The sequence below is a fragment of the Elusimicrobiota bacterium genome, from assembly GCA_041660185.1.
Classification (GTDB): Bacteria; Elusimicrobiota; Elusimicrobia; order 2-01-FULL-59-12; family 2-01-FULL-59-12; genus JBAZWU01.
In genome coordinates this window covers 1-56,827 of the sequence record JBAZWU010000011.1, presented here as the reverse complement: position 1 = coordinate 56,827, position 56,827 = coordinate 1, and the positions used below count along the sequence as shown (strand labels likewise).

Below are 56,827 nucleotides of genomic sequence, written 5' to 3'. Positions count from 1 at the left end.
GCGGACTTCAAAACCGACGGATATCAGCGCCCGCAGGAGCAGGTTCCGGACGACCGCTTCGTCGTCCACGACAAGAATATTCCCTTTGGCCGTGCTGGGTTTGGGCGACATGATCTGTGGACAGAGAATAACCTTTGGCGTGGTCGATTGCAAGACTAATTTCGGGTTGCACCGCGGCGCGATTCAAGCCATGATAGAGGCATGAGACTCGGTGTCCATTGTTCTATCCGGGACAGTTTTATGACGGCTCTTGAAGAAGCCGAACAGCTCGGGTGTGAGTCGCTGCAGATCTTCACCCACTCCCCGCGGCTCTGGCGCGGCGCGCGGATCAGTCAGGAAGACGCCGATCGTTTTCATAAGGAACGGCTCCGTCTGGATCTTCATCCGCTCGTGGTTCATACGCCCTATCTGCCGAACCTCTGCACCGCCGACGAGGCGCTCTACAAAATGAGTTATCACGCGCTCCTGACGGATCTGGAAACCTGCGAGCGCATCCGGACGGACTTCCTGGTGATTCATCCCGGTTCCTATTCGGAGTCCTCCACCCCGGCGGACGGGCTGGAACGGTTGACCACCGCGCTCAACCGGGCCCTTCAGACGGAGGGGAAAACCGTCATTTTGATCGAGAATATGGCGGGCGGCGGCCGCCGGATGGGCGACCGTTTTGAGCAGGTGGCGGAAATGATTAGAGGCATTGAGAACAAAAGCCGCATCGGATTATGCCTAGATACGGCGCATACGCTGGGGAGCGGTTACCCCTTTTCAAACGCGGACGAGGTCCGGCAAACCCTGGACGACGTCGATCGGCTCATCGGTCTGTCGAATTTAAAGGTCATTCACGCGAATGATTCAAGAGCGGAAAGAGGGACCCACCGGGATTTGCATGAGCATATCGGCCAGGGCCATATCGGCCGTGACGCGTTCCGGGCGCTGCTGGCCGATCCCCGTCTGGCTGAGGTGGCCGTCATCCTGGAAACCCCGAAGGAACCTCCCGGTTCCGACGCCCTCAACCTGGGCGAACTCCGAAAACTAACGACTTAAGTTATTTCATGGGGATGATGCCCTCACCCGCGCCTGTCCGGCCTGCGGCCGTCCGGCTTTCCCTCTCCCTCAACAGGGAGAGGGAAAGGAAACGTGCAGAGAATCTGAAACTCCCTCCCCCTGCTGAGGGAGAGGGTTGGGGTGAGGGTAATGAATAGCTGATCCTACGGTTTCAGATGCAGCGGGGACGAGCAGTGGTTGGAGAAGAACGGCAGGAGGGCTTTGATTTTGGGGACGGCTCTTTCGGCGGCTGCTTCGCCGATTTTCAGAATTTCCTCCGAACGATAGAATTCCGTCCATAGAAAATCCCGCATATCCGGCGCGATCACCACGTGTGCGATTTCCGTACGCGCCTGGGCGATCTCGTACTGCATGGTGTAAATCATCTTGAAAAGCACTTCCAGCATGCTGGGCGAGCGCGGCGCCAGCGGGATATTGCGCCGGTAGCGTCCCATCCCGCGCCGCACCGAGGGTTTGGCCGTCAGATTGACGGAAATCAAAAGGTCCGCTCCCATGCTGGCGACCGTGGAGGTGGGGACCGGATTCACAAGACCGCCGTCCACCAGGAAGCGGCCTTTGTGGAGCACCGGGGTGAAAATGATCGGCAGCGAGGTGGACGCCCGGACCGCGTCCGTCACGCGTCCTTCCTGAAGAACGATTTCATGCCCCGACCGGATGTCCGTAGCGATCGCGGCAAAGGGAATCGGAAGTTGATGGAATTCGATGTCTCCCAGGACGCTCCTTAAGAAGGCGTTAAGGGTCTGGCCGGCCAGCAGCCCCGAGTGGGGGATCGTTAGATCCCCGATGATATTTTGAAACAGCCAGCGTTTGGTGATACCCCGGGAAATTTCTCGGATGCGCTCCAGAGAAATGCCGGCGCAGTAAAAGCTCCCCAGCAACGCTCCCATCGACGAGCCGGCCATCATGTCGATGGGAATCCCTTCCCTCTCGAACACGCTCAGGAGCCCGATCAGGGCATAGCCATAAGCCGCGCCGGATCCCATCGCGAGTCCCACGCGCAAGCCGCCGAGCGCCCGCGCGATCCGGGCGAGCGCCGCCAGCGTGGAAGCCGCTTCCAGGTCCGACAGAAAAGGCGAGCCGGTTCCTCGAAAAGGCTGATGGAGTGTTTCCGTCCAGGGGACCCGGAAATCGGCGGGCGTGGTATTGGCGGCCGAAGGGTGCTGCAGCAAAATTGTGGACAGGACGGCGGAAGATCCCTCGAGGTTATCCGCCAGCGCCAGCCGCACCGCGGTGACGATGTCCGCCGCCTGGTCCCAGAGAATCAGAATCGCCTTGTCGACTTCCCGCAGCACTTTCTGGCTTAAGGGGCTTTTTTCGACGGGCGGCAGAAGCAGAATGAAATCATATTGGTCTTTCAGCAGACCTAAAAAAGCCGGCAGCCCTTCAAAAACCTGCTCTTTGAACAACCGGGGATGCAGCGACAGAATGTCCAGTCCGGACACATGGGAAATTACCCACTGGCTCAGCGTGTCCGGATTCATCAGGTCGTCTTCCCCGGAGAGTTCTTCGGCGGCCGGTGGCGCGTTGAGGCCCAGGGCCCGGGCGATGTCTCCGCTGCGCGGGCTCAGGTCAACCAGGATGACTTTCCGGCGCGTCTGTTCCACCAGCTGAATCGACAGATTAATCGTGAAAATTACCTGCGCTTCATGGGGGAGCGCCGGGACCAGGGCGAAGAGTCTGGGTGTTTTGGGTTTGTCTTTCTTGGGATGAAATGAAACCGCCAGCCGTTTGGAGAGCGCGCGCGACAACTGAATGCCCACGAGCGGAAATTTCTCAAGGATGCGGTCGAAATCGGACTTCGTCAGCGTCAGGAATTCGCAGGAGGTGTCACAGGTGACACTGAACGCATGGGGCTCGCCCGTGAGAAGCGCCAGTTCTCCGACGGCATCGCCCCAGCCGACATAGGCGACGGTCTGCTCTTTGTTCTGGGCATCGAGCGAACTGATCCGGACGCGCCCGTTTTTGATGAGGTAGAGACTGCTGCCGGGATCGCCTTCCCGGAAGAGAACGGCGCCTTTGGCCAGGCTTAACTTTTTGAGGGACCCTACCAGCTCCGACAGGACGTCCTCATGCAGCGGCCCGAAGAGCGGATTGCGCTTCAGGAGATAGAGGCCGTCATCGTCATTTTGTTTCATATAATCCTGCTCATGGTCCACTACCAGGCGGTCCGCGGCACCAAAGATATCCTTCCGGTTGATGCGGCGATGTTCCAAACGCTGGAATCAGCGGCCCTGCAGTTGTTCGAGCGCTTCGGCTACTCCGAGATCCGCACGCCCACCTTTGAATCCGTCGAACTCTTTCAGCGCTCCCTCGGCGACACCACCGATGTGGTCCAGAAAGAGATGTACGTTTTCGAAGACCGCGGCGGGCGAAAACTGGCGCTCCGGCCCGAAGGCACCGCCGGTGTTGTCCGCGCGTTTATCGAACATCATTTATCTCAGTCGAGTCCATTCTGCAAGCTGTTTTATATCGGGCCGATGTTCCGGGCCGAACGGCCGCAGGCCGGACGTTACCGCGAGTTCTGGCAGATCGGGGCGGAGACCTTTGGCCATGCGGGGCCGGCCGCGGATGCCGAACTTTTGCTTCTGGTCCACACCCTTTTTCAGCGGTTCGACCTTTCGGAGCTGCGGTTGAAAATCAACAGCCTGGGCTGCGCCGGCTGCCGGCCGCCGTACCTGAAAGCGCTCATAGCTTTTCTCCAGGGCCGGCGCGCGACCCTCTGTGAAGACTGCCAACACCGCCTGGAGCGAAACCCGCTGCGGGTTCTCGACTGTAAGATTGACGGGCCGGCGCTGGCGGAGGTCCCGACGATTGACACGTTCTGGTGCGCCGACTGCCGCGCGCATTTTGAAAAAGTCCAAGAACTGGCCCGGCAAACCCGCGTCCCCTTCGAGGTAGTGCCGCGCCTGGTGCGGGGACTGGATTACTACACGCGGACGGTGTTCGAAGTCACGACCACGCTTCTCGGCGCGCAGGATGCGCTGGCCGCGGGCGGCCGCTACGACCGATTGGTCAAAGATCTGGGCGGTCCGGATGTCCCGGCGCTGGGGTTTGCGATGGGAGTGGAGCGCGCGATTGAAGCGATCCGGGCTACGCAGACGAAACAGAGTCTTCCGGTTTCCCAGGCTCCCGTCAAAATCTTCGTCGCGGCGCTGGGCGACTCCTCGGCGCTGGAAGCCTATCGTCTCCTGCAGGAGTTGCGCCTTTCTCCGGAGCTGTCCCAGCGACAGGTCCTTGTCGAGGGGGGATTTTTCGATAAGAAACTGGGCGCTCAGCTGACGCTCGCCGACCGCATCGGCTCCACGCACTGTTTGATCCTGGGCGAAGACGAGCTCCGGCAGGGCCAAGTGACGCTGAAATCGCTCAAAGCCGGCACACAGGAATCCCTTGAAAAATCGCGGTTAATACCGCATCTTCTTCGTTTGAATGCGGAAAAATAGCTGGATCAGCCTAATCCTCACCCTGGCCATTGCCGCCCTCTGTGCGTTTCTGGAGCAGCGCCGCGGCGCTTACTTTAATAATCCCTCTATAGATCTGGACACTAGCGCGTCTTCGCCGCTGCGGCGATTGGACTATTTTCTGGCGCGCCGTGTGCAGCGGGCGGAGTGGGCCACTCAGGATATCCGTTTTCAACTGCGCCGCTGCCGGACCCCGCATCCGGATGTCGCCATCATCGCGATCGACGATGCCTCGCTGAAAGACCTGCATCAATGGCCCTGGCCGCGCCGGATTCACGCCCGCTTGATTGAAACCCTGGCTAAAGCCCCGCCCAAGGCGCTTCTCTTCGACGTTTTTTTTATCGAACCGTTTACGTCCGATAAAGAAGGAGACAAGCTGCTCAGCCGGGCCACGGCGCGCCACCCCTGGGTGGTCCATAGCCTCTATTTTGATTTGAAGAATGAACGGATCGTTGGATTTACCCCGCCTTTCCCCCAGCTGCTCCAGGCGATGCGCGAGGCCGGCTTCGTCAACGCGGTGATCGATGACGACGGGGTTTTGCGAAACGCCATTCCGACGTTGCGGTATCAGGATCAACGGTTTAATCTGTTGTCCCTGATCGGAGCCGGTTATTATCTCGGCGAAACGCCGGAAAAACTCGTCTCCGAGCTCCCGCGGGATGCCCGGGGTCACTTGACGGTCAATTTTGCGGGGAAGGAACACACCTTCCCGTATTATTCTTACGCGGCGGTTCTCTCCGGAAAAATCCCGGCGGAAACCTTTGCCGGGAAAGCGGTGCTCGTTGGAGCCGAAGCGACCGGCACGTACGATCACTACCCGACGCCGATGTCCAAGAACATGCCCGGGGTCGAACTCCACGCGAACGTCATCGATAATCTGCTGTGGCACAACAGCCTCCGTCAGGCCGGCCTGAGGTGGACCTACGCGGCGATCGGCGTCTTCGCCTTGCTCTGCGGCCTGGTCCTGGTTCGTTTTTCAGCCGGTGCCGGCGCCCTGGCTGTGGTCAGCCTGGGATTGCTGTACGCGGGAGTCGCACAGTGGTTTTTTGCGTCGCGCCACCTGGTCATTGACATGGCCGGGCCTTTGGCGGCGCTGGCCTTCGGTTATGTGGCGATGGTCCTGTATCGATTTTTTACGGAAGAGAAAGAGAAACGCTGGGTGAAAGCCGCCTTCGGGCAGTATGTCTCCCCGAAGGTCCTGGATGCTTTGATGGCGGATCCGTCCAAGCTGAAACTGGTCGGCGAGCGACGCGAAATGAGCGTGTTCTTCTCGGATATCGCCGGGTTTACGTCCATTTCCGAGCGCATGAATCCGGACGAACTGGTGGTGCTCCTGAACCGGTATCTCTCGAGCATGACCGAGGTCATTTTCGAATACGACGGCTACCTCAACAAGTACATGGGCGACGGGATCATGGCGTTCTGGAACGCTCCGGTGAAGCAGCCCGATCATGCCGAGCGGACCTGCCGGTGTGCTTTGAAAAGCATTCAGCGCCTGAACCAGTTGAATCAGGAACTGAAAGCCGAAGGACTGAACCCCCTAAGCATCCGGATCGGCGTCAACTCCGGGGTCATGGTGGTCGGTAACATGGGGTCACAGCAGAAATCCGATTACACGGTGATGGGCGACAACGTCAACCTGGGGTCCCGCTTGGAAGGGGCCAATAAGGCGTTCGGGACTTGCATCATGATCAGCGAATTCACCTACGAGCTGGTCCAGGACAAATTCGACGTGCGGTTCCTAGATAAAATCCGTGTGCCGGGAAAAGCGAAACCGGTCATCACCTATGAGCTGCTGGGTGAGAAAGGGTCGTTGAGTTCGCTCTGGCAGCAGGCGCTGCCGTTGTATCACGAGGCGATTCAGCTGTTTGCCCAGCGGGAGTTTGAGCCGGCCCGGTTGAAATTCCTTGAAGTCCTGAAAATCCTCGGGCATGATAAGGCGTGTGAAACGTATATTCAGCGTGTGGAGGCGTTCCGTGCCGATCCGCCAGCCGAGAATTGGGACGGGGTTTTCGAAGTGAAAACAAAATAACATGGATATTTTCTGGCGTCTCGTCTTAGCGCATTTCATCTCGGATTTCACGCTCCAGACCAACAAGGTCGCGAGCTCGAAACGGAAGAATTACGGCGGGATGCTGATTCACATCCTGACGCACCCTGTGGTCATGACGATTCTGGTGTGGCCCTACCTGTCGTGGCCGTGGGTCCAGACGCGCTGGTTCCGGTTGGACGGTTGGGTCTGCGTGGGACTCCTGACGCTTTTCCACTGGCTGGAGGATGAGTGGCGGATCTGGTCGATTCAGGAAGCCGGAAGCCCGGACAACACCGGGTTTATGCTCTGGGACCAGGTGGTCCATGTGACGATGATCCTGGCTTTTTCTCCGGCGACTCCCGTGGTCCCCACACAGCCCTGGATTTTACCGGTGCTCTGCGGCGTGCTCCTGTCGCATTTCTTGTCGGTGCTGATCTTCTTCCTGGAAAATGATCTGTGGGGGGATTCCCGCATTCTCGTTGAGTGGAAATATCAGGACATCGGCGAGCGCTTGGTCGCCGTAGGCCTGCTGCTCTTGCCGGGCGCCTGGTTTCTGCTCGCGTTCCCCTGGATGGGTTCGCTGGTTTATGTTCATTATTACCGTCAGAAGCAGTGGACGTGGGTTCATGTGTTGTTGGGAAATCTGGCGGTGGTCCTGCTCGGTCTTCTCGTCCGCGGCGTTCTGTCCTGACTTCCAAAGTCCAAATTCCGATGTTGTGATACAATAGGACTTCGCGTTACACGGCCCGCTTCTGTGCCCATAGCTCAATTGGATAGAGCGCAACCCTGCGAAGGTTGAGGTTACTGGTTCAAGTCCAGTTGGGCACAGTAGCGGGCTTCTCTTTTGGTCACCGTTCAAGGCACGAAAGTTGAGGTTACTGGTTCACCCGCCACAAACCAGGCGGGTGACCGCCCGACGTGTGGCGGTCAAGTCCAGTTGGGCACAGAAGCGGGCTTTCCCTTTGCAATATTCCCATTGAAATCTGAAGATTATTAAGGTATCTCTGCTGGAGAGGTGACTCATGGCTAAGATTCTGATCATAGACGATGACCCCAATATTCTGAGGATGCTGGGCTTCCTCCTGGTGAAGGAGGGGCACACCGTGAGCGTGGCGCGCGACGGCCAGTCCGGGATTGAGATGGCCCGTGAGGAGTGGCCCGACCTGATTATTCTGGATGTGATGATGCCCGGGATGGACGGCTTCTGCGTGAGCGGAGCGCTTTTCAAAGACCCGGAGATGCGCCGGATTCCAATTTTAGTTCTGACGGCCAAAGGCAGTTCGCGCGAGATTTTCAAACTGGTTCCCAATGTCGTCCATTACATGGACAAACCCTTCGATCCGGACGACCTCGTGAAAAACGTCCGGCAACTCCTCTTTCCTCCCAAAAGTTGACTTGATCCGCTGATCCGGGCTATTATCCCTCCGTAATGAAAAAGTGCGCCCGGGTTTTGCCGTTGCTGATCCTTTCCGTATTCCTCGGATCCTCCGCGCTGCAGATGTGCCACCGCCACCCGGCGGTCCAATCCGAAACGAATTGTGTTGTCTGTAAAATCGCTCATCAGACGCCCGCTTTAACGGATGTCGCGCAGCGGATCGTTCCGGGAGTTGTGATTACGGATTCCCTGTTTATTGATGGCCCTTCTTCGTACGTTCACTTCGTTTTCGTTTCCCACGGCCTTTCTCCTCCCGCCCTCTCCTTCTGAGACACAAGCTGTTCCATTAGATGTCCGGAGCATCTCTCTCTGAAATGAGGAGGTCTTATGAATCGGAAGTTTATTGTGATCTGCATCCTGTTGGCCGCTGGACCATCCCTGGCCGCGGCCCAGACGTCTGAGCCGCCCGGTCTGAGCAGTCCGTCCGGAGCAGCCGCTGCTCCGCCGAGTGCCGGCACGTCCGGCGCTCTCCTGAGTTCCAATATCTTGAACCCCAATCTCAGCGTGGTCGGCTGGTTCCAGAGCGAAGCAGGCCATCCGCACGACCCCGGGCATGACGCCGAGCCGGCGCTTCAGCTGAAAGAAACGGAAATCGCCTTTCAAGCCATCGTCGACCCCTGGGCGCGGGGAGATTTCTTTCTGAGCTTCGATTCGGACGGCAATGCCGAACTGGAAGAGGGGTATGTCACGTGGTTTCATCTCCCGGCTGGTTTGGGATTGCGCGGCGGGAAATTCAGATCCTATTTTGGTCCGTTTAACCGTACGCATCCGCATGATACGCCCTTCGCCACACGGCCCCTGGTCGAGCGCAATTACCTTGGCGAAGACGGCCTCGCCGGCACCGGCGCGGGTTTGTCCTGGTTGATTCCCAATCCCTGGGTTTACCTCAACGCGGATTTTGAGGCGCTCAGGCCTCCGGAGGTCACGGACAGCCCGGCCTTTGACCGCGCGCAGCGCAGAGACCTGCTCTATACCGCGCGGCTCAACAGCTACTTTGACCTGACGGACGCGGCCAACGTTTCCTATGGCGGGAGTTATGCCTACGGCCCTTCCGGTCAGCAGCTCGATCCGGTTACGCTGAATTCGTCCAACACCCTTCACAGCCAGTTGTACTCGGTCGATGTCACGTTCCGCTGGAAGAACCCGGCGCGCGCCATCTACCGTTCGTTGATCTGGCAGACCGAGGCGCTCTGGAACAAGCATGACAACAGCACGTCCGACACCCAAGACAGCCGCGGACTCATGAGCTGGCTCCAGTATCAGTTTGCCCAGCGCTGGGCCGCTGGCGGGCGCTACGATTATTCGCAGTTCCCCACGGACAGCTCGCTCCATGAATACGGGGGCCTCGTCTTTCTCACGTACTCCCCGACGGAGTTCAGTCATCTGAGCCTGCAGGGCAGTCATGTGAACCGCTCCGACGGGTTGAAGGAAGACCTCGGGTTGTTGCGCGTGACCTTTAATATCGGCCCTCACGGGGCCCATGCTTTTTAAGGGAGAAACAATTATGAAATTCATTCAACGATTACTCATTTGTTTACTGGCTCTTTCGCTCGGACCGTCGCTCGCCTCCGCCAAACTGCAGGTGGTGACTACAACCCAGGATCTGGCCGCGCTCGCCAGCGAGATCGGCCGGGACCATATCGATGTTCAAGCGATCGCCAAGGGGTATCAGGACCCGCATTTTGTCGATCCCAAGCCGAGTTACCTTCTCAAACTGAATCGGGCGGATCTGTTGATGGTGGTGGGGCTGGAATTGGAAACCGGATGGCTGCCGCCGCTTCTGCAGAATGCCCGCAATACGAAAATTCTTCCCGGCAATCCGGGTTTTCTGGATGCCTCCGAAGGCTGCGATGTTCTGCAGAAGTCCGCCGGCACGGTGGACCGGTCGATGGGGGATGTTCATCCCTTTGGCAATCCGCATTACTGGACAGACCCGGAGAACGGGCGCGTGATCGCCCGGCATATCGCCGGCAAGCTGAGTGAACTCGATCCGGCGAACCGTGCGGTGTATGCGGAGAATCTGAAGGTCTTTGAAAACCGTCTGACCGAGAAAGAAATAGAGTGGCACCGCCTGGCGGATTCCTTCAAGGGGACCCGGGTCATCACCTACCACAACTCCTGGCCCAACTTCGCGGAGACGTTCGGGCTGGACATCGTCAATCATGTGGAGCCCAAACCCGGCATCCCGCCTTCTCCGGTCCACGTGCAGAACTTGATCAATCAAGTCAAGCGCGAAAAAATTCCGCTCCTCCTGATCGAGCCCTATTTCGACGAGAAGCTCCCGCAGAAGATCGTGGCCGATACCGGCGCCCGGATGCTCCTGTTTCCGCCATCGGTGGGAGGCGTCCAGTCGATCAAAACGTACTTTGACCTTTTTGATTACGATCTGAATCTAATCAAGAACACGCTCGGAGGTAAATCCTGATGCCTGAAATTATCCAGATCCTTTTGTGGCCGGCGCTGGCCTGCCTGGTGCTTACCGGTATTCATGCTTACCTGGGGCTTCACGTGGTTGAGCGCGGTGTTATTTTTGTCGATCTGTCCCTGGCCCAGATCGCATCGCTGGGAGCCACCATCGCGCTCTTGTCGGGATTTGATCTCCACAGCCAGACCACCTACGTCACATCGCTGGGCTTCACGCTGTTGGGTGCCGCCATCTTTGCCTTCGTGCGCATGCAGCGCGGCAAAGTGCCGCAGGAGGCCTTTATCGGGATTGTCTACGCGGTCAGCGCGGCCGCCGCGGTCCTGGTGATGGACCGTCTTCCGGAAGGCGGCGAACATATCAAATACATCCTGGTCGGCAATCTGCTGGCGGTCACCCCTTTGGAGGTGGTCAAAATCGCGGTCGTCTATGCCTTCGTCGGCCTGCTGCATTGGATCTGGCGCAAGCCGTTTCTCGCCATTTCCACCCATCACGACACCGCCGAGGAGACGGGATACCAGGGCCGGTTGTGGGATTTTCTCTTCTACGGCACCTTCGGGTTTGTGGTGACGTCGTCGGTGGCCATCGCCGGGGTGCTGCTGGTATTTTCTTTCTTAATTGTGCCGGCGGTTGGGGCCATGCTCTTCTTTGACCGCGTCGGGCCGCGCCTCGCCTTCGGATGGACCATGGGGACGCTGGTCAGCCTGATCGGGATCTACGCGTCTTACGGCTTCGATACGCCCACAGGGGCCACCGTCGTTTGTACGTTTGGAGCCGCCTTACTGCTTCTCGGCGCGATCCGTCCTTTGATCAACAAGCGAAGAGTCCGTTTAGGGGCAAAACTTACTTTGGTATGATGGAGCGCGAAATCCCATGAGAATATCGATCATTCAAAAAGCCGGACGGATTCTCCTCAGTGGCTCGCTTATTTTTACGATCAGCGCTTCGCGGCTCGCCGGGGCGGATAAGCCGGGGGTGAATGCGGTCGCCCTCTCTCCGGATGTTCTTCGGATAAACAATCCCTATAACGGGCGGCACCGTCACTGCGCGGCGTTCGCGCGTTACGGACTGTATCTCATGACCGGCAAGCGCTATACGACCTATGGATCGGCCCGGCGCTGGGCGTATCACGCTAAAACCCTCCGAGCGACCGTGCCGCTGGCGATGGTGCAGCCGGGAAATCTTCTTTTCTTCCGGGACAGTCGGTCCCGCATTAATCATGTCGCGATCGTTCTGGAGACGGATTACCGGGACGGTGACGGTTATGAGATTCTCTTCCAGGACGAGCGGGGCACCCACAGCTGGATCCACCGGGACAGCACCGTTTACCTCGGTATGGTGCCCGTCTTCGGCGCCGACATCACTAAACTAGAAACGGTTGCCATTTAACATGCGCTTTTCGAAATTCTGGTCTTTTGTTTTTTGGCTGACCTATTTCGTTCTTGGGCATGTCATTCTTTGGATACTTCTGCGGATAAAAGGTATACCACTCTTCGCCCAAACGCATCCGTTGGTGTTGCTGGGTTGGATGATTGAAACAAATTGGCTCGCGACGTTGGTCGGAGGCGGGCTGTTGTGGGCTGTGTCGGTTTTCCTGGCCCGGCGTACGACGTACTTCCATCAACCGTATGATTTTGGACGGTGTTTCTCTTTGGGCGCGATCGTTGGATCCCTGACGCAGATGATTGGCAGCCTGATCCAATTCCCGGTCCAGTTTCATCAGTTCCCGACCTGGTTTCGTCTGGGCGGAGCGCTGATTTCCGGTTGCTTGACCGGTGGAATCGTCAGCAGCTTCTTTTTGTGGTGTCTGTCGATTGCGAATCCTGCCGTCAAAAGCTCGAAATAACTCCCAGTATCTCCTGATGTAATTGGCGCGGTGGCGGTTGTCCACTCGGTGTGCCGCCCTGCGCTAGAGCGCTCCAACCGGCCTGACAGCTCCGTCTTGTCCGCTCGAGCAGCCTGCGGAACTCGGCGCCAGAAGTCTGGCGCCTCAGACAGCCCTCGGCTGACCCGCCCTCGCTCCCAAGCCGCAGGCCTCACGTCGCGCTCCTGCGCAGGGCAGCACCCCCTCGCAACAAAAACGCCGAACGTGCAGAGCCGCATCTACCGGATTAGGGGACAGTAGGTGATGTTGGATTCGGATTTGGCTGACCTTTATGGAGTTGAACCCCGCATTCTGAACTGGGCTGTCATGCGCAACCGGGATAGATTCCCTCTGGACTTTATGTTCGAGCTCAGTCGCTACGAAATTATGAGGATATCCCAAATTGGGATATCCTCTGGAAGAACGCACACTCTGAAATATTCGAAGCGGGTGCTTGCCTTTACTGAACAAGGCATTGCCATGTTATCGAGCGTTCTTCAAAGCGAACGAGCCGTTCAAGTGAACATCGCGATCATGAGGGCCTTCGTGAAATTGCGCCATGCCATCCTGGCGCATCAAAGCGTTGCTTGAAGGGTCGAAAAACTGGAGGGGAAAGTCTCGGTGCATGACACCGACATTCGACTGCTGATTCGAGACGTCGAGGATCTTAAGAAAAAACCGAAACCGCCCGAAGAAAAATTACCTTACATCCAAGGTTTCAGAGATTAACAATCAAAGGGGTGACCCAATGTGAGAATGTGATGAGGTTTTATGCCATAAGAAATAAGAGCCCCGTAAGCTTCTGAAGTGCTAAACTGAAATATGGGCAAGATCGGGATCGTGCTGGGGGTGGTTCTCATGGTTTTTTCAAAAGCAGGAGCAGCGGAACTGAAGGTGGGATCCCTGGCGCCGGAGTTTACGGCTCCGGCGAGCGATGGTTCCCAGGTCCATCTGGAAGAGTGGTTAAACCGTGCGCCGATCGTCCTCTACTTTTACCCCAAAGACGATACTCCTGGATGCACTAAGGAAGCCTGCGGCCTGCGTGACGATTTCGCCGCGTTCCGCACCCTCAAGGCCACGGTCTTCGGCATCAGCTTCGACTCCATCGAATCTCACCGGAAATTCATCGAGAAGTACCGGCTGCCCTTCCTGCTGCTCTCGGACACCGACAAATCCATCGCCAAAGCCTACGGCGCGGGGGGGCTTTTATTCGCCAGCCGCCAGAGCTTTATCATCGACAAAGCAGGCCGGCTGGTCTACATCAACCGCTCCGTCACCCCAGCCACGCACAGCGCCGAACTGCAGGCTGTTTTGTCTCAACTGAAATAGAGCGCGGTGCTGTTGCGGTTTCCTTGACATCATCTCTCATGTGGGCTAATCTTAACGAGGAGATCTTGGAATGACCGAATTTCATTACACAGCGATGGATCTGCAGGGGAAGACTGTCCAGGGAAACCTGGCGGCGGAGGACACTCACGCGTTGGCCGCGGAGCTTCAAAAAATAGGGTTATTTATGGTTTCTGCCAGGCCATCGGAAGACAACCCATCCGCTCCTGAAGTTACAGACGTCCCTTCCGTTTCCGAGGAAACGCCTTTGCCGGAGAAACTGGATGATTCGACGCTTTTGGGGACTCTGGAGAACACCACATGGCTTCAACGCCTCATTCTTATCGCGATGCTGGCGGCCGGTATCTTGAGCGGTTTATGGGGGGCTTATCAAAGACGGCATCCTAAGAATTCATACCCACCCGACAATGATTGGTCTTCGCAGATCCGGCCGGGTATGACTCGCAGTGAAATAGAAGAGAAAGTCTTTCCCACTCGCTATTTAAAAGGACAGCGTTCTTCTCGCACCCGATATCTTGTTTCCCCGGATACCGTTGCGGAGATCCCCTATGATGAAAACGGCGGTCCGTGGAGCGGCGACAATCGAATGCGCAAAGGCGTAATAGCAGTTATGAAGGCCTCGGATCTTGAAAAAGTAAGACGATAAAACACGTTGATTTATACAGCTACTTTGTGATTGTAACGATAAGCAGTACCCCCGTTGACTGACTCCTATTTTGGGGGTATACAATAGTAGAGTTGTTGATTAAGGTAGCAACCCTTTCGAAGGAGGATCACGGCCATGGATAAAAACAGGATTGTCTTTGTTGTAGGGGTACTGAGCCTCCTGGGTCTTTTCAGCCGGAGTTCGATGGCCTGTGAATACGATATCCGGATGGGGGATGGATGCATCATTCGGTTTAATGATTGCGCTCCCGAAACCCCTCCCTACTACACTTATCCGAACCGCTGCCGTACCAACCCTGGTCATATAGCATCCAGTCAAGTGGTTAATGAAGCGGGTAATTACGGCTTTATGGATGACACCGGAGGTTGGGTTTACTATAACGATCCCGCTGATCCTCGATTCGGACATATCGGTGTCAACTGCGGTCATCCCGACCGGAAAGGGAAAGCTTGGATATTAGACTAACTCGTTTCGATGGATTCCACGGTTGTCAGAGACCCTGCCAGTCCGGATTCACATTAATTGAACTCATGATCGTGGTCGCGATCATCTCCATTCTTTGCGCGATCGCGATTCCGCGGTTTGCCGATATGGTTTCTAAAGCACAGGAGGGAGTGACCAAAGGCAACCTTGGAGCGCTCCGTTCCGCCCTCAGCATTTATTACAGCGACAACGCAGGAACGTATCCAACGGATATCAACTCTCTGGTACAAAAATACATCAGCAGAATTCCTTCCGCGTACGTCCCGCCCCATCGGTAGGATTTACCCTCCTTTTTAAGTTGGTCCAAAAGCAAAGCCGACACCTCCTCTGACGAAGAAGTGCCGGCTTTTCTATTGAAGTGGTGGAGCTGCCGGGAATTGCACCCGGGTCCAAGATTAGCCTAGCGGGGTCCCTACAAGCTTAGTCCCCTTTTAGGTTTCGACCTTACTCAGGCTGAGAACGGCCTTCGTAAGAACTAGCCCTGCTGGATTTCGGATCAGCTCTTCAGGGCGAGAGAACCGATCCTAGCCTGCATGATGACGCTCTGACTCCGCCCACAGGCGGGGCCGGAGAGAGCGCCTCAGCTTAAAAGCCGAGGGCACGCTGTTGTTTAGGCAGCGAGGGCGTATTCGCCAGTTGTGTTTTGGCCGACTTTTTACCTGGATTCGACCAACCAGGGCCTGCGACTGTCCGCTCCGTCCAATCCTGTCGAACCTATTCAGCCCCAATAAAGTGATTATAGCACCGAGGAAATGAATATTTGGATGGTTCAGTGCTCTAAATTAGTAGAACAGAAACGACTTGACGAGTTGTCGTTTATAACACACAATTTGAAAGGAAGATGGCCTGGAACCGACACCGCGACAAATCATCTATTACGAAAAAGAGGATGGAACGTGCCCTTTTCTGGAATGGAGAGACTCACTCAAACATCCGGTCTTTGTGGATGCTCTGCGGGCCCGTTTGGCGCGCGTCCGTCTTGGGCTTATGGGCCGATGCGGTGCCGTCGGGGACGGAATTTGGGAACTGAAGTTTTATGTTGGGCCCGGTTACCGGGTCTATTTTGCTGAATGGCGCAACACGCTCATCGTGCTGCTCTGCGGGGGAGACAAAAGTACTCAGGCCCGGAAAGACATCGGACTGGCAAAAAACTATTGGGAAGATTTTCGGAGATCAAACGTATGAAGCGCGCCCGTAGTTATGAAAAGGAATTACAGGAATCTTTAAAGGACCCGGTTCAGGCGGCCGGCTACCTTCGTGCCGCCTACCAGGATGCCGATAAACGCGTTTTCCTGCTTGCGCTGAAGGATGTTATTGATGCGCATTCGGGCATGTCTCATATTTCTCGTACGGTAAAACTCGATCGTCGGCATCTGTATGTCATGCTCTCCAAAAATGGAAACCCCGAGTGGTTCAGCGTCACCAAACTGCTGACGGCTCTAGGCATTGACCTGACCTTCCAACCCCGCAAGAACTCATCCTTCAAAACAGCTGCCTGAGTTTATATCTCCTACCTCTGTTGGGTAATGTTGCAACAGGAATCATGGGCGGCAGGCGGCGGGAGACAAGCGAACGACTTGCGGGATCAGTGAGGGGGGGAGGCCAGCCATCGAGGTCCCGACCGTTGTTTTGGAGGGCCGAGAGGCCGATCCCCCGAGCGACGGCCAGCTCCTGGCCGGGGTCCCGCAGCGGAGTGAGCGGTCCTCCGGCGTCTGCCGCCAAAGTATTTTTTAATAGCGTGGGCCGACGATGTCCTTGAGGGTGTTCAGGCTGTAGTCGTGAAGGTCCTGCTGGAACCGCTCCCAGGGGACGCCGGTCGTTTCCTGGAGCGCTTCTCGGCAGGGTTTGCCGTCAATCAGCATGCGTACGAGAGCTTGAATCGCGTTGCTAGTGTATTTTTCATAAAGGTATTTGATAGCGAGGTAATACTGCGGGTAGGCCCGGCTGCTGTAAGGACCGTTCAGGTCGCACAGAAGCACATGCACCGTCAGCCGGGTCAGCCCGGCGGTGGCTTTTCGAAGCCGGGGTTCGCCCTCGTTCGACACATACTGCGCCAGTCCTTCCTGAATCCAATGCGGAATTTTCAGGCTGGCTTCGCCGCCCACAGCATCGTTTAGAACGGCATGTGTCATCTCATGAAAAAATACCTGGTCAAAATCCATGGCACCCTGGCGAGTTTCGTTTAAATTGACGACCAGTTCCTGACTGAACTCTCCCTGGCTGTTCTGCATCAGCCGCACGAAGGCGAGCGTATTTTCAAGACCTGCCGGTGCGTTATCCTCGAAGCGAATGCGGATAGGGTAATGGAATCCTTCCTGGTATTGAAAGAGCCCCAGCCGCGAAGACACTTCCAGTTGAGCTTGGCGGGTCAGAAGACGTACTCGATCGAATTGCTGCGTAAAAGCGTCTGGAAACGTGCCGTGGTAGTCGGAAACCATCTGGGCTGGCCGGCGGAGAGGTTCTGATCCGCAGGCCAGTGTGGTGCACAGCAATAAAGGAAGCCAAAGGACCGTGCGCATGGTTAAGGGTGCCCAGAATAGCCCGAAAATTCAATGTATTTTTCCGTTGACGGATTACAAGGCACCTGTTACTTAAGTTACAGGAGGAATCGTAGATGAGCCGTTTGTTGGGCCTTGTGGGAGCGCCGCTCCCGGGCCGCGACGTGCTGTCCGTTTTCTATTCGCTTTGCCAGGAAGGGAATCCTGACGGGTGGGGCATTTCCGGATACAGCGCCCGACGGGCGGTGTATTTCGGCCGCCAGGCGGAATCCGCGGGCGAAAACCGGGAAGCGTTTGACCGTGCGGTGGAACGCACGGTGAAAACGCAGAGCCCGGTGCTTATCGCTCATTTTCGAAAATCGCCTGACGAAACCCGTGAGATCGGCAAGACCCAGCCGTTTCATTGCCGGGACTGGGTTTTTGCTCACGACGGGGAACTCTTTAATGCGCCGGAACTTCCGCTGCAGGAGGCGCGACTGCAGGGGGGATCGGACAGCGAACGATTCGGGTTGTGGATGCTCGAGCATGTCGCGAGCGCTTTGAATACGACCCAGGCGCTGGCAGCCACGCTCCAGAATCATCGTTCGAACCTCGTCTTCAGTTCTTTGAATTTTCTGATGAGTGACGGAAGGACGTTGTGGGCTTACCGGGATGTGGGGGACGGCCAACTCGCCAAAAATGAATCTCCCGATGAGCGCGGGGAAATATACTCGCTTTTTGCGGCCCAGGTGGGTCCCCGCGTTGTCGTTTGTTCGGAACCGTTGCCCGCGCTCTCTCAAACATGGACCCCGTTGAATACCAAAACTCTGGTGGCTTTCCCCTCGGATGGTTCGGCTCCGCAGGCGATAAAAATTTAGTCCAGGTCCATGTCCCGGAGCGGTTTTTCGACTTTCCCGCCGTCTTTATTGATCTGATCAACATTCTGCTGGAACAGTTTGTCCGCAATTTCTTTTTTCTTCTGGATATCCGACGACGCCTTCTCAAAGAGCGTTTTGCGCCGTTCTTTTTCCGCTTCCAGTTTCTGCAGGGTGGCGTTCAATCGGTCCCCTGTCATGTCCTGGGGGGAGAGGGCCGTGCCGGACGGATTGATCCACGCGGTTTCGGCCCCGCTTTCCCGGTTGTTGATCCAGCGCGCCAGAACAAACAGAAAATCCGACAGGCGGTTTAAATAGGGAATCACTGTTGGCGCGACCGTTTCTCCGACGGCTAGGGCCACAACGTCTCTTTCCGCGCGCCGCGCCACAGCCCGCGCCAGGTACGCGAAAGCTGCCGCCGGTGTTCCCTGCGGCAGAATAAAGTTTTTCAGCGGAGGCAGGTCTTTTTCCATTTTGTCGATGTGCGTTTCCAACGCCTGAATCTGGGATTCGGCCAGGACCGCATGGCGGCTCTTGTCGGAGGGGGCTGTCGCGAGAATGGCGCCGATAATAAACAGGTCGCTCTGGATGGCCTCCATCCATCCGCGGACAAATTGAGAATCGGAGGTGAGATGGGCCAGAATCACGCCCAGAGCGGCGTTGGTTTCATCGACGGATCCGCAGGCCCGTATGCGCGGCGTATCTTTGCGGATGCGCGCGTTTCCGAGCAGGCCGGTGGTGCCGTCATCGCCGGTTTTGGTGTAGATCGTCATAAGGGTTGATTCGGGATCAGCGAAAAAAACCGGTCTTCGTATTCCGCAAAAAGCCCAGACTGCTTCAGAAACGCGGCCAACGAGGGAAGGCGAGATACGTCCTGCCGCGCTTCCTTGAAAAGACGCTCGATGGCCTGTCGCTGTTTTTCTTCTTCGCGCCGGGCGGGGTTAAAGAGGCCGTGTTCCTCCAGTTCACGGACATTTACGGGGAAAGAGCGCAGGCTCATGTCGATAATGAATTTCATGATGGAAAGCCCCCAGGTCTCATCTGGTCCCTGGAGCAGCGCGGTGCGGGGTTTATCCTCCCGTGCCATGGCTTGAGAGACCCGCTCGATCAGTTCGGTAACCCGGCTTTTTTCCAGCGAGGTGCTCCGGATCTCGTTGCGGAACGTGTATTCCAGCGCGCGCAGGGCTTCTCCGTAGAGGCGCTCCATCTGCCGGCGGTAGGCGTCCTGGTCTTGGCCGAAGCCTTCGAACCGTTTCTGCCAGAGGTCCGGGGTGAGGATTTTGGGCCGCTGGGCGGTGACATCGCCTTCGCGAAGGCGGCAGGTTTCCGAGGGATCGGTCACCGAAGATAAAAGCACATAATGAAACGTCGTCGTTCCGAAAGTCGCCAGGTTGTGTTTAGGCGATCTCAGGATTTTCGTTTCCTGCAGGGTCTGCCGTAAAAGGGAGTCATCTTTCATATCTATATTTTACTTCATTCACCTAAATAATCCGATGCGTAAGCCGCCCTTGACGTCATCCCCGCGGTCACTCACGTCGTCATCCTCCGCAGCCACTGGCGGAGGATCCATCATTGACGGAGAGATCCCCCGCCAACAACCGCGGGGGATGACGACTGTGGTTTCATTCAGCAAAAACTTGACCGTTTTGCGCTGGGACACCCCCTTCGCCATCAGCAAATAGGTAAAATAATTACATGGTCAGTCTGTATCTGCTTCTCGGAGGTGTTGCCGGAATCGCCAGCGGGCTGATCGGCATCGGTGGGGGGATCCTGATCGTTCCGGCCCTGACCTATTTCTTTCACTTTACCCAGCATCGGGCGCAGGGCACGACGCTGGCCCTGATGATCCCGCCCATCGGAATACTGGCCGCCTGGACATACTACAAGAATGGAAATGTTGACCTGCGCGCGGCCGTTATCATCTGCGCCGGTTTTATCGTTGGGGGGTGGCTGGGTGGAAAACTGGCCGCCCGTCTTTCGGAGCTTTGGCTGCAGCGTTTATTCGGAGGCCTTCTGATGCTCGCGGGCTTGCGCATGCTCCTGGCTAAAACGTTGCGTTAATTTAAACTTTACATCGCCTCGCTGAAAAAACTTTTGTAAACTTCACGACAGATATGATTGCTTTTGATAAAGATACCTGCGGCGATTTTGAGACCGCCCTGTCCAAGGAGTGGCTGGAAACCAATGGGCTGGGCGGTTTTGCTTCGTCGACCGTTCTCTGCTGCAACACCCGCCGCTACCATGGTTTTTTAGTGGCCGCCACCCGCCCACCGGTCGGCCGGATGATGATGGTCAACGGTCTGGAAGAGTGGGTGGTTCTGAACGGGACCCGTTATTATCTTTCCTGCCATCAGTACCCGAAAGTGGTGGATCCGCGCGGCGACCAGAATCTGATCGGATTCCGTATCGACCCGTGGCCGATCTGGACCTACCGGCTCGGCTCCCTGATCCTTGAAAAATCGCTGGTGATGATCCATGGCCAGAACACGACGATACTTACCTATACCATGCATAAGGACGGTGTGGTCGCGGAGCTCGTGGTCCAGCCCCTGTTGACGGTCCGTGATTTTCACGCCATTCATAAGGAAAACAGCGCGCTCCAGCCTCAGGTTGAAAAACGGAACGGGGTGTGCGTGCTGCAGCCTTATCCCGGTGTCCCGACCGTTTACTTTCATAATAACGCGGACGAATTTGTTCCGGGGTTCAACTGGTACCGGGATGTGTCCTACGTCCGCGAAGAAGAGCGCGGGCTGGAATCCCGTGAAGATTGCTGGTCTGCTGGTGCGTTTCACTACCGGTTGCGCGGAAATCAGGAAGCCGTCCTGATCGCGACGACCGAAGGGGATGGTTATTTTGATACTACCTATTTATTGAACGCCGAACGAGCCCGCCGGCGGGCGCTCCTGACCGGATGGGAAGCGACCGACGATGTGACGCATCACCTGGTTTCGGCGGCCGATCAGTTTTTGGTGAAACGACAGATCGATGACGCCGAAGGCGCTTCCGGGAAAAGCGTCATCGCCGGTTATCCCTGGTTTGAAGACTGGGGTCGGGACACCTTCATCTCGCTGCCGGGACTTCTGCTCGTCACGGAACGTTATCAGGCGGCGCGCGACATCCTGCAGGCGTATGCCCAGGTGATGAATCACGGGCTTGTTCCGAACCGTTTTCCGGACTCCTCCGGAAACCCCGAATACAATACGGCCGATGCCAGTTTGTGGTTTATTCTGGCGGTTTTTCATTTTCTGCGCTACACACGGGATTTTGATTTTGTCCGCGACCATCTGTGGGAGGCAATGAAAGGGATTCTCCTGAACTACCAGAACGGGACGCATTATCAGATCCACATGGATGTGGATGGGCTGATTTATGCCGGCCAGCCCGGGCTCCAACTCACCTGGATGGACGCCAAAATAAACGACTGGGTGGTGACCCCCCGCACCGGAAAACCGATTGAAATTCAGGCGCTCTGGTATAACGCCCTTCGGATCATGGATCAAATCGGAACACGTCTGGGAGACAAAGAACAGGCCAAAACATGGGTGGGGCTTGCCGAGAAAGTCTGGACTTCCATCAACCGGCAGTTCTGGTTTGAGGAGGAGGGGTATCTCTACGACGTGATCAACGGCGAGCAGCGCGACACCAGCCTGCGTCCGAATCAGATATTTGCCGTGAGCCTTCCTTTCGAAAGCGTCAGTCCGGACCGTGCCGCCCGCATCGTTTCTCTGATCGAAGAGCGGCTTTTAACGCCGTTCGGGCTCCGCACGCTTGATCCGAAGGACCCGCGTTATGCGTCGCGTTATACCGGGGATCCCCGGAGCCGGGACGCGGCTTACCACCAGGGAACGGTCTGGGCGTGGCTGATCGGGCCGTTCCTGACCGCTTACCAGAAGGTCAACGGCAAATCCGCCAAAACCCAGTCACACCTGCGGGCTCACCTGGCGCTTCTCCTGACGCATTTGTGGGAAGGCGGCCTGGGGACCATTTCAGAGATTTTTGATGGGGATTTGCCGCATGACCCTCGTGGTTGCACCGCTCAAGCCTGGTCCGTGGCCGAAGTCCTGCGTGTGATGTGTGAAGAACTCGGGACGAAAAACCCTTCCGCTGCCCGCTCCGCCGAACTCAGCAACGCCTCGTCCGTTTCGTCCGCGCGTTAACCCGCTATTTCTAAACGGTACTTTTTGCCTGGGAAACACTTTCTGATACAATAGCCGAACGATGCCCGCCAAATTTTCCTTTCAGAAGGACTCCTTTGTTATCGAGCAGTACAATCAGGCTCACGCCTTTTCCAGCTTTCTGCCGGGAATCGCCGGCGAATACGGCAAGCCGATGTGGGTTTTCTATACCAACCGGGGGCAGTGCCTTTCCAGTTTCGGGATCCGTAATAAGGCGGGGCCATGCTGGAGTTTTATCCCGCCAATAAGGCGTATATCACGACGCCTCTCTTGGGTTTTCGAAGCTTTTTCCGGTCGCATCCGTCCAAAGTGATCTATGAACCCTTCCAGATGTCGGCTTCGGGAAAACCCCTTCAACTTTTGAGGATTCGGCCGGAGGAAATTGAAATAGAAGAAACGAATCCCGCGCTGGGCTTGCGAATCCGTGTCACCTATTTCAATGTCCCGAATGAAACGCTTCCGGTTCTGGTGCGTTTGGTCCATGTCGAGAACATCGGCCGCCGGGTGATCAAAGGGGATTGGCTGGACGGCCTGCCCCACGTCGTTCCCTATGGGTTGAATGAATGGTTGTGCAAGCACATGTCCCGCACCATGGAGGCGTTTGCCCAGGTGACCCATGCGGACGATCGCCTGCCGTTTTTTAAATTGAAAACCGAACCGTCCGACAAGCCTGAAGTGCACTGGATCCATGGGGGATTCTTTGCGTTTTCGTTGTCCCAGGGGAAGCTATTGCCTCTTCTGGTCGATCCGGTTCAGGTCTTCGGCTCGGACACCAGTTTTCAGCATCCGATCGCTTTTCAGTCGAATCGAAGGGCCAATGGCTTCATGCAGACCGAATCGATGTCTGCCTGCGCCCTCAGCCTGACGTCCATGACGCTGCATCCCGGCCAGTCCACGACGATTCAATCGTACTACGGTCAGGCCGATGGATGGGAACAGGCGAAAAATTTTCAGGATCTGGTTCGATCGTCCTCCGGCTACGCCGAGCAGAAGCGAACGGAGAACTCCGCCTTGATCCGCCGGTTGATGGATACCTTTTCAGTTCATTCCGCCCTTCCCGTTCTGGATGCGTACAGCCGTCAGGCGTTTCTGGATAATATGCTGCGCGGCGGACAGCCCTTTCAGATCTCCGGCCCGGGGCGCCCCAAGGTGTTTCATTATTACTCGCGCAAGCATGGGGATATGGAACGGGACTATAACTTCTTTGAGCTGTCGCCGACCTATTTTTCCCAGGGGACCGGCAATTATCGGGATGTCAATCAAAACCGCCGGTCTGAGACGTTCCTGTACCAGGGGATCGATTCCACCAATATCGAAACCTTCTTTAACCTGATCCAGCTGGACGGCTATAACCCGCTCATGATCCAGTTTGAAAAATTCTATGTCCCTTCGGAGCGGTTAGACGCCGTTGAAGCGGGTTTCCCGCCAAAGATCCGGCCCGGGTGGCGTCATTTTTTAACCAAGCCATTCAGCCCCGGGGAGCTTTTCGAACGTTTAACGCATGAAGAGGATAACCGGCAGGGGGCTCAGGAGCATTTTCTCGACATTCTGGCGCAGGCAGAGAAAATTCAGGATGCCGCGCACGGAGAGGGTTATTGGGTGGATCACTGGACCTATAACCTGGATTTTCTTGAGAGTTTTTATGCGGTTTATCCGGACCGGCTGCGGTGGCTTCTGGTGGAACGCCGGGATTTCACCTATTACGACAATGATCATGTGGTGCAGCCCCGCCACAAGAAATATGTTCGTCGCGTGGACAGGCAAATCCGTCAAATGGGTGCGGTTGTCCGGGATCCTGAGAAGACCAAACGGTTGCATCAGCGCAAAGACGATCCCTTTAAAGTCCGGACCCAGTATGGAGCCGGCCGGATCTACCAGACCTCCCTTCTGGCCAAGATCCTGGGGCTCATCGGGATCAAAGCGGCGACGCTGGATCCCTTCGGTGTCGGCATCGAAATGGAAGCCGAAAGACCGGGATGGTGTGATGCGCTGAATGGGTTGCCCGGGCTGATAGGGTCCTCCACCAGTGAGGCCTTTGAGTTGCGCCGCTGGGTCCGATTTCTTCAGGAGCATCTGGCGGAATTTCTGGACGACAATGAAACCCATGCCATCGCCGAGGAGGTGGCGGAGTTCCTTCACGCGGTTCGTGAAGCGCTGACCCTGGTCCAGCCGGGCGACTTTTTTAAAACATGGGATACACTGGCGTCCTTGCGGGAACAGTTTCGTGAGCGTGTGCGTTTCGGCGTCAGCGGCAATGAGGTGCCCCTGAGCCGCAGCGATATAGAGGCGCTTTTATCAGCGGTGGCTTCTGTTCTGGATACCGGACTGGCCAAGGTGATGAAGCGCGGGCTCTGTCCCACCTATTTTATTAACGAGGTCGTCGACTACAAGATGCTGCCGGCGACTGCCGTACCGGATGACGGGAAACCCGTCGAGTACGTCAAGGCGCTGACGTTTAAACAAATCCCGATCAGTCCTTTTTTGGAAGGTCCCGTTCATGCATTGCGGGTGGTGCGCAGCCCGCAGCAGGCCCGCAAAATTTATCAGGCGGTTCGCGCGTCGGCGTTGTTTGATCGCAAATTGAAGATGTATCGGTTGAATGTGTCGCTCGACAAGGAATCCTATGAGATCGGCCGCAATAAGATCTTTTCACCGGGTTGGCTCGAGAATGAATCGATTTTTCTGCACATGGCGTATAAGTTCCTGTTGGAAACGCTGCGTAGCGGCCTGGCCAAAGAATTCTTCTCGGATCTGCGCAACGGCCTGGTTGCCTTTCAGAACCCTCACCGCTATGGCCGGTCCATTCTGGAAAATTCGTCTTTTATCGCCAGCAGCCGTTTCAGCGATCAACGCGTGCACGGCATGGGATTTGTCGCCCGGTTGACCGGCGCCACCGCGGAGTGGATCAGCATGCTGCTCCATATGGGGCTCGGACGCTGGCCGTTCCGGTGGGTGAACGGCGAGCTTCATTTCCAGCCGGAACCGACGCTGCCCCGGTGGTTTTTTAGTGAAAAAGAGCGGGATGGATTTCCGCCGCAGTCCTTTGGTTTCCGGCTGTTTAACCGGAGCTGGGTGGTCTATCACAACCCCAAGCGGCGGGACACGTTTGGTCCGGGCGCGGTCCGACCGGTCGCTTTCACGGTGGTTCAAGTCAACGGGGAAGAATCCCGTTATCCAGTCCATTTCCTTCCCGATAGCCTGGCCCGCGCCCTGCGGGACGGCAAGCTCGAACGCGTCACCATCGAACTCGGCTAACCGCAGAATCCTCCCCGCCGGGAGCCGGTAAAACCCGCTTTGCATCGTCGGCAAATGGTAAAATAATATGTGGAAACCCACCGGATAGTATCTGCCGTCGTTCTCGGCTGGATGAGGAGGAATGCCATCATGCGAAACATATTCTGGATGATGATGTGGGGGAGTTTGTTCCTGATCTCTTCAGGCTATGTCCAGGCGGGATATGAGGGTTCTTATGGTACGCCGCGGGATGAGGGTCAAATGCTGAAGCAGGGAAGTCCGATCGTCCAGTCGAATGAAATCACCGGGACCATCATCGCTTCTGACGTGGTCCTGCAAAAGATCACAGTCATTGGCACCGCAGGAACAACTATGGAGTTTTTCCTGGATACCAATACACCGATCACCGATCATAATCGACAAATCAACTTTTTAGAATTGCGCCCCGGCGATCGTGTGACCGTGCACTATTACCCTGAGCCCCGGCTGGTCAACAGCATCGAAAGAATTTAAGGCGCGTTACGGATGTTTCCCTTACACTTCCCCCTAATAGGATGACAGACGCGAAAAATAGCTCTCTTCCGATATAGACAGCCGGATCAATTACTCCTACTATATACCCATGTAAGAGGTTTTTATGCTATGGGCAATCTTTGTTGTTTTGCTGATTCTTTGGGTTCTCGGGTTCGTCACTTCCTATACGTTGGGAGGGGTCATCCATCTCTTGCTTGTTGTTGCCCTGGTGGTGATGGCGATTCGGATTATTCAAGGACGTAAGCCCGTATGAATAGGAGTAGCTTGAGGAACTTTCGATTTGTTCTCCTAGCCCTTGTACTTACGATTCCATGTTTCTCTGCAGCCGGATATGAAACGCAAAGTTTTCCAACCGCCCATGAGCTCTTCTCGCCACTTCAAGCCGATCCCGCTGAGCCCCATTTCGGGTTTCAACTCGGTTTTCCCGTTTCGCACACAGCGATTGCCCGGATCGATATCGGCGACTATTTAGGACTATACCGTTGGGCGCTCGATGATGTGGGGGTTCTGCAGCTGAATGTGGGAGGGGCCATTAATACGCGTTTTGATGCGACTTCCTCACACAATTTGCAGGTCGTCGATTTTTACGGCAATGTGCCATTGGATCTGCGCATCAAGTGGTTTTCCTTGCGTTCGATGTTCTACCACGACAGTTCGCATTTAGGGGACGATTACCTGCGCGAGAACAATTTGGTAGGCCAAAGCAATTCATGGGAGGCCTGGCGGGAGACTCTATCCGTGCAAGTCTATAAGGCACTGCGGTTCTACGGTGGATACCAGCAAGCTATCCATACCAAACCCAATTGGAGCGGCCGCAAGGCCATCCAGGGGGGGAGTGAACTCTATTTCAACACCTCCGAGAAAAGCTTTTGGCATTCCTACTGGGCCAACGATGTCCAAGCATGGGAGCGCTCCAATTGGGATGTGACTTGGATCTCGCAGATCGGATTTAAAACCGGCGATGCGTTTTCAAAGGGGCGGGGCATCTCGTATTTCGTTCAGTTCAAAATGGGGCCCCGTTACGAGGGCCAGTTTTATCAGAATAAGGAAACCATCTGGGGCGCGGGCCTGAAATTCGTCCTGTCAGACCATCTGTTTCAAGCCTCGCCAACACCAGAAATCCGCATGGCAAGTCCATCGGAGGATACCCCATGAATCAGTATAGTCATTCACCCCTGCAACTTTATTTACGCGAAATGGAAGAGTAAGAGAGGCAAAAAATATGAATCGATATGCCGCCTTTGAAATCCTGGTTCTGATACTCTTGGTATCCTCGCGCATCTGGGGCGAAGACCTTCGGGGGAATGCCAACGTTGATAGCGCGGCGAAGATTGACGCCATGAACCAATCCGTGAATGAAAACTGGAATGTGAATGATCGAAATGGGACACGGCTCCTGATCCTTTTTGATGCCGGGAGCACCCGCCTCTCTCAAAAGTATGCCGGGGACCTGAAGGAATTTGCGGATTACCTGAAGGCCCATCCCAAAACGACGGCCGATATTTTCGGACATTCCGACGGGGTGAGTGGGAAGCCGGCGGATTTCGAGCTGGCTCAAGCCCGGGCAAATGTCGTTCGCCAGTACTTGATTGATGCGTACGGAATTGATGGAGATCGCTTGAAAGCAGAAGGGTACGGCCAGGTCACAGCGCGTGCGACCAATCTCACCAAATCCGAAAAACAAATGAACCGGCGGGTCTTTGCCATCATCAAGGACGAGTCATCGGCATCCGCGCCACGGACACATCCCCGTTAAATGTCAGGCCGAGGTGTCGTGTCTCTATCGGGCACTTAACGAGCGGGTGGCGAGTGTGGCATAAAAGGCACTCCACCCGCCTTTTATCGTGTCAGCGCCCGGCGTAAATCTCTTCACGGCTTCCCGAAGGTTCGTCGGGAATGGTAAAATTACTCTTCCATGAGAAACACCTTGGTTGACCCGCTTCTCCGGGCCTGGATAAGCGGTTTTTTTCTTCTTTGCCCTCTGGGGACTATGCATGCCGCCACAAACCAGCAGCTGATCCCGGTTATTCGCCAGTCGCCCGCCCCTCCTCATTCCATTTCAATCTGGAAATCCTTTCTGAAAGTTTCTGAATTTAACAGGTGTTCCTACGTGTCCCTCGCACAGGTCGCTGTTTTGTTTGATGGCCATCTGCATTGGCATCCCGTAGCTAAGAATGTTGATTTGTTATTGCACGGCGATGTTGTCCGGTTTTTCTATGGTGCATCGCCCGCGTTCATTAATGGGCGGCGCTTCCGCCTGGAGCGGCCCACCGTTCAAAATGATGAAGGGTTTTGGGTCCCCGTCAGCTTTTTCGCCCAACCGGAGTTTTACCGCGTAACTCATATTAAATTGAAATGGCCTCCCACGGCCAAGCCCGTCGCTCCGGTGGCGGCTAAATCGAAACCCAAAGCCCCTACTCCTCTTCCATCCAAACCGGCGCCAGTCGCCTCCCCTGAACCGATTCCTCCAATTGTTGCACCCAAGCCCGCAGTTCCTGAAACAACCGCGCGTTCTGCCAAAGCCGTTCGCCGCATCGTCATTGATCCCGGGCACGGGGGGAAAGATCCTGGAACTGTGAGTGCTCGCGGGATTGAAGAAAAAAGGATTAATCTCATTTTGGCACAGGAGCTGTCCGATGCCTTACGCGAGAAAGAGGATTACGAGGTTCTTATGACCCGTACGGATGACTCTTTTATTCCTCTTGAAGAACGGGCCCAATTGGCCAATCGCCATAACGCGGATTTGTTTATCTCCTTGCACTGTAATGCGTCGCTCTCCACCCGCATGAAAGGGTTTGAGGTGTATTTCCTATCGGAAAACGCGTCGGATCCTCATGCCGATGCGGTGGCGCGTCTGGAAAACTCTCCCTTAGCCCTGGAAGGTAAAACGCCTTCCCCTCGGGAGGTCGCCGCGGTTCTCCGATCGCTGGTTAAGACGGCCTATATTAATGAATCCTCCTCTTTAGGAGCTCTGATCGCCCGTGCGGCGGCCCAGAGGTTGTCTGAGCCCAGCCTGGGGGTCAAGCAGGCCGGTTTTTATGTTTTGCGCGGAGCTGAAATGCCCGCGGTTTTGGTGGAAGCGGGTTTTCTATCCAACGTAAAAGAAGCAAAATTATTGCAGAAAGCCTCGTTCCGCCAGCGGCTGATTGAATCGTTGGTGACTGGTATTCGAGTCTATGATGAACGAAAACGTCAAGAAAGGCGCTAACAACTCATGAGTACAATGACTGACCTTCCGATCGGAATGTTTGACTCGGGTGTGGGGGGATTGACGGTTTTGCGCGAGGTCATGCGGCAGCTGCCACGGGAGTCCATCACGTATTTCGGTGACACGGCCCGGGTTCCCTATGGTTCAAAATCCCGGGATGTCATCGTCCGTTTTTCGACCGAGATCGGACAATTTCTCATGCAGGAGCGCGTGAAGATGTTGGTGGTGGCCTGCAACACGGCCAGCGCCTTTGCCCTGCCGGTGATGCGGCAGCGTTTTACGGTTCCGATTATCGGTGTGATTGCGCCGGGGGCTCGAGCGGCATTGGCCGCGACCCAAACGAAGCGGATCGGCGTGATCGGGACCGAGGGCACGATTGAGAGCCAGGCCTATTCCGAGGCCATCCATTATCTGGATCCGCACGCCGAGGTGTTCGGCCAGGCGTGCCCCCTGATCGTGCCGCTGGTGGAAGAGGGATGGATTGACAAACCGGTGGCACGAGACATTGTGAAGGAATATCTGTTGCCGCTTCTGGAAAACAAGATCGATACGCTGGTGCTGGGTTGTACGCATTACCCCTTACTGAAAGGGTTGTTGAGTTCGGTCGCGGGACCCCACGTCACGCTGATTGATTCGGCTGAGGAGACGGCCCGCGCGATGGGTCAGCTGTTGAACGAAAACCATTTGGAAGCGTCTTCGAACAATTCGGCAATCAGACGGTTTTATGTCAGCGATGCTCCTGAGAAATTTGAGCGGACCGGCCGTCGTTTTCTGGGCGAACCGATTCCCGGTGTCAAACGGGTCGATATCGGAACATGGGTCTAAAACATGTTTGACGTTCTGGTTCGATCTGGATTCACGGCGGATCATGCCCTGCGGCATTATCATGGCGCCACCGAACCCCTCCACCCTCACGATTTTAAGGTGGAGGTGATTATCCGAGGAAAAAAGCTCCAAAACAAAGTAAAATATCTAACAGATTTCGTGGTCCTGCAGCGCGCTTTGGATGCGGTGATCAAACCGATGGACCATGTCAATCTCAATAACTATCCGCCGTTTGTCCGAGACAATCCCAGTGCGGAAAATCTGGCCCGATTCATCGCCCGTGAACTGGCTAAATGCTGGCGGGAACGGGGGGCCCGGCTTGTTTCGGTAGCGGTTTGGGAAACAGCCCAGACAGCGGCGCGTTACTGGTTGTGAGTTTTATATTGGATGTTTTTGCCAGTCGGCAGGGAGAAGGGCTGCGGGTCGGAGAGCCGCAGGTGTTTGTGCGTTTCGGCGGCTGCAATCTGGTTTGCAATTATTGCGATACGCCGGAAAGCATCCCGGAAAAAGCTGGATTCTCCGTAACTCTTCAGGAGTTGATTGAGCGGATCGCGAAACTCGATCAGGGTGTTCCAGGTTCGGTCGTTTCGTTGACCGGCGGCGAGCCCTTGCTGCAAATCGCTTTTTTGGAACAGTTGTTACCGCTCCTTAAAAAGAGCCAACGGCGCGTGTACCTTGAGACCAACGGAACTCTGCCGCAGGCTCTGGAACGTGTAATCGGACATTGCGACTGGGTGGCGATGGATATCAAACCCCCCAGCGCGACGGAGCATGATTTCTGGGAGGCGCATCGATGGTTTCTAAACGTGGGCGGAGACAAAATCTTTGTCAAAATGGTGTTGACCGGTCAAACAACCGAAGCGGAGTTCTTACGTGCCGTGAATCTGGTGGCGGGAGTTCGGCGGGATATTCCTTTTATCCTGCAGCCGGCGACCGATTGGGGAACCGCCCAGTCGATTCCGATGGCGCGGTTGGTGTCCTGGTGGGGCCAGGCGAGTCATTGTTTAAAGGACGTGCGAATTCTGCCCCAAATCCATCGTCTATGGGAGATCCCTTGAGCAAAAATCTTTTCATCGCGGGTACGCGCGCGGTGGGCAAAACCACGCTTTTGCGGGAAGTCACCCTGGCCAAGCGAGCCCGCATCGGAGGGTTTTATACCGAACATATCCTCTCTGGCCGCATCCAGAGAGGCTTCATGATCCGCACGTTTGATGGTCAGGAGCGCGTCCTGGCCGCGAAAAACCTGAAGAGTCCTCATCAGCTCGGAAAATATGGCGTGGATCTGAACGCTCTTGAAAATGTGGGAATTCCGGCGCTGAAGCTGGCGCTCATGAGCAAAGACCTCATCGTGATCGATGAGATTGGTTCCATGGAAATGATGTCGGAGCGCTTCCGCATGACGCTTCTGGAATGTCTGGCCTCGACCAAGCCTGTCCTGGCCACGATCCGGCCCGCGGCTCAGCCTTTCTCCGACCAGGTGAAGAAGCTGGTGGATACGCAGACCCTTCTTCTCACCAAGTCCAATTACCTGACCGTCAAGCAGCAAGTACGCAAATGGGTGGATGCGCAGCTTTAACAGAGCATCCGCATCCTTAAGATAACTTGGACTATCCACAGATCATCCTGAAACCCCGGGAAGAAGGCCGCCTGCAGGGCGGTCATTTGTGGGCTTTTTCCAATGAAGTGGCCCAGGCACCAACGGGCATTGCTCCCGGGTCCCTGGCGGACCTGGTTCATTCCCGAGCTGGTTTTATCGGACGTGGTTTTTACCATCCGCATTCGCTGATCGCTTTCCGGATTCTGACCTCACAAAAAGAAGATATTGACGAAAGTTTTTTTGAAAAGCGCTTGATCGAGGCCTTCACCTGGCGCGAAAAATGCTATCCGAACGGCCACGCGTATCGTGCCGTCTTCGGTGAAAGCGATCGTCTTCCCGGGCTGATGGTCGACCGTTATGGCGATCATCTGGTGGTTCAGGCGGTCGCGGCCGGGATGGAGCAATGCCGGAATCTCCTTGTCGGGGCGCTCCGGAAGGTGTTCCAGCCCCGGGTCATCATCTGGCGTGCGGACTCGGCTTTGCGCGAACTGGAAGGATTGCCCCAGGAGCCCCCGAAGGTTGTGTTCGGAGAGATGATGGGTCCTGTCCAGATTGAAACCGAGAATGGAAAATTTCAGGTCGACTTGATCGGCGGGCAGAAGACCGGTTTTTATTTTGACCAGCGGGACAACCGTCAGGCTCTGGCACCGTATTGTCGGGGGAAGCGGGTCCTGGATGCTTTCTGTTACTCCGGCGGGTTTGGCGTAGCGGCGGCTCTGGCGGGTGCACGGGAAATAGTTCTCGTCGATAGCGCGCACGCGGCGCTGGAGTTGGCCCAGAAAAATGCCGAGTTAAACAACGTGTCTGATCGCGTCACGTGTGTCGAAGGGGATGCGGTGGCGCTTCTTTCCAAACAAAATCCCGGGGGACCTTTCGATGTAATTGCGGTTGATCCTCCCGCGTATGCCCGTTCGAAGAAACATCTGCCAGCGGCCTTGAAGGCCTATGAGAAACTGAATGCCCTGGCTCTGAGCGCGCTCCCCAAAGGCGGGATTCTGGCCAGTTCCTCCTGCTCCCACCATGTGACGCGGGAGCTTTTTCTTGAAGTTCTCCGCCGCGCGGCCAAGCGTGCCAACCGCAATGTCCGGCTAGTGGAACTGAGATCTCAGGCCAGGGACCATCCCATTTTCCTGACGATGCCCGAGACAGAGTATTTAAAATTTGCCATATTACAGATGATCTAGGATCTAGCATGTTCAAAAAAATACAGCGTATTCACTTTGTGGGAATCGGCGGGGCCGGGATGTCCGGAATCGCCGAAGTGCTGGTCACACTCGGCTATAAAGTATCCGGGTCGGATTTGAAAGAAACCCCTGTCACCCAGCGCTTGCAGCGGCTGGGCGCCCGGATCTTTGCCGGGCATCAGGCGTCGAATGTTGAAGGGGTTCAAGTGGTTGTCACCTCCACGGCGGTGTCTCAGCAGAACCCTGAAGTGGTTCAGGCCCGGGCGCAGGGGATTCCCGTGATCCCGCGTATTGAAATGCTGGCGGAGCTGGCGCGCCTCAAGTACACGCTCGCCATCGCCGGGACGCACGGGAAAACCACGACCACATCCATGGTGGCCGCGGTGCTTCAAGCCGGCGGGCTCGACCCTACCGTTGTCGTCGGGGGACGCCTGAAACATATCGATTCGGGCGCTCGAATGGGGCAGGGGGATTACTTGGTGGCGGAAGCGGATGAATCCGACGGGTCATTCCTGAAGCTCTCTCCGGCTTTGGCGATCATCACGAATATCGACAATGACCATCTCGATTATTACGGAACCTTCGAAAAAATATGCGACGCCTTTGTTCAATACGCCAGCCGCGTTCCATTTTACGGCTGCGTCATCGTCTGCCTGGATGACCCGCACGTCCGGGCCCAGATCCCGCGGATGACGCGGCGGATCATCACGTATGGTTTTGATCCGTCCGCACACTACCGCGCGGATCAGCTGCGCGTGGATGTGAGCGGTTCAACGTTTCAGGTGATAGGTCCCGCCGGGTTATTGGGCGAGATCCATCTTCAGGTGCCTGGCCGGCACAATGTGCAGAACGCTTTGGCTGCGGTGGTTTCGGGACTCGAGCTCGGGATTTCCTTCCCGCAGATCGCCGACGGGCTGGCCGGTTTCGAGGGAGTCGGCCGTCGGATGGAGTTAAAAGGGGAAAAGAACGGTTTCACCGTGATCGATGACTATGGGCATCATCCGACCGAGATCCGCGCCACGTTATCCGCGCTGCGCGAGCGCTACCCTACTCGAAGGCTGGTGGTGCTGTTCCAGCCTCACCGTTACACGCGGACCCAGGCGCTCTGCTCTGATTTTGCCAACTGCTTCCGGAATGCCGATCGTGTGAACGTGTTGGATATTTATCCGGCCGGCGAGGCTCCGATCGAAGGGGTCAGTTCCCGCCTGATCCTGGATGAAATGCGCAAGACTCACCCATCCGCCAGTTTGCTTCCGAACCCTGTCGACCTGCAGAAACTTCGCATTGAGCTTCAATCGGGTGATGTGGTCGTGACGTTGGGCGCCGGAGACGTTTGGAAATACGGGGAACAATTGCTGGAAAATGTCCCTTCTTGACGAACTGCGGTCCGCCTGCCCCACCCTTCGTGAAAACGAACCTCTCTCGCGTCATACCTCGTTGGCCATCGGTGGACCGGCGGATTTCTTTGCCGACGTCAATACGCGTTCGGAGTTGATCGCCCTCCATCGGTGTCTTCAGCGACATCCCCTGCCTGTTTTTTTCCTCGGTGCCGGATCCAATGTGCTGGTGTCAGACCGCGGGGTGCGCGGATTGGTCCTCCATCTTCAAGGGGATTTCCGAAACATTGTCATCGAAAAAGACCGCGTGATCACGGGAGCCGGTGCCTGGATGCCGACGCTTGTGAAACATTGCGCGGAAAAAGGACTTTCCGGGATTGAGTTTCTGATCGGTGTCCCGGGAACGATCGGCGGCGGGCTTGTCATGAACGCCGGCACGCGTGACGGCGCGCTGGGACAGGTCGTTCTTTCCGTGGATGTTATCCGGCCGGACGGATCGGTGGAAACATTGCTCAGGGATCAACTCACGTTCGATTACCGTCGATCTAGTCTTGACGGCCGCTGGATTCTGGGGGCCACGCTGGGTTTGAAACCCGACGATCGAAGTTCTATAATTTCCCGCGTCGATACGCTTTTGAAGGTCCGCGCGCAGACTCAGCCGCTGGCCACAAATAACTGTGGTTCCGTCTTCAAAAATCCGCCGGGGCAGGCCGCCGCCCGGTTGATCGAGCAGGCCGGTTTGAAGGGGTTGGTGGCGGGGGGAGCTCGTGTTTCGGAGCGTCATGCCAATTTTATCATTAACGAAAAAAACGCACGGGCCTCGGACGTGCAAACGTTAATGAAACAGATCCAGCAGACCGTGTTTGATCGGTTTGGAATTCAACTTGAACCTGAAGTGAAATTGGTCGGTGAGTGGTCATCGTGAAAAATTTTCGCCGCTGGCTGCGCGGCCGCCGCATCGGTGTTTTGATGGGGGGCACTTCTGCGGAGCGGGATATTTCCTTAAAAACAGGCTGTGCCATCTGGCAATCGCTTAAAAGACAAGGATTCCACGCCGTCGCCATCGATGCCGCCAAACCGCTTCCCGCTTCTCTCCAGCGTCACAAAATCGATTGTGCTTACATCGCACTCCACGGTCCCGGCGGTGAGGATGGCGCGGTTCAAGGGCTCCTCCAATGGCTGGGCATTCCCTACACCGGTTCTGGTATCCTGGCTTCGGCTCTGGCCATGGATAAAATCGCCAGCAAACGACTATTTGAAGCGGCCCACCTCCCGACAGCTCCCTGGTTCTCACTCCAAAAAGAAGAACTCCCGAAAAGTCTTCCACAAGCGAAACGTTTTGGTTTTCCATTGGTTGTGAAACCCGTGGATCAAGGTTCGGCGATCGGGGTTTCGATTGTGCGTTCGGCCAACGAATGGGGACCGGCGGTAAGGAGCGCGGCCCGTTACGGGTCGACGCTCCTGGTTGAAAAGTTTTTAAGCGGGCCGGAAATTACCGTCGGTGTTTTGGGAAAACAAACGCTGCCGGTGATTGAGATCGTCCCCTGTGACCGGTCTTTTTACGATTTTCATGCCAAGTATGCGCCGGGAGGATCCCGCCATATTCTGCCGGCGTCGCTGTCAGCCGCGGTGTCCCGCAGGGCCAGTGAACTGGCCTTGGCCGCTTGCCGCGTGCTTCAGGTTCGAGCGGTGGCTCGGGTGGATTTGATCGTGGACCGGAAGGCGGGTCCGACCCTTCTGGAAGTGAACACCGTCCCCGGCATGACGGAGACGTCCCTTTTGCCGGATGCGGCCCGGGCGGTTGGAATGGATTTCGACGCGCTGGTTCTAAAAATTGCGGAGTGCTCATTTGCGGCGTAAGGCGAAGCGCAAACAGCGCGTGGTATTGCGGTATCGCCGTCGTGAAAAGTTGAAGCAGCATGCCAGCGTCTGGCTGATGCGCAGCGGGGTGGCGGTGCTGGCGGCCGGTTTTGTGCTGGGCATCATTGTCCAGAGCGATTCGCTCTTCAGCGGTTTTTTGCGCCGTCATACGCCCCTGATCGAAATGCGGGCCCCGAAGACCCTGGCCGGACAACCGGTTACTCTGGAGTGGCCGACCCGGCGGTATTGGCTTTGGGTGCCCGGGATTGCGTTATGGGCCGAACACCGGTTGGAGAAAAAGAATCCGGCCATTTGTGCGGTTCATTTCGAAAGGAATCTTTCCTCTAATCTCATTATTGCGCGGATCGAGCCCCGCGTTCCGTTGGTCCGGATGGAGTCGATGGGAATGGATCAGGAAGGGGTTGTGTTCCCGATTCTCCCGGGAAGTTGGAGCCAGTTGCCGAGCGCCAAATTCAATCCGGCTCTGGCGCGCCCGGCCCTGGGTCAGTGGATCGCTTCCTTTGCGAAACAGAAATCCTTTTGGAGTCAGGTCGCGGCCATCAGCGATGACCGGCTGGGCAACATGGCGTTCGATCTCAAGACCGGGGCGCACATCACGTGGGGGCCGTTGGAGTCAAAAGGGGTTATTGAAAAATTGACGGCTCTTTCAAGTGTTCTGGAGGATACCCATCAACATTTGGGAGGAGCCGCTCTGGCGGATTTGCGATTTTTTGAGCAGGGGCGTATCATTATAAGGCCGAAGTCGGTAAAATAACTCGGTTCAGGGGAGAAACCATGGCGAAAACAGACATCGTAGCCGGACTGGATATCGGAAGTGCGCAAGTCGCTTGCGTAATCGGTCGCCGGGATGCACAAACCGGACAGATCGAGGTACTCAGCGGAGCTCGCAGCGCCTGTCCCGGCGGCCTCAAGGGAGGCGTTGTCATTAATATCGATGAGACCGCCCGCGCAGTCACCCGTATCTGTGAGGAAGCGGAAGATGTCGCCAAGGAAATGGTGAAAGACCTGACCATCGCTGTGCGGGGAAGCCATCTCCAGACCTTCAACAATCACGGCGCGCTCAATATCGCGCGCACCGACAAGGAAATTACCGCGGAGGATGTGGAAAAAGCGATCGAAAGCGCGCAAGCTGTTCACATGTCCCCGGACCGCGAAATCATCCACACGATTCCGCAGGGATTCACCCTTGACCGTCAACAGGGAGTTCCCAATCCCGTCGGGATGGAGGGATCGCTTCTCGAAGTGGATGTGCACATCGTGACCGCGTCGCGGTCTCACCTTAACAATATTTTCAAAGCGATCAATGCGGCCGGATTTTCCGTAACCGAACCGATCTACGGGCTTCTGGCGGCTGGGGAAGTCGTGGTCACGCAGGAGGAGCGCGATCTGGGGTCTCTGTTGGTTGATATCGGTGGGCAGACGACGGATCTGGCGGTTTACTTCGACGGGTCCGTGCATTTTACCGAGAAGCTGCCTCTCGGGGCGGACGCCATTACCCGTGATCTCGCTTACGGGCTCCGCACGTCGCTTTCTCAGGCTCAGCAGATCAAGGAAAACTACGGCGTGGCCATGTCGAACCTTCTGGAACAGAATGAAAACGAAGTGAATTTCACGGCCATGGATGGGCGCACCTTCCGTAAAGTCAACCGGCGTTTTCTGGTGGATATTATCGAACCGCGCGTGGAAGAGATTTTTACGCTGATTTCCGAGAAGCTTCAGGACTCCGGTTATGCGGACCGCGTGGTTCCCGGGGGAGTGATTCTCACGGGAGGGGGATCCCTGTTGAAAGGGATCGAACAGGCGTCCGATCGGATCCTTCAGCTGTCATCGCGGATCGGTCTTCCACAGGGGGTGGTCGGCAAAAGCGATATTGTCGGCAATCCCAGCTTTGCGACCGCAATCGGTCTTCTCAGTTTCCCGTTCCGGGCGGAGAGCGCGGCGATCATCAGCCGCCGGCGTTCGAGAAGCGGGAACTGGACCGCACGCCTGCGGGAATGGGTTGAGGAGACATTCTGATGCGAATCAAACTGGCGGAGGATGTTCGCGAACAACCGGCCGTCATCCGCGTCATCGGTGTGGGGGGGGGCGGCGGCAATGCCGTCAACCGCATGATCGAAGCGGAACTGCGCCATGTGGAGTTTGTCGCCGCCAATACCGACGCGCAGACGTTGCGCCGCAGCAAAGCGCCTCTGATGATCCAGCTGGGCGAGAAGCTTACGCGCGGCCTTGGAGCGGGTGGAAATCCAAGCATCGGACGTCAGGCAGCTGAAGAGTCCACCGACAAGATCCGGGAAGTTCTGATGGGATCGGACATGGTGTTCGTGACGGCCGGCATGGGCGGTGGAACCGGGACGGGTGCCGCACCGCTGGTGGCGCGCATCGCCAAGGAAGAGTGCAAAGCCCTGACCGTCGGCGTGGTGACGCGGCCGTTTCAGTTCGAAGGACGCGTGAAGCTGGTCCAGGGGGACAGCGGCCTCAAAGAATTGAAGGCCTACTGTGATACCTTGATCGTCATCCCGAATGACCGGTTGTTTTCTATCGTCGAGCCCACGACCCGTTTTGAAGATGCCTTCCGCATCGCGGATGACGTGCTGCGTCAAGCCGTGCAGGCGATTTCCAATGTCATTACACACCCAGGTGAAATCAATATGGACTTCGCCAATGTGCGGACCGTCATGACGGATGCGGGCGAAGCCCTTATGGGGATCGGCGAAGCGCGCGGACCTGACCGGGCGCTTCGGGCCGCCCAGGCGGCGATCCGAAATCCGCTCCTGGAAGATGTCTCCATCGACGGCGCCAAAGGGGTCATCACGAACATCGTCGGCAGCCACGATATCACCTTGCACGAAGTGGGCGAGGCGATGAATTACATTTACAGCACTTGTCCCGAAGCCCATGTGTTCTACGGCCATGCTTTTGACGAGCATCTGGAAGACCGCATTCAAATTACGGTCATCGCCACCGGATTCCCGGCGGTCCGAACCGGATCGGGAAGCAAAAAAGGCGTTGTCCGGTCGAGAACAGGAGTGGAGCGGCGTGAGCCCGCTCGGGTTGGTGCCGGCGCGCCGCTGGGAGAAATGGTTCCGGACGCCCCGGATGTTCAAGCCGCTAAACGGAGGAATCTGGAAGATGAACTTCAGCGGCCGGCATTTCTTCGCCTGAAGCCCAGTCGTTTACGCTCCTGATGAATCATTAAAATGGAACTCAAAGCCCTCCTGCAGACGATGTTGAAGAAAAAAGCGTCCGATCTGCACCTGCGCTCCAATAAGCCGGCGGTTTTCCGGGTGGACGGGGTCCTGGTCGCCAAGACAGCCGAGGCTATTTCCGGCGACCAGATCGAACAGTGGGTCAAAAGTATTTTAAACGAACACCAGTTGAAAACCTTTGAAGAAAGCATGGAGTGCGATCTGGCGCTTTCCGTTGAGGAGATGGGCCGGTTCCGTGTCAATGTGTATCGCCAGCGCGGGGTGGTTAATTTGGCGATCCGCCTGGTGCCAAAAATTGTTCCGTCCTTTTCGCAATTGAAGCTTCCAGCGGTGATCCAGAAGATTTCGGATGAGCCGCGCGGTCTCGTATTGGTCACCGGGACGACCGGGAGCGGGAAATCCACGACCCTGGCGGCCATGCTGGATTACATTAACATGACCCGCAGCCGGCATATTGTGACGATTGAAGACCCCATTGAATACGTCCATGAAGACAAGAAATCTATTGTTTCCCAGCGGGAGTTGTCGCAGGATACGCTCAGTTTTGCGGAAGCGCTCAAGCATGTGCTTCGTCAGGACCCCGATATTGTTCTCCTGGGAGAAATGCGGGATCTGGAAACCATGTCGGCGGCCTTAACGGCGGCGCAGACCGGGCATCTGGTGCTCTCCACCATCCATACGATCGATACGATGCAGACAGTCAACCGCGTGATTGACATCTTCCCGCCTCACCAGCAGAACCAGATCCGTTATCAGTTGGGCGATACGTTGCGTGCGGTGGTGTCCCAGCGCCTTCTGCCGCATGCCTCGGGGGTTGGCCGCGTGCCGGCGGTTGAGGTCATGATCGTGACGCCGATTATCCGAAAATACATTTTGGAAAATACGCTCAGTGAAATCGGTCCCATGATGAAACAGGGCGGCTATTACGGGATGCAAACCTTCCATCAATCACTCGTGAGCCTGATCCAGTCCCAGGAAATTACTCTGGAGACCGCCCTGGAGGCTTCGTCCAATCCGGAAGAAGTCATGATGGCCATCCGTGGCGTGCAAACGGGAACCGACAACAACTCTTCTTTCTACGTCCAACCTTGATTCGAATCCAATCGTTTACGACCCGGCGCCGGCAAGGTAATGCCCGTGAGCCCGGTGCGCTCGAGCGCCTTCTGAGAACCCGGAAATGGCCGACCGCGGTGGCAACGGCGGAGCAAGTCCATGGAACCCGTTTGGCGATCGTCCCGGCGCTGCGCCACTCCAGAAAGTTCGCTGGAGTGGATGGCCTTCTGACCGATCAGTCGGATCAGCCGCTCGCCATTTTTACCGCTGACTGCGTTCCGGTTTTTTTAACGGATGAGGGGCATCGGGTGGTTGGTCTTTTGCACGCGGGGTGGCGCGGCATACGAGCCGGGATACTGGCTCAGGCTGTTCGAAAGATCCGCCGGCGGTGGGGAATTCTTCCGCGCAAGCTGCGGATTTGGACGGGGCCGTCCAGCGGGCCCTGCTGTTTTGGCGTCCAATGGGATGTGGCCCGTCATTTCCCGCGGTCTCGAAAGCGCGCAAGAGACAGCTGGCGGGTTGATTTGGCCGGAGAATTGCGTTTTCAGGCCCGCCGGCTGGGGGTTCGATTTTTTGACACCCCAGGACCCGCAAGCTGTACAATGCATGACAGGCGTTTTTATTCCTACCGGCGCGATCAGACAGCAAAACGGATGGCGTCGGTTATCATGAGAACTGTAGGGGCGGACGGCTGTCCGCCCTGACATTAAAAGGATCGGGCGCACACCGCAAACTACCGCGGTGCCTGCGCGCTAAAAGAAATTGAGGAAGCGCGGGCAGCGGTGCGCCCTTACACATCCAATGACAACGTTAAATAAATTGCGTTCTCATATCGATCAACTGGACAAGTCCCTTCTGGAGCTTCTCAATAAACGGGGGCAACTCGTTCAGAACATCGGAGCGCTCAAACAAAAGAACGGCCAGGTTGTTTTTTCGCCCGGTCGCGAGCGTGATGTATTAACCAAACTCCGGGCCAAGAACCGGGGCCCCTTGTCACCGGAAGCGGTGGAAAGCGTCTTTCGCGAAGTCGTGCATGCCTGCCGGAGTCTGCAGAAGCAGCTGAAAGTGGCTTATTTTGGCCCGGAAGCGACATTCACACATCAGGCCGCCCTGCGCAGCTTCGGGCATGGGGCGCAGCTCTATCCGGTCCGCACGATCCCTGATGTTTTTGCTGAAGTGGAGAAGGGGCGGGCCGATTATGGCGTTGTGCCCGTTGAAAATTCAACCGAAGGCATCGTGAATCATACACTCGACATGTTTGTGGATTCCACGTTGTCCATTTGTGCGGAGCTTGAACTGCCGATCTGGCAATACCTGCTTGGGAAAGCGGCTCGTTACCAGGGAGGCCGCGGCGTCAAAGTGATTTTCTCTCATTATCAGCCATTGGCCCAGTGCCGGCAATGGATAGAATCCCATTTGCCCGGTGTGCGGGTGGTGGAGACGTCCTCGACCTCCGAAGCGGCGCGTCTGGCGTCCAAAACCGTTGGAGGGGTAGCGATCGCGTCCCGTTTAGCCGCTGAGCTGTATGGCCTCGATATCCTGGCGTCACGCATTGAAGACGTGAAGCACAATTTCACTCGGTTTCTGGTCATTGGAACCGCGGAGCCGCAGCCCACGGGCCGCGATAAGACCTCCATTCTGTTTTCCGTCAAGGACCGGGTCGGGACGCTTCACGACATGCTGGTCCCTTTCAAGAAGTACCGGCTCAATTTGACGAAGATCGAATCCCGTCCCACGCGCCAGCGCGCCTGGGAGTATATTTTCTTTGTCGATTTTGAAGGGCACCGCTCTGAAAAACGGGTCCAGAAAGCGATACAATTGCTCAATCGCTCCTGTCTGTTTCTTAAAGTATTAGGGTCCTATCCCCGCACCGAGTAAATCCATATGAGTCAACGACAAAAACCGTCATGGGCCAAGGGCCTTGTGCGTCCGGAAGTCACGCATTTTGAACCGTATCTCCCCGGGCGTTCGATGGAAAGCGTCCGAAGGGAACGAGGCTTGAAGCGAATCATCAAGCTGGCTTCGAACGAGAATGCGCTGGGGCCTTCCTCCCGTGCGCTTCAGGCGCTGGCCAACGTGCGGAAGAACATCTTTCGATACCCGGATGGCGCCAGCCAGTCGCTTCGGATGGCGTTGGCGCGTAAATACCACCTGCCGGTGGATCGGGTGATTGTCGGTGCCGGGAGTGATGAGCTCATTGAGTTGTTGGGAAAAACCTTTTTAAATTCGAAGGATTCGATCGTTGTCTCTGAGCACGCTTTTATTCGTTACCGCATGGCTGGCGAACTCATGGGTGCCAAAATCATTTCGGTGCCTATGCGGGGCTATACGCATAACTTGGAGGCCATGGGGGATGCGATTGAGCCGTCAACCAAACTGGTTTTCATCGCCAATCCGAACAATCCCACAGGGACGTATAACACCGCTTCGGAGCTGGAGTCCCTTCTCTCCCTGGTGGCCAAGAAGAATCTCCAGCGTCGTTGCCCCGTGCTGGTGGTTGTCGATGAGGCTTATTACGAGTTTGCGCGTGCCTTTCAGAAGGATTACCCCGATACGCAGGCTTTACAGAAGAGCTACCCGAACCTGGTTGTCTTGCGTACCTTTTCAAAGGTGTATGCCCTGGCCGGGCTGCGGGTGGGTTATGGGTTTGCCGATCCGGAGATTATAGAGGCCATGGACCGCGTCCGCCCCCCGTTTAACATTAACGTGGCGGCCCAGGCAGCGGCTGAAGCCAGTCTGGCGGATGAGGCCCATGTCCGGCGCAGCGTGCAACTGATTTTCCAAGAAAGCCGGAAAATGTTGCCGGCGCTGGCGCGTCTCGACATCCCGGTGGTCCCGTCCGTTGGGAATTTTATCCTGATCGATGTGGCTCCCAGGCGGGGGGAGGAGATGTTCGAAATGCTTCTGAATCGTGGTATCATTGTGCGTTCCATGGATGAATATGGATTTCCACACTATATCCGATTGACGTATGGATTACCTTCGGAAAATCAAGCATTTTTAAAGGTGTTAAGGGAGGTCGTCGTCGCATGATTATTACGTTGAAACCGGTTGCTACGAAAGCGCAAATTGAAACGATCACGAAGAAGATTCGTGAGTTGGGCTTCACGCCGCACACGACCCATGGCAAGGAGCTGACGGTTATCGGAGTCATCGGTGAAAACGCCATCCTCACCCGGGACATTTTCGAGGCCATGGATGGGGTCGAAACGGTCTCTCCGATCTCCAAACCCTATAAGCTGGTCAGCCGGGAGTTTAAGAAAGATAATACGGTTGTCGATGTTGGAAATGGCGTTCGCATCGGGGGAAAGAACGTTGTTGTGATGGCAGGTCCCTGTTCGGTGGATACCAAAGAACGGTTGATGATCACCGCCGAAGCGGTTAAGGCCGCCGGGGCCCGAGTATTGCGCGGAGGGGCGTTTAAACCCCGGACATCCCCGTATGCTTTCCAGGGACACGGCGAAAAAGCATTGCGTTTTCTGGCTGAAGCGCGGAAGCAAACCGGTCTGCCGGTGGTCACGGAAGTCATGAACGTCAATGATGTCAAATTGGTTGAAGAATACGCGGATATCATCCAAATCGGCGCTCGGAATGTCCAAAATTTTGATTTGTTGAAGGCTGTCGGAAAAACAAAGAAGCCGGTGTTGCTCAAACGGGGCATGTCTTCAACCATTCAGGAATGGCTTTTAAGCGCGGAATACGTCATGAGTAACGGCAACTACCAGGTCATCCTATGTGAGCGTGGGATTCGGACTTTTGAAACCGCTACGCGGTTTACTCTTGATCTCAGTGCTGTTCCGGTTCTGCGCCACCTCAGCCATTTGCCGATCGTCGTGGATCCTTCCCATGGGGTAGGTATTCGTGAGTTTATCGGGCCGATGGCCAAAGCAGCGGTAGCGGCTGGGGCGGATGGATTGATTTTAGAGGTCCATCCAAAACCGGAAGAAGCGCTTTCTGATGGACCCCAATCTCTTCTGCCGGAGCAGTTTTCCCGCTTGATGACGGAGTTGCGCGCGGTCGCCCTGGCTGTCAGACGTACAATTTAACGGGGCGTTTGAGGCACATGCTTCGGAGACAAATTTTTCCTGTTTATCGTATTATTTTGTAACTTCTCATCTTGACATGAATCGGATGGATTTGTTTACATAGGGGGCGAATGGGTCTTTGGTCACCCCCCGCTAACGATCAAATTGCAAAGGAATTCCAGTGGATCAGCCTAATAGCAGCAGTAACTTTATTTCCGATGATAACGCGGAGCGCGAAAAATTTCTTGTCGATGCTGACGTATCCGTTGAGTGCGGTGCACCCCTTCCGGAGAATTACGGCGACGATCGGCTGATCATCCTGCCCCGCGATCCGAATTGGTTCTTTGCCTATTGGGAAATTACCCCTGAGCGTGCCAACCAGATTCGACGGGAGCACGGAAGTGATATCTGGGAGAACGCGACGTTGGTGATGCGCGTCTATGACCTTTCCAGCACATCCGACAGGACGGAAACCGCTTCCTATTTTGATGTCGAATTGAATAAACAGTCCCGTCAATGGTATGTCAAGGTGGAGAAGTCCGGGCGTTTCTACATTGTAGACCTTGGTTTACGCTGGCCTGACGGCCGGTTTATCTCCATCCTGCGATCCAACTGCATCCAGCTTCCCATGGGGCGTGTTTCGGATATAACGGATGCGGAGTGGATGTCCGTCACCGGGATGATCATGACGCAGGAAGAGTGGGATCGTTTGTTAACGGTTTCCGTTGTTGGCCCCGGGAGTTCCGGGCATGGTTCTGCGGAGTTTGCGAAGAGTATGGCCCAGCGTTGGGAGTTTCTGAAATCCGTTTTTTCGGCTTCTTGGTTCTCTTCTCCCCCGGGCGGCTGGCCTTCCTCACCGAGCTCCAGCTCATGGATGACTCCGATCGCATCGGGGAAGGAAGAGAAGAAATCATGAGCGAAAAAGGCTATCTCGCGCTTGTTCTTCATGCGCATCTCCCCTTTGTCCGGCATCCGGAATATGACGATTTTTTGGAAGAGGATTGGTACTTTGAAGGCGTAACCGAGACTTATCTGCCGTTGCTTGATGTGATGGCTCGCCTGTTGGCGGAAAAAGTTCGTTTTCGGCTGACCCTGTCGTTAACCCCGCCGTTGTGTGCCATGATGTCCGATCCGCTTCTTCAGTCGCGTTACCGGCGCTATCTCTATAAGCTTATTGAGCTTTCCGAGAGGGAAGTCCATCGGACCAAAGATCAGCCGGCTTTTCACCCAGCCGCACAGATGTATAACCGGAAACTGAATCGTTGCCGCCAGCTGTACGACGACTGGTATCGCGGCGATTTACTCCGAGCCTTCCGGCAGATGCAGGACGAAGGCGTTTTGGAAATAATCACGTGCAACGCAACCCATGGGTATTTGCCTCTAATGATCCATCGCCAGGCGGCCCGCGCTCAAGTTCGAGTAGCGGTGGATGAGTATCAGCGCCACTTCGGACGCCGTCCGAGAGGGATGTGGCTGGCGGAATGCGCGTATAATCCGGGAGATGACGTTCTTCTGCAGGAGCAGGGGATCCGCTTCTTCTTTATGGAAGCGCACGGGCTGCTTCATGGCCGCCCCCGCCCGCGCTTCGGTGTTTATGCGCCGGTTTATTGTCCCTCCGGAGTCGCAGTCTTTGGCCGAGATATGGAGTCTGCGCATCAGGTCTGGTCCGGCGATACCGGTTATCCCGGAGATCCGCGCTACCGTGAGTTTTATCGGGATGTGGGGTATGATTTGGATTACGAGTACGTCAAGCCTTACCTCCATGCCGATGGTGTTCGCCGGAATATCGGCCTCAAGTATTACAAGATTACCGGGCGGGTTCCCTTGAATGCGAAGCAGCCTTACAGCCCGGAAGAGGCGCGCGAAGTGGCCGCCATGCATGCCGGCAACTTCATGTTCAACCGGCAGAAACAGGTGGAGCATCTGGAGGGTGTGATCAAGCGCAAACCGATCATCGTCTCCATGTACGATGCCGAACTCTTTGGCCATTGGTGGTACGAAGGCCCCGACTTTTTGGAATATCTTTTCAGAAAAATTCATTACGACCAAAAAGATATCCGCATGATCACGCCCAGTGAATACCTGGCGGAAAATCCGAATAATCAGGTGCTTCAACCGGAGATGTCTTCCTGGGGAGACAAGGGATACCATGAAGTCTGGTTGAATGGAGCCAATGATTGGATTTACCGCCACCTCCATAAAGCGGCGGAAATCATGGTGGATCTGGCGGAGCGTTATCCCAGCGCGACCGGACTTGTCGAACGTGCGCTCAATCAGGCCGCCCGTGAGCTTTATCTGGCGCAGTCCTCAGACTGGGCTTTTCTCATGAGTGTGGGGACGGCGGCGACCTATGCGGAGAAGCGGACGCGGGATCACTTGCATCGATTTCTGACGTTGAATGAGCAGATTCGCAACGGGAATATAGACGGATCGTTCCTGACGGAGACCGAACGGAGAGACACGATCTTTCCGCATCTGGATTACCGTGTTTTCCGTGCCACTCAGCGCGATTACGCCTTGACCCCGGCTTGAGAGCTGCTTCAAGGTAATTAGTCACTAGGCTTAAGAACTAACGGAGGAGGTTTTATGGCAAGCAATGGTTCCAGCAATGCATTCGCAGGGTCGACAGCTTTTTCTGAGGTGTCATCCAAGCGCAAAGCCACCGCTCGCAAGAGTGTGGTGTCTACTGGGCGTGCCTCTGTCAGCAAGGCCGCATCCGCACCTGTCGAGATCCTTTTTAAGGAATTGCCTAACCCTTTCCAGACGGCGGAGCCTCCTTATATCTGGATTGATCATCCTCAGCAAAAAGAAATGCTTTCGGGCCCCACCTATGTGATTCGTCTGGGCGTCGGCGGTGCGGAGACGGTTGAACTTTCTATCGATAAGGGCAACTGGCTTCCTTGCCGTTTAACGTCCGGCTATTGGTGGTTTGACTGGCATGCGATCACTCCCGGGAAACACACGCTGGTGGCCCGGATGCGGACACCGGAGGGCACGTGGTACAAAACGCCTCCGCGTTCCTGCGATTATCGGCCGTAATCCAGTTGTCCTGTTCCTAGAATAATGGATGAAAACCGCTGAGGTTCGCGCCGCTTTTTTGAAGTTTTTTGAAGAGCGGGGCCATCGGGTTGTCCCCTCCGACTCGCTCATCCCGTCGACTGACCCCACGTTGCTTTTTACCAGCGCGGGGATGGTTCAATTCAAGCCCAACTTCCAGAATCCTTCCGCCAGTCCATATAAACGCGCCACGTCCTGCCAGAAATGTCTGCGAACCTCCGACATCGAGCGGGTGGGGTATACCCTGCGTCACCTCACGTTTTTCGAGATGTTGGGGAACTTCTCGTTCGGAGACTATTTCAAGAAAGAATCCATCGTCTGGGGATGGGAATTCCTGACTCGTGTCCTAGGATTGCCCGGCGATCGCTTCGTGGTTTCCGTATTTAAGGACGATGATGAGGCCTATGCGATCTGGGAAAAGCTGGTTCCCAAAGACCGCATCTACCGTCTCGGGGAAGACACGAACTTCTGGACCATGGGGCCGACCGGCCCGTGCGGTCCCTGCTCGGAGATTCTCTGGGACCGTGGCGCAGAATGGAGCTGCGGGAAGCCGACTTGTGGCCCGGCGTGCGACTGCGACCGCTATCTGGAAGTGTGGAACCATGTGTTTACGCAGTTTGACCGTTCGGCCGAAGGAAAGCTGAATCCCCTGCCTCAGAAAAATATTGATACCGGGATGGGGCTGGAACGGTTAAGCCTGCTGCTTCAGGGGGCGGATAACCCTTTCGGAACCGATGGGTTCCAGGCCGTCATGAAGGATCTTTCGGGATTCACCCGGCAGCCGCTTCCGGCGCTTCGAAAAGGGTTTTACACCCCTTCGCCCGTTGAGGCCTCCTATCGCCGTGTCGCGGATCATGCCCGGGCCGTGACGTTCATGATTAACGACGGCATCCTTCCTTCCAATGAAGGGCGTGGCTACGTCCTGCGCCGTCTTCTGCGGCAGGCGGTCCGCGCGGGGAAAACCCTGGGGATTGCCGAACCCTTCGTCTACCGGCTCACGGGAACCGTGATTGATCTGATGCGCGAGGCCTATCCCGAGACGGTTCAGCGCCGGGAAACCATCGCTTCGGTTGTGAAAATGGAAGAAGAGAAGTTCCTGGAAACCCTCGACACCGGCACGCGGATGCTGGAAGAGAAAGTGCGGGAAGCAAAATCCAAAGCCCAGACCACCCTCCCGGGCGATGAACTTTTTCGGCTCTACGACACGTACGGTTTTCCTTTCGAGTTGACCAAGGAAATGGTGGAAGGATTGGGTCTGAAAGTCGATGAAGCCGGCTTTCAGAAAGCCCAGCATCAAGCCGTGGAACTGGCCCGCCAGGCCTGGAAAGGCTCCGGCGCCCAAAACGTTGAGCACTACCGTCACTGGAAAACAAAACTTCCCACGGCTTCCATCTTCCGTGGTTACCAGGGCCTGGAATGGGAGGCGGAAGTTCAAAAACCGCTTTACCGATTGGACTCCGGCAAGCCAACGGAAGCCGGTTCTCTGGCTCGCGGCCAGGAGGGGGAAGTGGTTTTATCGGAAACACCTTTTTATCCGGAAGGTGGCGGTCAGGTGGGCGATACCGGTCGGTTCGAGTGGCCGGGAGGCAACGCCGATGTGCTGGACACGCAAACGCCTGTCGAGGGGATGATTGTCCACCGTATCCGCGTAAGTGAAGGGACCTTGTCCGCGGGCGCGAAAATTCGCGCTCAGGTGGACGCGGAACGGCGCGCGGCCATCATGCGCCATCACACCGCCACACACCTGCTGCACAAGGCGTTACGCGAAGTTCTGGGAACACACGTCACGCAGGCCGGCTCGCTGGTGGCGCCGGAGCGTCTGCGGTTCGATTTTCATCACCATGCGCTTTTGACCCGGGAAGAGCGTCAACGGGTCGAGGAGATCGTTAACCAGAAAATTCTGGGCGATCTCATGGTGCATACGTGCCCGATGACCAAGGAAGAGGCGCAGAAGATCGGGGCGATGGCGCTCTTTGGTGAGAAATACGGGGCCGACGTCCGCACCGTGATGGTTTCCAAAGCCAATGACTGTAAACGGGCCGGTGAAGCCTGGAGCCTGGAGCTCTGCGGCGGGACTCATGTGCACGCGACAGGCCAGATCGGGTTCTTTAAGATTTTTGGACAATCCGCTGTTTCTGCGGGTGTCCGCCGCCTGGAAGCCGCCGCCGGACTGGCGGCCCTTCGGATGGTACAGCAGATGGAGTTCCAGCTGGCTATGGCCGCCGAGAACCTCAAGACAACGCCGGAAGAGCTCGTCCCACGCATCGAGAAGCTTTTGTCGCAGGAACGCTCGCTGGAAAAGGAATTGCAGGCATCGAAATCCAACCAGCTCCGGTCGCAGTTTGATGAGATTTTGAAGAAAAGGCGTTCGGTCGGAAGCATCACCTTCGTGAGTTGCCGTGTGGACGGGATTGGCGACAAGCAGCTGGGCGAGGTGGCCGACCGTCTGAGGGAAAGCGGCGGCCTGGATATGGCGCTGGTGGTGTCCGTGACGGAAGACAAGGTCAGTTTTGTGATCTCCGTGAGCAAGGAAGCCTCGCAACGGGATCTCCACGCTGGCAAAGTGGCCAAGGAGTTCTCGTCGTTAATTCAGGGGTCCGGCGGAGGCCGTCCTGATTTTGCCCAGGGCGGCGGGAAAAATGGTTCCGCGCTCGATAACGCTCTCAGCCAGGTAGAAGGTATAATTAAACGCTTGGTTGTTAAAACGCCCCATAAAACCTGATTTCGCCCTCGTAGCTCAACGGATAGAGTACCGGCCTCCGAAGCCGAGGATGGGAGTTCGATTCTCCCCGAGGGCACCAGTTCGCCCGACACACGACCGTCGGGCGTCCGCCTGTTGTGTGGCGGACGATTCTGGCCGAGGGCATATTTTTTATGAACCGCGATCAGCTGCTCCGCGCCATTCTGGTTTGTTACGGGCTTGCCCTCCTGGTAGGTCTTTTCTCTATTCTCCATCCCAAAGACTGGCGACTGAAACGGGTTCCGAAAAAGCAGCCCGGCAGCCTGGCCATCATTCATATTTACGGGCCCATCCGAACCGACCTCTCGGCGTCGGCCTGGGCCAGCCCGGACGCTGACGATGTGGCCAAACGCCTCCACCGCCTGTCTGAAAATGAAGAGGTCAAGGCGATCCTCCTGCGCATCAATTCTCCCGGCGGCACCGTCGGGGCTGTGCAGGAAATCCACACGGAAATCCTCCGCTGCAAAGCCAAAGGCAAAAAAGTGGTGGCGTCTCTGGGGGATGTGGCGGCTTCGGGGGGATACTATCTCGCTTCGTCCGCTGACCGGATCGTGACGGATCCCGGCACCATTACCGGCAGCATCGGCGTGGTGATGCAGTTCGGCAACCTTCAAGGGCTTTTCCAGAAAGTCGGGGTTCAATGGGAGGTCATCAAGAGCGGGCCCTTTAAGGACATCGGTTCCCCATCCCGTCCGCTCACCCCGGAGGAACGGCGTCTCCTGCAAGCATCGATTGATGATGCCTATGACCAATTCGTTGTGGCGGTTTCCACCGGGCGCAAAATGCCTGTCGAGAAACTCCGGTCTCTGGCGGACGGCCGCATCTATACCGGGCGCCAGGCTTTGGCGGCCGGGTTGGTGGATGAGCTCGGCAATCAAGAAGACGCGGTTCAAGTGGCCATCCGCTTAGCGGGGTTGCCCGCCCAGCCGACCATTCTCTCCGACACCAAACGGTCTCTGTCGGATTTGATCAAACACCTGTCTTCTTCCGTCGGCCGGACCAATTTGGAAACGTTGGTCGAAGGATGGTCCGGCCCGTCGTTGGAATACCGGTGGCGTTAAGGACTTATTTCGCCAAGTCGTCATCCCCGAGTGTCCCTGTCGGGGATCCATCATGCCGGGCAACGACTTGTTTGGATTCCCCGCACCGTCCACCCGTTGGATCAATCAGTCGGTGCGGCCCCGTCGAGCAAAACGTCTACGGGAGGTCGGGGCCGCCAGCGACCGCGGGGAATGACGTTACATAGGGCAGATAATCATATGTTTGATTGGACCTTAGCTCCGCCAAAAGAAACCTTCGCCGGCCAACGTCAGAATCCGATCTCCTTGGAGTCGGCGGTTGTGATCAGTGCTTCCGGTCTTTTCAGCGCCGCTCTGGCCGAATCGATCCCGTCTTCCTCCTCGGGACAGGAATTGGCTCTAGTCTTTTTCTCCACCCTGCTGGTTTTCCTGTTTTTCGTTATGTTGTATCACCAGCTCAGTCGTTTGTTTTCCGACGATGCGCCCTCGGGAGGGGTCTGGTTCCGGGCCGGGGCGATCGTGGTTGTCCCCGCACATCTGCTTTTGCCAGCGGCGCTCTTGTGCCGGCCGTTCGGGTCGTATGGATTGGCGCTGTACGGACTGGCTAAACTGGTGGTTCTTTCGTGGATGATCCGGCGCGGCCAGTGGGCGGTGCAATCCCTCCTGGGCTGGCCGGCGTGGGCCTCGGTTTTGTTGATGGGGAGTCCTCTGGTGTTGGGTGTTGTGGGGGTCGTCGTTGCGGTGTGCCTGATGCTTTTTGCCGCTGGTGCGGTTGTGGTCGCTTCCCTCTCATGAATGATATCGCGGTTCGTTCGGCTCAATTTGCCGGTAGTTGGTACCCGAAAACCCTTGAAGAAGCGGAGTCGTACTGGGTTCCGTCCGATCAAAAAGTGAAAGCGATCGCCGTGGTTTGTCCGCACGCGGGCTGGATGTACTCCGGCCGCGTGGCGGGGGAAGTGTACGGGCAGATAGCGTCCGCCGATACGTTTATTGTTCTGGGACCGAACCACACCGGCGGCGGTCACAAAGCCACGAGTCTTTATGCCCATGGGTTCTGGCAGATGCCGGAAACCAGTGTTCCGATTGACGAGCCGGTGGCCGAAGATCTACTCCGGACCTCCGAGTTTCTCTCCATTGATCCCCGGGCACACGACCGGGAGCACAGTGTTGAAGTGCAGGTTCCCTTTCTTCTCCTGCTCAATCCAAAAGCGCGGCTCGTTCCCATTGTCATGCGGGACTATGACGCCGAGGTGTATCATGATCTGGGGCGATCCATGGCCGCGGTCTGCCGGAAGCACCCTGAGTTGCGTATTCTGTTGGTGGCTTCCACGGATATGACCCATTACGCACCCAAGTCCGAGGCCGTTCAAAAAGATCGGGAGGCCATCGAACGCATTACAGCTGTGGATGCGGACGGATTAAAAGAAATTGTCGATCGCATCGGCGTAACGATGTGCGGATTAGGGCCTGTCGCGGCGGTCCTTGTGGCGGCGCGGCTGCTGGGTGCGACCCAGGGCCGTCTGGTGCGCTATGCTACCAGCGGGGATGTGACCCGGGATGATACGTCGGTCGTCGGTTACGCCGGCATCATCGTGAATTAAAAGGATTTTTTATGACGGTTGTAATTCCGGTCTTGCTCAGCGTGTTGCTCGGCCCCGGTGCCGGGCAACTCTACAACCGGGAGTATCGAAAAGGCGCGTACCTCATCGGATTAAGCCTGATCGTTATGGTGGCGGCCATCGTCTGGTTTCGCCGGGCGATGCTTCCTTTTCTGCCGCCGGATTTGACCACCCTGGATCCCGCCGCGCTGAAGCAACTGATTGGAAATGCGGTGGCTCAAGTGATCCAGGGGCATCGCGGAACTTTTTTGACGTATGAGATCATCTTGATGTCGCTCTGGATCTACAGCGTCGCGGATGCGTTTTACGGCGGATGGCGCCGGCGCGTCATGCGGTGAAATTAAAAGGAGGCTGTCTATGGTTACAGGACTTGTTCTGATTCGTCTGGCGTCGGGCCGGGAGAAATTGACAATGACCAAACTGAAGGAAATCAAAGGTGTATCCCATTTATCCGCTGTTTTTGGCCGCTGGGATATTGTGGCGGACATAGAGGCGGCGGACTTGCCCATGATGACCAGCGTGGTGGTTGGAAAAATTCGCGCCATCCCCGGCGTGCACTCCACCGAAACCCTGGTGACAACGGCTATCTAGACTGAGGGATGCCTTTTTCATTCGCTCCTCTTCAGAATCTTCGCCGGGATCGTCTCTCCAACGGTCTGCGCGTTTTTCTAAAACCGGATCCGACGTGGCCCCTGGTGTCCATTCAGGCCTGGGTACGCGTCGGATCCGTTGACGAAAAGCCCGCCGAAGCCGGCATTTCCCACATTCTGGAGCATATGGTGTTCAAGGGAACCGCCCATCACCGGGCCGTGGAGATTTCACACTGGGTGGAATCCTTGGGCGGTGTCCTCAACGCCGAGACAACGAAGGAGTATACGCACTACTACATCGATGTCCCCAGCGCCGGAGCGCCCAAAGCGGTCCATCTGCTGGCGGAACTGCTGAACCGGGCGTCGCTCGATCCGGCGGATTGGGAACGCGAATGCCCGGTCATCCTGGAGGAAATCAAACGGCGGAACGATGACCCGGACGCGGTCTTGTGGGACCAGCTCAACGAAGCCCTTTTCGAAAACCCCGCGTGGCGTCGGTCGGTCATCGGGACCCCTTCCACCGTCGCCTCGGTGTCTTCGGAGACGCTCAGGGGATTCTACGGCAAGTATTACACCGCTTCCCAATGCCTTCTCGTGGTGACAGGCGCTTTCCCGCTACAAACGATGCGCCGGTGGATTCGGCAGGAATTCGGCCGCATGCCCGCGGGCGACCCGCCGCGTCCACGCGTATTCGAGCTGGACAGCGGCGCGCGGCGCCATATCCGGCTGCAAAAACCAGTCCGGCAGTCCTATGCGGCTTTCGGATTTTCAACACCACCGGCCAATCACCCCGATCAGGAGGCGCTGGATCTGGTGGCGGCCATTTTGGGGGAAGGACGCGGCGCCCGGTTGGTGCATCAGCTGCAGGAGGAGAAAAAACTGGTTTGGTCCATCAGCGCGACCAATATGACGCATGATGGCCCCGGCATTTTTGCGATTTTCGCGGAATGCGATCCCGGCAAACGGGCCGCTTTTGAAGCCGAACTGAAAAAGCTGCTGCGCGTCCTGCGCCGTTCGCCGCCCACCGAATGGGAAATCACCCGCGCCAAAAACGTCATCCAGACCGCCTGGCTGCAGGGCCTTGAAAGCACTCACAACCAAGCGTCCACCATCGGTCTTTACGCGATCGAAAACCATCTGGACCGGTTGCAGCAGTATCTTCCCAAGGTGCTGTCCTTGACACGGCATTCACTGGAAGACGTCATTGAGCGCTATTTCAGTTCGCCGATGGGCAGCGCGGTCATCGAGGCCTGAGGTGAAAACCGTTACCGAACGATGGGTTCTTCCGAATGGCTTGACGGTGCTCTACCGCTTAAGCCCTTTGATGCCGTTGGTCTCGGGGACCCTCCTGCTGAAGACGGGAAGTTATTTTGAAGACAACTCCCAGGCGGGTTTGGCCAGCCTGACCATGGATTTACTTCTGGCTGGGACGCGGCGGCGCACGGCAAGGCAGATTGCGGACGCGGTGGAATTCAGGGGAGCCTCGCTCGGGGTTCACGCGTCGGAAGACTATAGCGAGATGGGATTTGTGGCGCCGTCCGGCCAGTGGAGCCGCGTCCTTGATGTGCTGGGCGATATGTTGAGATATCCCACCTTCCCCGCCGATGAAGTGGCCAAGGAGCGCGCGCAGACCCTCGCGTCGCTGAAAAGCCGGAACGATTCTATTTTTAACCTGGCGCATGACCGGTTCAGCCGGATGTTGTTCGGTTCCCATCCCTATAGCCGTCCCATGGAGGGCATTCCCCGGACCGTCCGGTCTTTCCAGCGAAAGCATTTTCAGACGTGGCGCGCGTCGCAGCTCCGGCCGGATCGCGCGATTTTTTCTCTCATCGGCCCTTTGCCGGCCCGGCAGGTGATTCGCGGTGTGACGCGTTTTCTGGGTCCCTGGAAAACATCGGATGCGCATTGGATCGAGCCGTCTCTCGTCTCCGTGCCGGGGCCTCGCGCGACGATCCGCGCCGAGCTCCGTTCGCGGTTTGAACAAGCGTATCTGATGACCGGAACCCTGGCGCCGGCGGCCGATGACGAGGGTTTTATAACCTTAAAAGTATTGAATACACTGCTCGGAGGAGGAATGAGCTCCCGCTTATTCTTGAGGCTGCGCGAAGAGCTGGGTCTCGCGTATGAAGTCGCTTCCTTCTTCCCGACGCGCCTGCATCCCAGCCAATGGGTCCTGTATATGGGGCTTCCGGAAGAAAAGTTGGTTTTAGCGGAAAAGAAAATGGAAGAACTTCTGCGCCAGTTGGCGGCCTCTGGCCCGACGCTTCAAGAGGTCGCGCAAGCCAAGCAGATGATCGCCGGAGCGTATTTAATGGAACATCAGACCCGCCGGCGCCAGGGGTGGTATGCGGCCTGGTGGGAATTTCTAGGCAAAGGGGCTGATTATGGATCCCAATTTTTGGAAGAGGTGGAGGCGGTAACGCCTGGAGACATCCACACCTTGGCCCGGAGGCTTCTCTCCCAGCCGCGCGTGACCGTGACGGTCGTGCCATCTAAGAACTCCCTCTCCCCCGTGCGGGAGAGGGTAGGGGTGAGGGGGGCAAGATGAAATCGTCAACACCACCTCCCCTCACCCGCGCCTGTCCCGCTGGTCCGGCTTGCCCTCTCCCTCCGCAGGGAGAGGGGAGTACATCTGCAGAGAATCTCTCGCTCCCTCCCCCTGTTGAGGGGGAGGGTTGGGGTGAGGGGAGGATAGTGGCTTGCGTACTTGTCTCAGCCCTTTTGTGCTTCCCCCACTTTTCTCATGCTGTCCCTGCGCCGGACCGCGGGGACGCGTATGTCGACAGCTCGATCGGGGACGCCTCCACACTGAATCCGGTTCTCATTTCCGACTCCGCGTCCGGTGATATCGCCGGGCTTGTTTTTAATGGGCTCGTGAAATATGACAAGGACATTAATCTGGTGGGGGATTTGGCCAAATCCTGTGACGTGAAGCGCGGGGGGCTTGAAATTGTTTTCCATTTGCGCGAGGGTGTCCGGTGGCATGACGGCCTTCCTTTTACAGCGGAGGACGTGCTCTTCACATATCAGAAACTGCGCGATCCCAAAGTGCATACGCCCTACAGCAGTGATTTTGAAGACATCGAATCCGTCACCGCGCCAGATCCGTTTACCGTACGGGTGCTGTATCGGAAACCGTTCGCGCCAGGGCTGGCCTCCTGGGGGATGGGAATCGTTCCCAAACATATCTTCGAAACGGGTGACTTTAACTCCCATCCGGCTAATCGCGCGCCGATCGGCACGGGCCCCTACCGCTTCAAGGAATGGAAGCCCGCCCAGTATATTCTTCTGGAAGTGAATCCCGATTATTTTGAGGGCCGGCCTTTCATCCAGCGCTATGTCTACCGCATTATCCCCGATCAGTCGGTGGAATTCCTGGAGATGCGCAACCAGTCCATCGATGCGCTGACATTGACGCCGG

General features: G+C 56.5%; 60 protein-coding genes, 2 tRNA genes and 1 other RNA gene (1 of these 63 cut by a window edge). 57 read left to right on the top strand and 6 right to left on the bottom strand.

Translation table 11 applies throughout. The annotated features are described in order from the left end of the window. On the bottom strand, positions 1 to 111 hold the 5' end (the start) of the coding sequence (locus tag WC859_09060; GenBank protein ID MFA5976293.1) for a response regulator. 285 nt of this gene lie to the left of the window's left edge; only the first 111 of its 396 coding nucleotides appear in the window; its start codon is at positions 109 to 111; its stop codon lies off the left edge, out of view. 90 nt (positions 112 to 201) lie between these two features. Here WC859_09060 and WC859_09055 point away from each other — a divergent pair, with 90 nt between their 5' ends. Beyond that, positions 202 to 1,041, top strand: a complete 840-nt coding sequence (locus WC859_09055) for a deoxyribonuclease IV (GenBank protein MFA5976292.1) — start codon at positions 202 to 204, stop codon at positions 1,039 to 1,041. Between the two features lie 164 nt (positions 1,042 to 1,205). On the opposite strand, the gene WC859_09050 is transcribed toward WC859_09055, so the two are convergent. Then, positions 1,206 to 3,197 (bottom strand): patatin-like phospholipase family protein, encoded by a 1,992-nt coding sequence (locus tag WC859_09050; protein MFA5976291.1) that lies wholly within the window; start codon positions 3,195 to 3,197, stop codon positions 1,206 to 1,208. On the opposite strand from WC859_09050, the gene hisS reads away from it, so the two are divergent. The 16 genes from hisS to WC859_08970 all read left to right on the top strand — a co-directional run bounded on the left by hisS (position 3,132) and on the right by WC859_08970 (position 15,048). Beyond that, positions 3,132 to 4,502, top strand: coding sequence for a histidine--tRNA ligase (gene hisS, locus WC859_09045; protein ID MFA5976290.1), 1,371 nt, complete (start codon positions 3,132 to 3,134; stop codon positions 4,500 to 4,502). The two genes, WC859_09050 and hisS, sit on opposite strands and share 66 nt — an antisense overlap. Next, complete coding sequence (locus WC859_09040) at positions 4,489 to 6,552, top strand: adenylate/guanylate cyclase domain-containing protein (protein MFA5976289.1); 2,064 nt, start codon at positions 4,489 to 4,491, stop codon at positions 6,550 to 6,552. The genes hisS and WC859_09040 overlap by 14 nt, the downstream gene beginning before the upstream one ends. Position 6,553: 1 nt before the next feature. Beyond that, positions 6,554 to 7,243, top strand: coding sequence for a DUF3307 domain-containing protein (locus WC859_09035; GenBank protein MFA5976288.1), 690 nt, complete (start codon positions 6,554 to 6,556; stop codon positions 7,241 to 7,243). A 63-nt stretch (positions 7,244 to 7,306) separates the two neighbouring features. Beyond that, positions 7,307 to 7,380: transfer RNA gene (locus WC859_09030), tRNA-Arg, on the top strand. 194 nt (positions 7,381 to 7,574) lie between these two features. Beyond that, positions 7,575 to 7,946: a response regulator gene (locus tag WC859_09025; protein ID MFA5976287.1), complete on the top strand. Its 372-nt coding sequence runs from the start codon at positions 7,575 to 7,577 to the stop codon at positions 7,944 to 7,946. 35 nt (positions 7,947 to 7,981) lie between these two features. Beyond that, positions 7,982 to 8,257, top strand: a complete 276-nt coding sequence (locus tag WC859_09020; protein MFA5976286.1) for a hypothetical protein — start codon at positions 7,982 to 7,984, stop codon at positions 8,255 to 8,257. A gap of 57 nt (positions 8,258 to 8,314) precedes the next feature. After that, a complete protein-coding gene (locus tag WC859_09015; GenBank protein MFA5976285.1) occupies positions 8,315 to 9,478 on the top strand; it encodes a hypothetical protein in 1,164 nt (387 codons plus the stop codon). A gap of 13 nt (positions 9,479 to 9,491) precedes the next feature. Continuing rightward, positions 9,492 to 10,412, top strand: coding sequence for a metal ABC transporter substrate-binding protein (locus WC859_09010; GenBank protein ID MFA5976284.1), 921 nt, complete (start codon positions 9,492 to 9,494; stop codon positions 10,410 to 10,412). Then, positions 10,412 to 11,266 (top strand): iron chelate uptake ABC transporter family permease subunit, encoded by an 855-nt coding sequence (locus WC859_09005; protein ID MFA5976283.1) that lies wholly within the window; start codon positions 10,412 to 10,414, stop codon positions 11,264 to 11,266. The genes WC859_09010 and WC859_09005 overlap by 1 nt, the downstream gene beginning before the upstream one ends. Positions 11,267 to 11,282: 16 nt before the next feature. Further along, entirely contained in the window at positions 11,283 to 11,798 is a 516-nt protein-coding gene (locus WC859_09000) for a CHAP domain-containing protein (GenBank protein ID MFA5976282.1), read from the top strand. Positions 11,799 to 11,937: 139 nt separating this feature from the next. Continuing rightward, positions 11,938 to 12,255 carry a hypothetical protein gene (locus WC859_08995; GenBank protein ID MFA5976281.1) on the top strand — a complete coding sequence of 106 codons (318 nt, stop codon included), beginning with the start codon at positions 11,938 to 11,940 and terminating at the stop codon, positions 12,253 to 12,255. A 282-nt stretch (positions 12,256 to 12,537) separates the two neighbouring features. Continuing rightward, a complete protein-coding gene (locus tag WC859_08990; protein MFA5976280.1) occupies positions 12,538 to 12,864 on the top strand; it encodes an ORF6N domain-containing protein in 327 nt (108 codons plus the stop codon). A gap of 231 nt (positions 12,865 to 13,095) precedes the next feature. Further along, complete coding sequence (locus tag WC859_08985) at positions 13,096 to 13,602, top strand: peroxiredoxin (protein MFA5976279.1); 507 nt, start codon at positions 13,096 to 13,098, stop codon at positions 13,600 to 13,602. 151 nt (positions 13,603 to 13,753) lie between these two features. Next, positions 13,754 to 14,266 (top strand): hypothetical protein, encoded by a 513-nt coding sequence (locus WC859_08980; GenBank protein ID MFA5976278.1) that lies wholly within the window; start codon positions 13,754 to 13,756, stop codon positions 14,264 to 14,266. Positions 14,267 to 14,401: 135 nt separating this feature from the next. Next, positions 14,402 to 14,752, top strand: coding sequence for a hypothetical protein (locus WC859_08975; GenBank protein ID MFA5976277.1), 351 nt, complete (start codon positions 14,402 to 14,404; stop codon positions 14,750 to 14,752). After that, a complete protein-coding gene (locus WC859_08970; GenBank protein MFA5976276.1) occupies positions 14,737 to 15,048 on the top strand; it encodes a type II secretion system protein in 312 nt (103 codons plus the stop codon). Before WC859_08975 ends, WC859_08970 begins: the two co-directional genes overlap by 16 nt. Positions 15,049 to 15,129: 81 nt before the next feature. On the opposite strand, the gene ssrA is transcribed toward WC859_08970, so the two are convergent. Beyond that, positions 15,130 to 15,496: a transfer-messenger RNA gene (ssrA, locus tag WC859_08965) on the bottom strand. Between the two features lie 120 nt (positions 15,497 to 15,616). On the opposite strand from ssrA, the gene WC859_08960 reads away from it, so the two are divergent. Together WC859_08960 and WC859_08955 are read left to right on the top strand one after the other, a co-directional pair. After that, a complete protein-coding gene (locus tag WC859_08960; protein MFA5976275.1) occupies positions 15,617 to 15,955 on the top strand; it encodes a type II toxin-antitoxin system RelE/ParE family toxin in 339 nt (112 codons plus the stop codon). Then, a complete protein-coding gene (locus tag WC859_08955) occupies positions 15,952 to 16,269 on the top strand; it encodes a transcriptional regulator (GenBank protein MFA5976274.1) in 318 nt (105 codons plus the stop codon). Before WC859_08960 ends, WC859_08955 begins: the two co-directional genes overlap by 4 nt. 231 nt (positions 16,270 to 16,500) lie before the next feature. Here WC859_08955 and WC859_08950 read toward each other — a convergent pair whose 3' ends face one another. Beyond that, a complete protein-coding gene (locus WC859_08950) occupies positions 16,501 to 17,289 on the bottom strand; it encodes a hypothetical protein (protein ID MFA5976273.1) in 789 nt (262 codons plus the stop codon). 95 nt (positions 17,290 to 17,384) lie between these two features. On the opposite strand from WC859_08950, the gene WC859_08945 reads away from it, so the two are divergent. Continuing rightward, on the top strand, positions 17,385 to 18,125 hold the full coding sequence (locus WC859_08945; GenBank protein MFA5976272.1) for a class II glutamine amidotransferase: 741 nt from the start codon (positions 17,385 to 17,387) through the stop codon (positions 18,123 to 18,125). On the opposite strand, the gene WC859_08940 is transcribed toward WC859_08945, so the two are convergent. Together WC859_08940 and WC859_08935 are read right to left on the bottom strand one after the other, a co-directional pair. Continuing rightward, on the bottom strand, positions 18,122 to 18,895 hold the full coding sequence (locus WC859_08940; protein ID MFA5976271.1) for a cob(I)yrinic acid a,c-diamide adenosyltransferase: 774 nt from the start codon (positions 18,893 to 18,895) through the stop codon (positions 18,122 to 18,124). The two genes, WC859_08945 and WC859_08940, sit on opposite strands and share 4 nt — an antisense overlap. Beyond that, entirely contained in the window at positions 18,892 to 19,581 is a 690-nt protein-coding gene (locus tag WC859_08935; protein ID MFA5976270.1) for a hypothetical protein, read from the bottom strand. The genes WC859_08940 and WC859_08935 overlap by 4 nt, the downstream gene beginning before the upstream one ends. 236 nt (positions 19,582 to 19,817) lie before the next feature. On the opposite strand from WC859_08935, the gene WC859_08930 reads away from it, so the two are divergent. The 37 genes from WC859_08930 to WC859_08750 all read left to right on the top strand — a co-directional run. Continuing rightward, entirely contained in the window at positions 19,818 to 20,183 is a 366-nt protein-coding gene (locus WC859_08930) for a sulfite exporter TauE/SafE family protein (protein MFA5976269.1), read from the top strand. A 53-nt stretch (positions 20,184 to 20,236) separates the two neighbouring features. Continuing rightward, entirely contained in the window at positions 20,237 to 22,279 is a 2,043-nt protein-coding gene (locus tag WC859_08925; GenBank protein MFA5976268.1) for an amylo-alpha-1,6-glucosidase, read from the top strand. Positions 22,280 to 22,519: 240 nt separating this feature from the next. Continuing rightward, positions 22,520 to 25,552, top strand: coding sequence for a hypothetical protein (locus WC859_08920; protein MFA5976267.1), 3,033 nt, complete (start codon positions 22,520 to 22,522; stop codon positions 25,550 to 25,552). Positions 25,553 to 25,681: 129 nt separating this feature from the next. Continuing rightward, positions 25,682 to 26,044, top strand: coding sequence for a hypothetical protein (locus tag WC859_08915; GenBank protein MFA5976266.1), 363 nt, complete (start codon positions 25,682 to 25,684; stop codon positions 26,042 to 26,044). 124 nt (positions 26,045 to 26,168) lie between these two features. Continuing rightward, the gene (locus tag WC859_08910) at positions 26,169 to 26,318 is read left to right on the top strand and encodes a lmo0937 family membrane protein (GenBank protein MFA5976265.1); all 150 of its coding nucleotides are present in this window, start codon (positions 26,169 to 26,171) and stop codon (positions 26,316 to 26,318) included. Positions 26,319 to 26,329: 11 nt separating this feature from the next. Further along, positions 26,330 to 27,220: a DUF1207 domain-containing protein gene (locus tag WC859_08905; GenBank protein MFA5976264.1), complete on the top strand. Its 891-nt coding sequence runs from the start codon at positions 26,330 to 26,332 to the stop codon at positions 27,218 to 27,220. 67 nt (positions 27,221 to 27,287) lie between these two features. Beyond that, on the top strand, positions 27,288 to 27,821 hold the full coding sequence (locus WC859_08900; GenBank protein MFA5976263.1) for an OmpA family protein: 534 nt from the start codon (positions 27,288 to 27,290) through the stop codon (positions 27,819 to 27,821). A 159-nt stretch (positions 27,822 to 27,980) separates the two neighbouring features. Continuing rightward, positions 27,981 to 29,273 carry an N-acetylmuramoyl-L-alanine amidase gene (locus WC859_08895; GenBank protein MFA5976262.1) on the top strand — a complete coding sequence of 431 codons (1,293 nt, stop codon included), beginning with the start codon at positions 27,981 to 27,983 and terminating at the stop codon, positions 29,271 to 29,273. A gap of 6 nt (positions 29,274 to 29,279) precedes the next feature. Then, the gene (murI, locus tag WC859_08890; protein ID MFA5976261.1) at positions 29,280 to 30,098 is read left to right on the top strand and encodes a glutamate racemase; all 819 of its coding nucleotides are present in this window, start codon (positions 29,280 to 29,282) and stop codon (positions 30,096 to 30,098) included. Positions 30,099 to 30,101: 3 nt separating this feature from the next. Further along, positions 30,102 to 30,473 (top strand): 6-carboxytetrahydropterin synthase, encoded by a 372-nt coding sequence (locus WC859_08885; protein MFA5976260.1) that lies wholly within the window; start codon positions 30,102 to 30,104, stop codon positions 30,471 to 30,473. Beyond that, positions 30,470 to 31,156 carry a 7-carboxy-7-deazaguanine synthase QueE gene (locus WC859_08880; GenBank protein MFA5976259.1) on the top strand — a complete coding sequence of 229 codons (687 nt, stop codon included), beginning with the start codon at positions 30,470 to 30,472 and terminating at the stop codon, positions 31,154 to 31,156. Before WC859_08885 ends, WC859_08880 begins: the two co-directional genes overlap by 4 nt. Then, positions 31,153 to 31,674, top strand: coding sequence for a nucleoside-triphosphatase (locus tag WC859_08875; protein ID MFA5976258.1), 522 nt, complete (start codon positions 31,153 to 31,155; stop codon positions 31,672 to 31,674). Before WC859_08880 ends, WC859_08875 begins: the two co-directional genes overlap by 4 nt. Positions 31,675 to 31,700: 26 nt before the next feature. Continuing rightward, positions 31,701 to 32,879 (top strand): class I SAM-dependent rRNA methyltransferase, encoded by a 1,179-nt coding sequence (locus tag WC859_08870; GenBank protein ID MFA5976257.1) that lies wholly within the window; start codon positions 31,701 to 31,703, stop codon positions 32,877 to 32,879. An 8-nt stretch (positions 32,880 to 32,887) separates the two neighbouring features. Beyond that, positions 32,888 to 34,255 carry a UDP-N-acetylmuramate--L-alanine ligase gene (gene murC / locus WC859_08865; protein MFA5976256.1) on the top strand — a complete coding sequence of 456 codons (1,368 nt, stop codon included), beginning with the start codon at positions 32,888 to 32,890 and terminating at the stop codon, positions 34,253 to 34,255. Continuing rightward, entirely contained in the window at positions 34,242 to 35,141 is a 900-nt protein-coding gene (murB, locus tag WC859_08860) for a UDP-N-acetylmuramate dehydrogenase (protein MFA5976255.1), read from the top strand. Before murC ends, murB begins: the two co-directional genes overlap by 14 nt. After that, a complete protein-coding gene (locus WC859_08855; GenBank protein MFA5976254.1) occupies positions 35,138 to 36,076 on the top strand; it encodes a D-alanine--D-alanine ligase in 939 nt (312 codons plus the stop codon). Before murB ends, WC859_08855 begins: the two co-directional genes overlap by 4 nt. Beyond that, the gene (locus WC859_08850) at positions 36,066 to 36,851 is read left to right on the top strand and encodes a hypothetical protein (GenBank protein MFA5976253.1); all 786 of its coding nucleotides are present in this window, start codon (positions 36,066 to 36,068) and stop codon (positions 36,849 to 36,851) included. Before WC859_08855 ends, WC859_08850 begins: the two co-directional genes overlap by 11 nt. Before the next feature lie 20 nt (positions 36,852 to 36,871). Then, positions 36,872 to 38,113, top strand: coding sequence for a cell division protein FtsA (ftsA, locus tag WC859_08845; GenBank protein MFA5976252.1), 1,242 nt, complete (start codon positions 36,872 to 36,874; stop codon positions 38,111 to 38,113). Continuing rightward, positions 38,113 to 39,282 (top strand): cell division protein FtsZ, encoded by a 1,170-nt coding sequence (gene ftsZ / locus WC859_08840; protein MFA5976251.1) that lies wholly within the window; start codon positions 38,113 to 38,115, stop codon positions 39,280 to 39,282. The genes ftsA and ftsZ overlap by 1 nt, the downstream gene beginning before the upstream one ends. Before the next feature lie 12 nt (positions 39,283 to 39,294). After that, positions 39,295 to 40,395, top strand: a complete 1,101-nt coding sequence (locus WC859_08835; GenBank protein MFA5976250.1) for a type IV pilus twitching motility protein PilT — start codon at positions 39,295 to 39,297, stop codon at positions 40,393 to 40,395. Next, on the top strand, positions 40,392 to 41,060 hold the full coding sequence (locus WC859_08830; GenBank protein MFA5976249.1) for a polyphenol oxidase family protein: 669 nt from the start codon (positions 40,392 to 40,394) through the stop codon (positions 41,058 to 41,060). Before WC859_08835 ends, WC859_08830 begins: the two co-directional genes overlap by 4 nt. A gap of 115 nt (positions 41,061 to 41,175) precedes the next feature. Continuing rightward, a complete protein-coding gene (pheA, locus tag WC859_08825; protein MFA5976248.1) occupies positions 41,176 to 42,234 on the top strand; it encodes a prephenate dehydratase in 1,059 nt (352 codons plus the stop codon). Positions 42,235 to 42,240: 6 nt separating this feature from the next. Next, complete coding sequence (hisC, locus tag WC859_08820; GenBank protein ID MFA5976247.1) at positions 42,241 to 43,389, top strand: histidinol-phosphate transaminase; 1,149 nt, start codon at positions 42,241 to 42,243, stop codon at positions 43,387 to 43,389. After that, positions 43,386 to 44,402, top strand: a complete 1,017-nt coding sequence (gene aroF / locus WC859_08815) for a 3-deoxy-7-phosphoheptulonate synthase (protein ID MFA5976246.1) — start codon at positions 43,386 to 43,388, stop codon at positions 44,400 to 44,402. Before hisC ends, aroF begins: the two co-directional genes overlap by 4 nt. Positions 44,403 to 44,562: 160 nt before the next feature. Then, positions 44,563 to 45,297: a DUF4912 domain-containing protein gene (locus WC859_08810; GenBank protein ID MFA5976245.1), complete on the top strand. Its 735-nt coding sequence runs from the start codon at positions 44,563 to 44,565 to the stop codon at positions 45,295 to 45,297. Next, complete coding sequence (locus tag WC859_08805; GenBank protein ID MFA5976244.1) at positions 45,252 to 46,913, top strand: 1,4-alpha-glucan branching protein domain-containing protein; 1,662 nt, start codon at positions 45,252 to 45,254, stop codon at positions 46,911 to 46,913. Before WC859_08810 ends, WC859_08805 begins: the two co-directional genes overlap by 46 nt. 54 nt (positions 46,914 to 46,967) lie before the next feature. Then, on the top strand, positions 46,968 to 47,420 hold the full coding sequence (locus WC859_08800; protein MFA5976243.1) for a hypothetical protein: 453 nt from the start codon (positions 46,968 to 46,970) through the stop codon (positions 47,418 to 47,420). A 28-nt stretch (positions 47,421 to 47,448) separates the two neighbouring features. Next, on the top strand, positions 47,449 to 50,160 hold the full coding sequence (gene alaS / locus WC859_08795) for an alanine--tRNA ligase (protein MFA5976242.1): 2,712 nt from the start codon (positions 47,449 to 47,451) through the stop codon (positions 50,158 to 50,160). A gap of 4 nt (positions 50,161 to 50,164) precedes the next feature. Further along, a tRNA-Arg gene (locus tag WC859_08790) sits at positions 50,165 to 50,239 on the top strand. A 73-nt stretch (positions 50,240 to 50,312) separates the two neighbouring features. Next, positions 50,313 to 51,239 carry a signal peptide peptidase SppA gene (gene sppA / locus WC859_08785; protein MFA5976241.1) on the top strand — a complete coding sequence of 309 codons (927 nt, stop codon included), beginning with the start codon at positions 50,313 to 50,315 and terminating at the stop codon, positions 51,237 to 51,239. 198 nt (positions 51,240 to 51,437) lie between these two features. Next, on the top strand, positions 51,438 to 51,992 hold the full coding sequence (locus tag WC859_08780) for a hypothetical protein (protein MFA5976240.1): 555 nt from the start codon (positions 51,438 to 51,440) through the stop codon (positions 51,990 to 51,992). Beyond that, positions 51,989 to 52,798 carry an AmmeMemoRadiSam system protein B gene (amrB, locus tag WC859_08775; GenBank protein ID MFA5976239.1) on the top strand — a complete coding sequence of 270 codons (810 nt, stop codon included), beginning with the start codon at positions 51,989 to 51,991 and terminating at the stop codon, positions 52,796 to 52,798. The genes WC859_08780 and amrB overlap by 4 nt, the downstream gene beginning before the upstream one ends. Positions 52,799 to 52,809: 11 nt before the next feature. Next, positions 52,810 to 53,154 carry a hypothetical protein gene (locus WC859_08770; GenBank protein ID MFA5976238.1) on the top strand — a complete coding sequence of 115 codons (345 nt, stop codon included), beginning with the start codon at positions 52,810 to 52,812 and terminating at the stop codon, positions 53,152 to 53,154. Positions 53,155 to 53,173: 19 nt separating this feature from the next. Next, positions 53,174 to 53,407: an Lrp/AsnC ligand binding domain-containing protein gene (locus tag WC859_08765; GenBank protein ID MFA5976237.1), complete on the top strand. Its 234-nt coding sequence runs from the start codon at positions 53,174 to 53,176 to the stop codon at positions 53,405 to 53,407. 8 nt (positions 53,408 to 53,415) lie between these two features. After that, the gene (locus tag WC859_08760) at positions 53,416 to 54,660 is read left to right on the top strand and encodes a pitrilysin family protein (GenBank protein ID MFA5976236.1); all 1,245 of its coding nucleotides are present in this window, start codon (positions 53,416 to 53,418) and stop codon (positions 54,658 to 54,660) included. Position 54,661: 1 nt separating this feature from the next. After that, positions 54,662 to 55,954, top strand: a complete 1,293-nt coding sequence (locus WC859_08755) for a pitrilysin family protein (GenBank protein ID MFA5976235.1) — start codon at positions 54,662 to 54,664, stop codon at positions 55,952 to 55,954. A 146-nt stretch (positions 55,955 to 56,100) separates the two neighbouring features. After that, on the top strand, positions 56,101 to 56,827 hold a 727-nt coding region (locus WC859_08750), incomplete at its 3' end, for an ABC transporter substrate-binding protein (GenBank protein ID MFA5976234.1).

Coding starts and splice junctions, on each gene's coding strand:
- WC859_09055 (MFA5976292.1), top strand. CDS start 202: ATGAGACTCGGTGTCCATTGTTCTATCCGGGACAGTTTTATGACGGCT.
- hisS (MFA5976290.1), top strand. CDS start 3,132: ATGCAGCGGCCCGAAGAGCGGATTGCGCTTCAGGAGATAGAGGCCGTC.
- WC859_09050 (MFA5976291.1), bottom strand. CDS start 3,197: ATGAAACAAAATGACGATGACGGCCTCTATCTCCTGAAGCGCAATCCG.
- WC859_09040 (MFA5976289.1), top strand. CDS start 4,489: ATGCGGAAAAATAGCTGGATCAGCCTAATCCTCACCCTGGCCATTGCC.
- WC859_09035 (MFA5976288.1), top strand. CDS start 6,554: ATGGATATTTTCTGGCGTCTCGTCTTAGCGCATTTCATCTCGGATTTC.
- WC859_09025 (MFA5976287.1), top strand. CDS start 7,575: ATGGCTAAGATTCTGATCATAGACGATGACCCCAATATTCTGAGGATG.
- WC859_09020 (MFA5976286.1), top strand. CDS start 7,982: ATGAAAAAGTGCGCCCGGGTTTTGCCGTTGCTGATCCTTTCCGTATTC.
- WC859_09015 (MFA5976285.1), top strand. CDS start 8,315: ATGAATCGGAAGTTTATTGTGATCTGCATCCTGTTGGCCGCTGGACCA.
- WC859_09010 (MFA5976284.1), top strand. CDS start 9,492: ATGAAATTCATTCAACGATTACTCATTTGTTTACTGGCTCTTTCGCTC.
- WC859_09005 (MFA5976283.1), top strand. CDS start 10,412: ATGCCTGAAATTATCCAGATCCTTTTGTGGCCGGCGCTGGCCTGCCTG.
- WC859_09000 (MFA5976282.1), top strand. CDS start 11,283: ATGAGAATATCGATCATTCAAAAAGCCGGACGGATTCTCCTCAGTGGC.
- WC859_08995 (MFA5976281.1), top strand. CDS start 11,938: ATGATTGAAACAAATTGGCTCGCGACGTTGGTCGGAGGCGGGCTGTTG.
- WC859_08990 (MFA5976280.1), top strand. CDS start 12,538: ATGTTGGATTCGGATTTGGCTGACCTTTATGGAGTTGAACCCCGCATT.
- WC859_08985 (MFA5976279.1), top strand. CDS start 13,096: ATGGGCAAGATCGGGATCGTGCTGGGGGTGGTTCTCATGGTTTTTTCA.
- WC859_08975 (MFA5976277.1), top strand. CDS start 14,402: ATGGATAAAAACAGGATTGTCTTTGTTGTAGGGGTACTGAGCCTCCTG.
- WC859_08955 (MFA5976274.1), top strand. CDS start 15,952: ATGAAGCGCGCCCGTAGTTATGAAAAGGAATTACAGGAATCTTTAAAG.
- WC859_08950 (MFA5976273.1), bottom strand. CDS start 17,289: ATGCGCACGGTCCTTTGGCTTCCTTTATTGCTGTGCACCACACTGGCC.
- WC859_08945 (MFA5976272.1), top strand. CDS start 17,385: ATGAGCCGTTTGTTGGGCCTTGTGGGAGCGCCGCTCCCGGGCCGCGAC.
- WC859_08940 (MFA5976271.1), bottom strand. CDS start 18,895: ATGACGATCTACACCAAAACCGGCGATGACGGCACCACCGGCCTGCTC.
- WC859_08935 (MFA5976270.1), bottom strand. CDS start 19,581: ATGAAAGATGACTCCCTTTTACGGCAGACCCTGCAGGAAACGAAAATC.
- WC859_08930 (MFA5976269.1), top strand. CDS start 19,818: ATGGTCAGTCTGTATCTGCTTCTCGGAGGTGTTGCCGGAATCGCCAGC.
- WC859_08925 (MFA5976268.1), top strand. CDS start 20,237: ATGATTGCTTTTGATAAAGATACCTGCGGCGATTTTGAGACCGCCCTG.
- WC859_08920 (MFA5976267.1), top strand. CDS start 22,520: ATGCTGGAGTTTTATCCCGCCAATAAGGCGTATATCACGACGCCTCTC.
- WC859_08915 (MFA5976266.1), top strand. CDS start 25,682: ATGCGAAACATATTCTGGATGATGATGTGGGGGAGTTTGTTCCTGATC.
- WC859_08910 (MFA5976265.1), top strand. CDS start 26,169: ATGCTATGGGCAATCTTTGTTGTTTTGCTGATTCTTTGGGTTCTCGGG.
- WC859_08900 (MFA5976263.1), top strand. CDS start 27,288: ATGAATCGATATGCCGCCTTTGAAATCCTGGTTCTGATACTCTTGGTA.
- WC859_08895 (MFA5976262.1), top strand. CDS start 27,981: ATGAGAAACACCTTGGTTGACCCGCTTCTCCGGGCCTGGATAAGCGGT.
- murI (MFA5976261.1), top strand. CDS start 29,280: ATGAGTACAATGACTGACCTTCCGATCGGAATGTTTGACTCGGGTGTG.
- WC859_08885 (MFA5976260.1), top strand. CDS start 30,102: ATGTTTGACGTTCTGGTTCGATCTGGATTCACGGCGGATCATGCCCTG.
- murC (MFA5976256.1), top strand. CDS start 32,888: ATGTTCAAAAAAATACAGCGTATTCACTTTGTGGGAATCGGCGGGGCC.
- murB (MFA5976255.1), top strand. CDS start 34,242: ATGTCCCTTCTTGACGAACTGCGGTCCGCCTGCCCCACCCTTCGTGAA.
- ftsA (MFA5976252.1), top strand. CDS start 36,872: ATGGCGAAAACAGACATCGTAGCCGGACTGGATATCGGAAGTGCGCAA.
- ftsZ (MFA5976251.1), top strand. CDS start 38,113: ATGCGAATCAAACTGGCGGAGGATGTTCGCGAACAACCGGCCGTCATC.
- WC859_08835 (MFA5976250.1), top strand. CDS start 39,295: ATGGAACTCAAAGCCCTCCTGCAGACGATGTTGAAGAAAAAAGCGTCC.
- hisC (MFA5976247.1), top strand. CDS start 42,241: ATGAGTCAACGACAAAAACCGTCATGGGCCAAGGGCCTTGTGCGTCCG.
- aroF (MFA5976246.1), top strand. CDS start 43,386: ATGATTATTACGTTGAAACCGGTTGCTACGAAAGCGCAAATTGAAACG.
- WC859_08805 (MFA5976244.1), top strand. CDS start 45,252: ATGGATGACTCCGATCGCATCGGGGAAGGAAGAGAAGAAATCATGAGC.
- WC859_08800 (MFA5976243.1), top strand. CDS start 46,968: ATGGCAAGCAATGGTTCCAGCAATGCATTCGCAGGGTCGACAGCTTTT.
- alaS (MFA5976242.1), top strand. CDS start 47,449: ATGAAAACCGCTGAGGTTCGCGCCGCTTTTTTGAAGTTTTTTGAAGAG.
- sppA (MFA5976241.1), top strand. CDS start 50,313: ATGAACCGCGATCAGCTGCTCCGCGCCATTCTGGTTTGTTACGGGCTT.
- WC859_08780 (MFA5976240.1), top strand. CDS start 51,438: ATGTTTGATTGGACCTTAGCTCCGCCAAAAGAAACCTTCGCCGGCCAA.
- amrB (MFA5976239.1), top strand. CDS start 51,989: ATGAATGATATCGCGGTTCGTTCGGCTCAATTTGCCGGTAGTTGGTAC.
- WC859_08770 (MFA5976238.1), top strand. CDS start 52,810: ATGACGGTTGTAATTCCGGTCTTGCTCAGCGTGTTGCTCGGCCCCGGT.
- WC859_08765 (MFA5976237.1), top strand. CDS start 53,174: ATGGTTACAGGACTTGTTCTGATTCGTCTGGCGTCGGGCCGGGAGAAA.
- WC859_08760 (MFA5976236.1), top strand. CDS start 53,416: ATGCCTTTTTCATTCGCTCCTCTTCAGAATCTTCGCCGGGATCGTCTC.